Below are 42,708 nucleotides of genomic sequence, written 5' to 3'. Positions count from 1 at the left end.
GGTTGATGGGGGGTAAGGCTCCTCTCGGGAGTCCGGGGCTGCGACCTCTCTCCAGCCTCATCCTGAGGCGCCCCGCAGGGGCCTCGAAGGACGGGGCTGGCCTCCCGCCTGCCTCGATATACCAATGCTGCCATTGGCGTCCAGCCACCCGCCCTCGTCCTTCGAGGCTCCGGCCTTTGGCCTGCGCACCTCAGGATGAGGGCTGGTCGGTGCGCCGTGCCGCTGCACCCACTGCAACCCCGGCCAGCGCCGGGCAGGCCAAGCGCTGATCAACATCACCAGGGGGGCAAAATTGCCACGCCTAAACACAGGCGATCTGATTGACAGAAGATTAGCGGTTCGCACATACCTGCAGGGCCTGTTCTAATAGGGATATTGACGGATCCACCGTGAAATTGACGTTGCAAACACATGTCGTTCTCAAGGGACATAAGGAAGCAAGACTGTGATCTACGAGCTCAGAATTTACGACTGCCTGCCCGGCCGATTGCCCGCGCTGCTCAACCGCTTTGCTGAACATACGCTGGCAATATGGGACAAGCACGGCATCAAGCAGGCGGGTTTCTTCACCACAATCGTGGGCGAAAGCAGCCAGCGTCTCACCTATCTCATCGCCTGGGAATCGCTAGCTGATCGCGAGGTGAAATGGAATGCTTTCACCACTGATCCTGCATGGCTTAAGGCCCGCGACGAGTCAGAGCGCGACGGGCAAATCCTCTCCAATATCTCTAGCCAGCTGTTGTCACCGACCGCCTTTTCGGCAGTAAAGTAAGACACCACCGATCCCCGCTGGCCGCCAGTCGGAATTCCACCCGAGCTGGTCATCCGCGGAAGCGATGAAGAACGGCAGCTCCTAGAACAGGATGATTTTAGGCCCGGCCTAAAATCTGAATCCTGTTCTAAATTAAATAGTTGGAGCATGATGTCGTCCGAAAACCGACCACACTTTTCGGCATCATGCTCTAGGATATCGCCAACGCTGCCCCGCCACCGCCGCTGTTCTCGTGGGCGAGCAGGGGGCTTGCGGCGGGACGAGGGCCGGGTGACGCCGGAGCTGCTCGGCCCGACGCTCACCCGCGTGGGCGCTGGATCAGGTCCATCGCATGGTCTTCCATCCAGGCGACCTCAAGCATCCCCTCGTCAAGCACGCCGCGGCTGGCCAATTCCATCTCCCATGCGGAACCCGCTGCAGCAAGGTTGCGCATATGTTGCTGCATTTGCCGAACCCGTTCGATTCCGGCCTGCATGATGCCGATCTCCGGCTCTATCCCGTAGGCGTCGAGCAACAATTGAAAGCGCCGGGCTTTCTCGCGGACGCCCGTTTGCAAGCCATGCGCCTCGCATTTCTCGTCACGCCAGAACGGCACCCAGCGCCAGGCAACAAAGCCGAGGTCCCAGGCGCGCGGTCCCGGCGCTGCCGCGTCCCAATCGATGAAAGCCACGGGGAGCCCTGCTTGAAAGACCGTATTCCATGGCGTCAGGTCATTGTGGCAGACCGTTTCAACAGGGTGGCGGGCGTGAAGACGCCATTCGCGATCTTTCCATAAGAAGCTGGCTGCAGCATCGTGGTAGGATCGCAGCAATTGTCCCAGGCGCTCGAGGACGCTGTCGCGCCAGACATAATCCGGGAGACGGAGATCGAAGCGACCGCCTTTATCGGGAAGGAAGCCTTCACCGTTGCCGACGTCACCGTCGATATAGGTGAGGACTTCCCGGCCTTGGTCATCGAGGCCCAGCGCACGCGGGCAGCCATCATATCCCTGGCGCTCGACGTGCCGCAGCAGGTCTAAAACGGCGGGAGACCACGCACGTCCGCCGCGCCGCACCGTTTCGCCGATGCGCACGACATTCGAATCCTTGCCGCCGATAAGAGGAATTTCTGGCTCGTTCATAGCCTAGCTTAGGCGAGGGCGAACTGACGGGTCAACGGAGAAGGTTCCTGCAAAGGCGAAAGGAACGGAGCGTCGAGCCGACGTCATCGACGATCGCAGCAGGCAATAGCCGCGAAAGCCCGGACTCCCGCGCTATCCGTTTCACGCCGGGAGCTGCCCCTCACCCTAACCCTCTCCCCGTAAAAACGGGGCGAGGGGACGTGCCAAACGCAGCGTCAAGATTGAGGAAGCCGGTGCGGCATGTCCCTTCTCCCCGCGCGCGGGGGTCCGAAGGACGGGGCGAGACCCGTGGCTCGACCCCGGTCGGTGGCGGCAGCCGGATGAGGGGCAGGCTGCGATCTATGTGCGGGATTGCCGCATGACATGGGATCCGCTGCTCGCGTCCAAAACGCCGCGGGTCTAACCGGTTGACCGCCCCCGAGCTACTCGGTCCACCGCCGTTCAAAGAACTTTGTCCTGGCGCCCAGATAAATGAGCGCGAGCAAGAGGCCGATGCCGACATAGCGACTTTGGTCGACGTCTGATGAACTCTTTTCGGTGCCGCTCTATGGGAGTATTTTGCTCTCAAACTGTCTCAACTTGGCGTTGGAGAGTGCAGTGTTTGTGGACGGCCGTCGCACGTTTCTGCTCTTTTTGGCCGTCGCATCGTGTCAACTGACGTTGGCGCCACGATTGGGTGCGGCAGACGACACCGTTACGATCGACAGCGGAATGCTGAAGGGTGAGAGGTCGGGCACGGTCGTCAGCTTCAAAGGCATACCCTATGCGGCACCGCCGGTTGGTGATCTGAGATGGCGCAATCCGAGACCAACGGAGACATGGAGCGGTATCAAGGATGCCCGAGATTTCGGTCCGTCCTGCATGCAGACCGACGACCTGCCGAAGTCAGAGGATTGTTTGACCCTCAATGTCTGGACACCCGTCAAGCGTCCCCGGACGCCCCTGCCGGTGATGGTTTGGATTTACGGCGGCGCTCTTGCCCAGGGAAACACCCCTCAATATCCCGGTGACCAGCTGGCCGCCCGCAGAGTCGTGTTCGTCAGCATGAACTACCGTGTAGGCCGATTGGGTTACTTTGCCCATCCGGCGCTGATGAAGGAATCCCCTGACGAGCCCGTCGGCAATTATGGTTACATGGACCAGCTTGCAGCCCTGAAATGGGTCCAGCAAAATATCGAAGCCTTCGGCGGCGATCCGAAGAAGGTGACGATATTCGGAGAGTCGGCAGGTGGCGGCTCGGTGATGGCGCACATGATATCGCCATTGTCGCGCGGGCTTTTCCGCGGCGCCATTCTGCAGTCACCGGGTCTGCCTGCCGCGCGTGCTGAGAGCACGCCTTTGTCACCTCTGAAAGAAGCGGAGAAAACCGCGTTGGACTATGCGGCTTCTCTGGGAATCAATGGCAGCGATGCCGACGCTCTCACGGCCCTTCGGGCGCTGCCTGCCGAAAAGCTGACCGAAGGTGCATCGGCACATGACGTGCTGGAGGGAATGTCGACAGGCGAGCCGGTCATCGGCATCTCAGGCGCGATCATTGACGGAAAGTTTTTGCTCGAAACGCCGGAAACGGCTTTTGCGGCAGGCCGTCAGGCGCCGGTTCCGGTCATCGTCGGGGCCAATAATCGTGATCTCGGTCTCGGTGAGGCCGCGACGAAAGACGATCTCTTCGCGCTGTTCGGGAAGCATGCAGCCGAAGCCCGCAGCCTCTACGATCCCACGGGCCAACAGACGCTCGATGAGCTGAAGCAGCAGGTTCTGGCCGACAAAACGCTTGTCGAACCATCCCGCCACCTCGCTGACGAGATGATCCGCGCTGGTCAGCCGACGTGGTGGTATCGTTTCTCCTACGTCGCCGAGGCCCTGCGTAACGATCCGACATGGAAAGGCACTCCGCACGGCTTCGAAATTCCGTATACGCTCAACATTCCAGACGCGCTGGTGAAAGACAAGGTTACGCCTGCCGACTGGGCCATGGCCACATTGGCGAGTGCTTACTGGGTCGAATTTGCAACGAGCGGTGACCCCAATGGCGGCTCACGGCCAAAATGGCCTCACCACGACCCCTTCGTCCACAGGGTCATCGACTTCACCAATCACGGCGTGACGTTCGGAGCAGATCCGCTGAAGCCGAGGCTCGACCTTTGGCAAAGATATTGGGAGGAAGAGGAGTGACGGGGTGGTGCCCGTCGCTTAGCTTCCGCCATCCTAGGCAAGGCCTGTGGGCGGCTTCCTAGAGGTTAATGTAGACTAGTGCCAACAGGGCCAGGGCGAGGCCGGTCACTTCGACGCGACCTTCCGCGTCCGACGCCAATGCGTGGTGTCAGCCCCCACTGAGGGTGATTACAGCCGTCTGGAAGGCTTCACGAGGCTGAGAATTTCACCATGACACCGCGCTGGCGAAAGTAGGCCTCCATCCGCTTCCTGCCAGAACGGTTATTCTGCACGAGCCTGGCCGGGTCGAATACGGCCTCTTTCACACCCGCCCGCGTCAACGCTGCCTTCAGGGCCGCGATATGCACGTCGATGTCGGCGTTGTCCGCCTGGAGCGACTCATAAATGCGGTTTGTTGCATCTGCTACGGTCGGTTCGCTCACGATTACACTCCTGTTGTCGTCTGGCTGGCCTGACCGTATTGGGGTGAAACCTGTTCACGTCAATGGGTGACAATGGATTGGAACATTTCGTCCACTTTCGAAGATGAACCACTCAACGGCAGGAACAGCTCCGCCACCGTCCCGTGCTCCGGCCCCCGGGGAAGAAGGCGAGGTGTCCTCACCAGCGAGCTGGCCCGGACCCGCCTGCTACGCAGACTGAGAATACCCCCAGCGCTGTGGCGTTTCATCTAAGAGCGGAGATGGCTGGATGGGTTTGCCGATCGTAAAACGCCAACTCCTCGGCGGTTGGCGGCTCGAACAGCTTTGACCACCGAAGCAGGTCCGCCCGCGAGATGTCGAATGCGCCGGCTGGAAGCTCGGCGTTTCGCCGGCAGACTCGGTCCCAAAGCGCATCAAAGGGAACGTCGAGGAAGCAGAGGACGACGCGAGCACCCGCTGCGCGAGCTTCTTCCCGGCAGGTATCACGTTCTGCCCGTGACCACACACCCCAATCCACGACAACGTTACACTGAAGCCTGATGGCACGCAGAGCGATCTGCCATTGCAGGCTCTCGACTCTGCCACGGCACGGACCAGTTTCGGCTTCCGGCGTAGAGATGCCGGGGTAAAGCTTGTGCATCCAGTCGTCTCCGGTCAGACGGAGGGCAGATGCTTCATGTTCGATGATCTTGGCAAGCGACGTCTTCCCCGAACCGGGAAGACCGCAAGTGAGATAGAGCGTGGGCATTGGAAAATCTCTGATTTTGGCTTGGCAAGGGGAAGTGGCCCCGCGGTGACGTGCAGGGCTGCGCTTCGCTCAAGGCCGCAAGGCGCGGCCAATCAGAGGTGTGTTGCCATATTCGTTCTTGTAGGAGCGCTCTGCTCGGGGGTCAAGACGGGGTGCATGGGTGAGCTCACAGGTGAGGTCGTCTAACCCACTGGCTGCTTTGTGGTATCTCCAGTCGACCTCATTGAATTCCGCCCGAATTGACTCCTGCCCGAATTCTGGCACCGTTGTCGCGCCATTCAGCGGGGGCAGCGAATGTCATCATCTCACTACACGCATGGATCGAGCGAGGCAGAACAACAGCGGTTGACCGCACTGAACAGGCGGCTCAACGAGCGGTGTATCGATGCCGCGCAGCTCGCCGCCGGTGAACGCGTCGTCGACTTCGGAGCCGGCCTTGGTCAGTACTCATGGTTATGCGTACGTGCGCATAATCACGATTATGATCCTTGGGAGATTATGGAGAGCTAATCGCATAACGGAACAGGGAACCACTGAGTATCGAGCGCGTGCACGATGCTCTCTGATCAAGGGCCTGCACATAATCCGTAATCTCCCCTCGTTGTTGAACGCGGCCATTTCACAACAAGGCCAGCAGATTTTCGTTGCATCGCCGATCCGAAGCCTGTCGATTGCCGCTCAAAGAAGCGCGCAAGGATTCGAGATGAGAGACAACAAAGGCGCTGCATTCGGAGCAGGCGGAATCATCGGCGCACTTGGCGGTTTAATCGGGCTTGGCGGTGCGGAGTTTCGACTACCTCTCCTGATAGGTCTGTTTCAATTTGCCGCCCTTGAAGCCGTCATCCTGAACAAGGCCATGAGCCTTGTCGTCGTCGCCTTCTCACTGCCGTTCCGTGCTGGGACAATCTCGTTCAGCCAGATCGCCGCTAACTGGCCGATCATTGTCAACCTTCTGGCTGGCAGCCTCATCGGTGCGTGGTTTGGCGCCGGTTGGGCGACGCGTCTGCGATCTGAGACGCTATACAAAGTCATTGCGATACTGCTCGTGGCCATAGCGATCGTCCTCGTGCTCGGACACAACGCGCGTGCGGATGATCCGCTTCTGAGGGGGGGTGCGCAAATCATCGCCGGCGTCGTCGCGGGCTTCATTATCGGAGTGGTCGCGGCCTTGCTTGGAGTGGCAGGCGGTGAGCTTCTTATTCCGACGCTGGTCCTGCTCTTTGGTGCAGATATCAAGCTCGCCGGAAGCCTATCTCTGGCCGTAAGCCTGCCGACAATGCTGATCGGTTTTTCGCACTATAGCCGCGATCAAAGCTTTTCCGTACTTGGACGCAACAAAGGATTCGTCCTGATCATGGCCATCGGCTCGGTCTTCGGCGCCTTCATCGGAGGCTACCTCCTCGCGCGGCCCCCACAAGATAATGCCAGCTCCGATCAAACATACGACCGCACCTGTCATATCCCAGCGATCGGGCCTGTGGCCTTCTACCGTCCAAAGCCATAGAATAGCGGCGACGATGTAAACGCCGCCATAGGCCGCATAGGTTCTTCCCGCGGCTTCGCTATCGACCAGCGTCAGGAGATAAGCGAATAGCGCCAGGGACGCCATGCCCGGCGCCAGCCACCACGGCGATTTGTCGAGCCGCAGCCAGGCCCAGAAGGCAAAGCAGCCGGCGATTTCAGCGAGAGCCGCGCCCACATATGCAAATAAGGTCAACATACCTGTCACATTTTCACAATTTGGGAAGCGGCGCCAGACGCTGGGATTGGATATTCAGATCGCGGTGGTGAGGGACAGCATCCAGCTCGGCAGGGCGTCAAGCAGGACCGTTTGAACCGTGCGGTCGAAGCCAGTGAGCGTCATGGCGCCGGCTAGAATGAGTAGCGCGCCAAGTGCCATTTTGAGGCCGCTGGCTGTGCTCATCATGCGCCCGCGCCAGCGAAGCAGCGCTTCGCGCGACAGCGCCGACAGCACCAGCAAGGGCAAGGCGGTGCCTATGCCGAAGGCCAGCATGGTCAATGCGACCATGCCAAGATTTTCGCCCCGGGCTGCCATGATCGAGGCGGCACCCAGAGTCGGGCCGACACATGGCGTCCAAACCGCGCCGAGCAGCAGGCCGACTCCGAACTGTCCCGAGATGCCCGAGGAGGACAGGCCGCTGAAGCGGTTTTGCGTCCAGTTGCTCACCGGTCCTGCCGCGGTGGCAAAGCCAACTTGCAGGCGCGGCAGGACCAGCACCGCGCCGACAAGAATCAGCAGCACCGCCGCACCGGTGCGGAAGACGGTCATGTCCAGGCCGATCGAGAACCCGATAGTGGCAACGAACAGGCCGATCGCCGTGAACGACAACGCCACGCCGGTAGCCAGTGCCAGCGGTGCAAGCCGGTGTTCCGCCACGGCCCCGGTCAACACGACGGGGACAAGCGGCAGGACACAGGGGGACAGGATAGAGAGGATACCGGCAAGCAGCGCGAGCAGCATCGACTTACAGCGCCTTGCGCATGATTGCCTCGATCACGGCCGGTTTGGTCTTACCGGTCATCCGGTCGACCTCCTTGCCGCCCTTATAGACGATCAATGTGCTCTGCATCTGGACATGCAGCAGTTTCAGCGCGTCTTTCTGCGTATCAAAATCGACCTTGAACTCTTTCATATCCTTGAAGTCAGGCGTGCCGAGAAGCTTGGCCACGATCGGCTTCTGGAGCTTGCACTCTCCGCACCAGGGTGCGGTGACGTGGACGAGGACCGGACCGCCGGCGGCAACCGCTTCCGTGAAGCCTGGTATCGGGTCGGTACCGGCAGCAAAGGCGGGTGTCGCGATCGCGAGGGTGATTGCGGCGACGGAAAGAAGGACGTGACGGCGGTTCATGCGGAAGTCTCCATGTTAAATGATGCAGGGGCGAAGTGGGCGAACAGGTCATCGGCAGCGGCAGCAGCGGCCTGTGGCGCGGTGATGTTGACGAACACGCCAGTGGCGTCATGCCTAAGATCGAAGGTCAAGAAGGCGCAGCAAGCTTGCTCCTTCCGCACCAGTTCCCGGACCTCGGAAAGCGACTCGGGCGCATAGGTCAGGTTCAGGCGCAGGGCGGTTCGGGTTGCCTGTCGAAGATGGCGCGATGTCAGCGTGCGGATGAGCTCGGTCCGGGCCTTGAATTCGTTGGCATCGAGCGTGCAGGCGATCGGCGCCTCTTGTTTGACGTCGGTGCTGCAAGAGCCGCAGCCGCAGCTGTTCGTCGCCATCTGGCGTTCAACGGGGACCGGTGGCGCAGCCTTTCGCCGTGACAGCAACAGCAGCCCGACAACTGGGACAATCAGCAAGACTGCGACAGCGCCCCATTTGACGAGAGCACTGCCGACCAGGATCGTTCCGACGCTGGCGAGCACAAGGGGCACGATGCTGACCGCGCAGCACGCGGCACAGGCCGCGACTGCAGCACCTGTCAGCTTCATTCCGGTATTCATCTTCGACCTCCTATTTTCAGGCTGGTCGAACCGTACTCCTTCAAGTAGCTTGAAGGGCAAGGAGATAATTTGCCATGAACGTTCACATCCGCGTGTTCACCATCGGCGCCCTTGCCAAGGCGACGGGCACCAGTACGCCGACGATCCGCTATTACGAGGAAATCGGTCTTCTGCCGCCCGCAAGCCGGACGGCAAGCGGGCAGCGCAACTACGACGAATCCGACATCGGTCGACTGACCTTCATCAAGCAGTGCCGTGATTTCGGCTTCAGCATCGAACAGGTCCGTGTTTTGCTGGATTTGTCGATCAGCTCAGAGCGGGACTGTGTCGAGACGCGCGATATCGCGCAGGCGCATCTTGATGAGGTCCGCGCCAGGATGGTCGAGCTACGCGCGTTGGAAACCCGCCTTCAGGGGTTCGTGACCCGATGTAATGATGCCTGCGCTGGTGGACCGGGCAGCGACTGCTTGATCTTCAAGGACATGGTCGCACCACCGACGAAGGGTTGCTGCGGCTAACAGATATCCCGTGCCGGACAGGAAACTCTCATATGCTCAATCGATATCTCGATACGCCAGTGCGTAAGGTCATCGCGCTGGTGGCTTTTCTGAACCTCGCCTATTTCGGCGTTGAATTCGCTGTCGCCCTGAAGATCGGATCGGTGTCGCTTTTTGCCGACAGCGTCGATTTCCTTGAGGATGCCTCGGTTAATCTGCTGATCCTGCTCGCCCTTGCGTGGTCCGCACGGGGCCGCGCCCGTGTTGGCATGGCGCTGGCGCTGATCCTGCTCGCGCCCGGCGTGGCAACACTCTGGACCGCCTTTCAGCACTTTATGACCATGGTCCCGCCTGAACCGCTTGCGCTCGGTTTGACGGGCGCCGGCGCCCTGGTGGTCAACCTCTCCTGCGCATTCATGCTTTCGGCATATCGCTATCACAGCGGCAGCCTGACCAGGGCGGCGTTTCTTTCCGCCCGCAATGACGCTCTGGCGAACATCGCAATCATTGCCGCAGGGTTGGTGACAGCGTTCCTTTGGCAGTCGGCCTGGCCAGATCTAATCGTCGGATTGGCGATCGCCGCGATCAATCTTGATGCCGCAAAAGAGGTCTGGGCGGCAGCAAGAGAAGAGCACCACGCCGCCGCGTAAAATCAGTGGTATTGGCCGCTACGGCAGAAAAAGCGAACTGAGGTAGAACGCAGGTCTCCTCAATTCAGCGCATCGGTTCGAATGCATAATCGTGCTCGCAAACTCCCATTGGGAAAGGAGAACGGGCATGCCAACCCCCACTCATCTACGACTTAGAACCGAGGATCCGGCCAACCTGCTCTGCTTCACCAGGCGGACCTACGTCCTCGCCGTAACACGCTTGTCTTCTTCGGCGGTTGCGCGGGTGATCCCGATTTCGAGGATGTGGTTCGTAACATTGCGAGCATCGTCGACGAAGCGATCGACGACATCGTGGCGACCGGGCTTTCACGAGACGCGGTTACGGCAGGTCTCGACACCTTGATCGAGTGGAGCAAGGCGCCAGATTCGGCGGTGTGGTTCGGCATGTCATGGGCGGAAGGGATTCGGCCCCTCTGACGTCGGCAGCCCGCAGATTACGGCAGGGCTCCCGGCCCTTCGTTGGACGGCTCTTCAGCGTCTGCGCCTGGACGATCATCCGCAGGGCGACGCCAATGCGTGGTGTCAGCCCCCACTGAGGGTGATTACGCCCGTCTGGAAGGCTTCACGAGGCTGAGAATTTCACCGTGACACCGCGCTGGCGAAAGTAGGCCTCCATCCGCTTCCTGCCAGAACGGTTGTTCTGCACGAGCCTGGCCGGGTCGAATACGGCCTCTTTCACACCCGCCCGCGTCAACGCTGCCTTCAGGGCCGCGATATGCACGTCGATGTCGGCGTTGTCCGCCTGGAGCGACTCATAAATGCGGTTTGTTGCATCTGCTACGGTCGGTTCGCTCACGATTGCACTCCTGTTGTCGTCTGGCTGGCCTGACCGTATTGGGGTGAAACCTGTTCACGTCAATGGGTGACAAAGGATTGGAACATTTCGTCCACTTTCGAAGATGAACCACTCAACGGCAGGAACAGCTCCGCCACCGTCCCGTGCTCCGGCCCCTGGGGAAGAAGGCGAGGTGTCCTCACCAGCGAGCGTTACAAAGGTGGCGGCAGCCGGATGAGGGGCGGGCGGCGATCTCTGAGTGGGTGGGGGTGCTGAGCCGATTGCTCAAGCCAAGGATCATCCGGCGCGGCACACAGTGGGTCGCTGTCGTCATCGAAGGCGCGGTGGTTGTCGTTTCGATCGCGGGAAGGGAGGCGTCCACTGCGTGCGGCAGGAGAGCTGGTAGCGCGGCATTGTTGCGCGCACTTTGCCGGGATCATACCAATCCGTAAGAAATGCAGCCCCGTCCGTTCGACCGACGCACTTTACCAAAATGTATAGTTCCAGCGAGGTCCCCGTGAGGTTTGGAGCGCAGGCTTGGCGCCATCATTGCCAAGTTGAAGGTCAGCTCTTTCATGAACATGCGCGCCGCTCCTCCCACCCTTATGCCGGCCCTTCATCCGGTCAGCCTGCGGGTGAATACCTACCTGATCAATCTCGACCGGGCGCCGTTGCGCAGGTTTCGAATGGAGCGCCTGCTGGCAAGCTTCGGCCTTGCCTTCGAGCGCGTGGCGGCGGTCGATGGCGCAGGGCTGAGCCTGCCGCATCCGGGCTTTGACGAAGCATCCTATCTCCGCCAGCACGGCCGCCGGCCGAACCCTTTCGAGATCGGCTGTTATCTGAGCCACGTCGAATGCGCCAGGCGCTTCCTCGGCAGCCATGCCGAGTTCGCGCTCATTCTGGAGGACGATCTCGATTTCGATGACGATCTGGCCGAGCTGCTCGACGCCGCCCTTAAGCACCAGGCGCGCTGGGACATTCTGCGGCTGTCGACCGTCAATACCGGGCGAAAGCACAAGGTGGAGCCGCTGACCGCGTCGCGCTCGCTCGCCATCGCGCTCACCCGCGAGAAGGGCTCTGGCGCCTATCTGATTAACCGCAAGGCGGCGGGCTGGATTGCCGATGTGCTTGTCCCTATGCGCCTGCCCTATGATCTCGCCTTCGATCTGGAGTTCGATGATGGGCTGAGCGCTTGCTTCGTCGATCCGCTGCCGGTCAGCCAAAGGGCCGATCCCTGTTCGCAGATCCAGGCAGGGCTTTCGACCTATCGGCTGGGCCGCCGCCGGCCGTGGAGCGTGCTGCCGTATCGCGCTGCCGCCGAGCTGCGCCGCTTTGCGGTCCGCTTCAGCCGGCTCGCGGCATGGAGGGTGAGCGGTTAGAACCGCTCCCCCGGGATGAGAAGTTAGGACCCTCCCGCGGGCATCAGCGGGAAGCCGATCGAAACGATGAGGCCGGGATGATTGTCGGCCATGGTGATCTCAGCCGAGTGCAAGTCGGCGATCGCCTTGACGAGGCTGAGCCCGAGGCCGCTTCCCGGCGTCGCGCGGCTCTTGTCGAGCCGGTAGAGACGCCGGAAGACCTTGTCCCTTTCGCCGGTGGGAATGCCGGGGCCGGTATCGGCGACCGAGACGATGGCGCGGCCGCCCTGGCAGCGGAGCGAAACCGTGATGTCGGTTCCATCAGGGCAGTGGTTGATCGCGTTCTCCACCAGGTTGGCAATCATCTGCGTCAACAGATCACGGTCGCCCCGGATGAGCGCGGGACAGCGCTCCGCGATCCTCAATGCCATCAGTGCGTCTTCGGCGACATCGACATAGACCTCGGAAATCACGGCAAGCACGGCGTCGATATCGGTTGCCTGGAAACGTTCCTTGCGGGCGCCGGCCTCGATCTGGGAAATGCGCAGCAGCGCCTCGAAGGTGGCGTTGATCCGATCGCTCTCGTGTCTCGCTTCGTCAAGCAGCGCCGAAACATCCGCCTGCTGGTCGTTTCCGGCTACCGCTGCATCCAGCGTCAGGCGCAGCCTGTTGAGAGGCGTCTTCAGGTCGTGGGCTATATCGGCGCTCACCTGCCGCATGCTCTCGACCAATCTCTGCAGCCGCTCCAGCGCCGCGTTGATCTGGATCGCCACCGTATCGAGATCGTCGCCGTTGCCGGTGATGGCAATGCGGGCGTCGAGCGCGCCGTGGGAGACGTCGTTCATGGTGAGGGCGACCCGGTCCAGCCGCGCCTGGGCGCGAACGGCGAGAAAGACGCCGCCGCCGATCGCGGTCGCGACGACGATCGCGGCCGCCCATTCGAAGCTGACCAGCACGATCCGCAGCATCTCGTCGACATCGTTGAAGTTTTCCGCCACCACCAGGCTGTAGGGACCGATAGTCGAGACCTGCATCCGGTAGCGTTCATGCCCCTTCAGCCCGACATCCCTGGAGGTGACGGTATAGACGCCGTTGGGGATGCGGGGTGCGGCGAAATTGCCGGCAAGCTTGCGCCCGCCGGCGTCCGTCAGCGAATAAAGCCCGTCGGAGGTCGACTGGAAGCTCGCATAATTGTTCAGCGTGTTGATCAGATCCTCGGTGTCACCGGGATTGTAGGTCGAGACGATGAGCGAATTCATCTCGTGGAGCGACTGTTCGAGATCACGCTCAAGGCCGAGGCGCAGCATGTGGTAGATGATCGCGCCGCTCAGGATGAAGGTGACGACGAAGAGCACGCCGAAGGTGACGGCAAGCCGGAACGGCGTGCTCCTGCGCAGGCTCGAGCATGATGCCGAAAAGTGTGCGCGGTTTTCGGACGAGATCATGCTCTCACTCTTTGAATTGCGAACAGGATTGAGAAGTTCATCCTGTCTAGCGAGGCGCATGCAGGCTGTATCCGGTGTTGCGGACCGTGTGCAGAAGCTGGATCTGGAACGGCTTGTCGACCTTGGCCCTGAGGCGACTGATATGGGTCTCGACGACGCTGGTCTTCGGATCGAAGTGGAAATCCCAGACCCGCTCCAGCAGCATCGTCTTGGTGATGACCCGGCCTTCGCCGCGCATCAGCACCTCGAGCAGGGTATATTCGCGCGGCTGCAGCTCGATCACCTGGCCGGCGCGGCGGGCCTCCCGCCGGATCAGATCGAGCTCGAGATCGGCCACCTTCAGCACCGTCCTCTGCTCCTGCACCGGCGGCCGGCGGCCAAGCGCATTGACGCGCGCCATCAGCTCGGAGAAGGCAAAGGGCTTGACGAGATAATCGTCGCCGCCCGCCTCCAGCCCCTCGACCCGATCGTCTACGCCGCCGATCGATGTCAGGAACAGCGCCGATGTGCCGACCTTGGCAGCCCTCAGTGAACGCACGATCGCCAGACCATCGAGACCCGGCAGCATGCGATCGACGACGATGACGTCATAGGCCTCGCGCTGCGCCTGAAACAGCCCATCGCGGCCATCGCCAACCACGTCACAGACATGCCCGGCCTCGGAAAAACCCTTGGCGATATAATCGGACGTCTTGGTATCGTCCTCGATAAGCAGGATTCGCATCAGCCCGATCGTTCCCGAATGCCTGAGGGCGAGATCTAGCCAAGAGGAAGGCTTGGCGACAACTTACGGATTCGTAAGGTGCTGGGTGGGGAGCGGCTTCCGACGCAACCGGACGCCAGGAGTTTCCAGCCGTTCTTTGGTAAGGAGTGATGCGTTAGGTTTCTCTCGTCTCGGCAGGCCTAGATGACAAGGAGAGGAAGATTGGCGAACATTCCTAATAGTATGAAATCAGAACTCGCAGCCTGGAATGATGGTCGAGGGATCAGCCTCCGGGACTGGACCGCCAACAGCGGAAATTTCTCACTTGCCGTAGGCTATTCAGAGATATTCTGGCCGCGCTTCGTAGCGTTTGAAAAGTATGTTCTCGTTGATGGTTTCAATATTGAGGGTTTGCGATCGTTCGAACAAAATCCTGAGGCAACGCGCCAGTCTGTCGAATGGGTAATGAACCATTTTCACATCGCCGACATTCAGCACTCGGCATGCACGGATATGGCGGGCGACAAGCTGGCGATCCTGGGCGAACGGCTGCGCGAAATCTACATGGCCAAGCTTGGGTGGCAATTTCCTGATCGGACATTCGTTGTAGAGTTTGTTCAGCCGGAACGGGCAGATGACTTCCCAGATTATCAGATGAGCTTTTTCCAAACATGATTTCTGCTGTTGAAGTTGGCTTGCGCTAGATCCAACCATGAGCAGCGGGCAGGCAAATCATGAAGATTGGTTGTCCACGCATCCCCAAGTCCCACACCATATATGGGCCCTCGATGCAATCACTCCCAACCGTTATCGAAGCTCTATTAAATGCTGCGGGGAAGATATGAGCGACCATTTCATTTGTTCGATATGTGGCATCTAACATGACGGATTGATCACCGATCGGGCCTACAAACTTCCCGATGATGTTTGGAGCATCCCTGAGGCCGAGAGGTCGGAAAAGGCACGGTTCGATAGCGATCTTTCGAGGGGACACAAGACCGGCAACCTCCTCCTCGTGCGTCTCCCATCCGTCTTGGCGTGTAAAATTTCCGCGCTACCTCTGCACACGGCAAAGGAGGAAGACGATGAAGATGCGGAAGTTTACGATCGCCGATGCGTCGTTGGAGCGTTCCCCCGGACAGGAGGCAGACATCTCCGTCGGCAATCTGGTCGACGAGCGGCACGGAGGGCCGATCACCATCGGTTATGGACGTTACGCACCCGGCCAGACCCTGACTGAGACCATGGCGGTCGACGACGTCATGATCGTTCTGGAAGGTCGGCTTTCGGTCTCGACGGACGGGGGAACGGTCACCGCCGGCCCCGGCGAGATCGTCTACATGCCCAAGGGTGAAACGGTGACCATCCGCTCGCTCGAGGAGGGCGCGCTCACCGCCTATGTCACCTATCCGCATTGGCGGCCGGCACACGCCTAGAGCGCCGTGCTGCGGCCCTATTCGGTCGATCGCCGACCCCGAACTGATCGTCAGAGGCCGGCAAGATAGTGAGCCATGGCAGCGATGTCGTCGGCCGACAAATTGCGCACCAAGGCCGTCATGCTGGGCATGTTCGGGCGCTTATTATCGTGAAAGTCGGAGAGGGTTTTGATCAGGTAGTCCAGCTTCTGATTTGCGACGCGCGGAGTGTTGGCGTATCCGACGAAACCCTCCCGGTGGCACGAGGTGCACTTCTTCTCGACGTCGAGCGCCTGGAAGCGGGTAATGCTCGCTGCGTCGGCCGGCTCGCGGTAGGCGGGCCAAGGCAGTGCGGAGAAGTAGGCCGCAAGCGCCTTCATGTCGTCGTCGGAAAGATTCTTCGCGATCCGGCCCATGAGGTCGTCGGTGCGCGCTCCATTGCGATATTCCTGCAAAGCTATCAGCAAAGAGGACTCGTGCTGGCCGGCAATGATCGGCGTGTTCTTAACAGTCGGCAGACCTTTCCTACCGTGACACATCTGGCAAAGCTTGGCCTTATGGGAGATTGCCGCCGGCGGTGGCGCAGCATTGTTCTGCGCTCCAGCCGGCAGCGGACCGAGGGCCAGAGCGGCGATGACGAATGGAGCGAGCGCGCTGCTGCAGGGCATGCGAGGCCTCCAGATGTATGAGGCTGATCTTATCAGAAGATGCAACCATTGGCGAGCGAACCCCCGTCGCCTCCATCCGACTATGGCTGCGTTTTTATGAGTTCACGCCCTAGACCGCGAGCTGCGGCTCAGCGCTTGTATTCGGGCTCGCTGCGATCAAGCGCGCGCTTCACGGACTCCAGATGGAGCCGGGCCGACTCCGGGTCGCCTTCGCGCATTTGCCGGTACGCCGCTTCCGCAATCTCAGGCGCGACGGCAAGGACTTCGCGTCCGGTCGACAGGGCGAGCGTCTGCACTTCGCAGGCGCGCTCGAGGTAATAGAGGTCGTCCCAGGCCTCGGCGATGTTAGGCGCGCAGACCATCACGCCGTGGTGCTTCATGAAGACGATGTCGGCATCGCCGATCGCGGCGGCGATCCGATCGCCCTCGCGCGCATCGAGCGCCAGGCCGTTATAGTTCTGGTCGACGGCCGTGCGTCCATAGAATTTCAAGGCGGTCTGCCCGGCAAAGATCAGGGGATCGCCCTCCGTCATCGAAAGGGCGGTGGCATAAGGCATATGGGTGTGGAACGCCGCCTTGGCGCGGGGAATGTTCTTGTGAATCCTGGCGTGGATGTAAAAGGCGGTGGCCTCGGGCTGCCCGCTGCCCGACACCACGTTGCCGTGAAAGTCGCAGATCAACAGCATCGAGGCCGTCAGTTCGGCAAAAGCGTAGCCATAAGGGTTGACGAGGAACAGGTCGTCATATCCAGGAACGACGGCCGAGAAATGGTTGCAGATCCCTTCCTCCATGCCGAGCCTTGCCGCCATCCGGAAGCAGGCGGCAAGATCGACGCGGGCCTGCCAGATGTCGTCCGTATCGAGTTTCGGCTGGTTGGGGCCGCCGGCGGGCGAGGGGGCTGTATTGAGGGAGTGCGCCATGGGGTCGTTTCAGATTGGTGTCGAAGGAGAGGGTGGCTGTGTTCTGGATTACGCCCGGATCAGCCTCGCATCAAGCCGGCTGGAGACAAAGATGGTTCGCTTCATCTGCATATTTTTACCCACCCTCCGTCGTCCCGGGCTGAGGCCTCAGATGACGGAGGGGGGAGGCGCTTACCGCTAAACTCCCCGTCGGCGCAGCGGATGGCGGATCGTCTCACCCGCGGCTCGACCCAAGGGGTGTCGTAAAACACTTAACTTACCAGCTCAGGCGTGTTCCCGATCGACAGCAGATGAGCCATTGCATCGGTAATTGCGTGGTTGTCGTAGGGTTTCGAGAAGGCCCTGCTTCCCATGGGGAGATCGCTCTCTTCGAGGATCACCGCGCCGGAGGCAACGATCAGCCTGACAGGCGGCCACCGATTTCGGATGTAATGGGATAGCTTGATGCCGTCCATCGTGCCGGGCATCTGAACATCGGTGAAAACCAGATCGATGTCGTTTCGCGACACAAGGATACGAATTGCCTCGTCCGCATCGCACGCCTCAAGCGCTTCGTAACCCGCAGAGAAGACCAGATCGACGGCACTCATCCGAATAATCGTGCTGTCTTCGACGACCAGGACGACCGCTTTGCCATAATTCATTGCTCACTCGGTCAGATTGGAGGTGCGAGCCGCATGGGCTCCGCAGGGATAGCGTTTCGCAAGCCATTCGGTTCCGAAGCCGCCGTAGAAAGGTCGGTTCGCAAACCGGCGCTTTCCCGGTGGCGGATTGTGACGGCCGTGCCGGGACCCGCATCGCTTAACTGAATGTCACCATGCAGGCTCTTTGCCAGCGCCTCCACAATGCCGGTCCCCAGTCCTGCCTTTGGTGCATCGCGACCTGCAGGCATGCCGATGCCGTTGTCGGTAACGGAGAGAGTCCAATCCTTGCCGGATGATCGATAGGCGATGGCGATTGCGCCTGGTCGTTCCACGGGAAAGGCGTGCTTGAGGGCGTTGATGGCAAGCTCAGTCACGACAAGCCCCAGGCGTACGGAAACGTCCGCCTCCACGGCGCTGTCATCGACCATCACCTGAATCGAAAGCCTGTCGGGGTCAGCAATCATCGACGCGCCGAGGCTTTGGCAAAGCTGAGTGAAATAGGTACGGAGTTCAACCTTGCCGCTGTTGGACATGGAGAGTTGGCGTTGCAGGGCCGCAATCGACATGACCCGGTGATGGGCGTTGTGGAGATGCCCGCGCGCTTCCTCCGACTGGACCCGCCGGGCGCTCTGCATCAGAACGCTGGCAATGATCTGAAGGCTGTTTGCGACCCTGTGCTGGACTTCCTGCAGCAGGATCGCATTGTCGCGAACGAGATCATCTTTCAGCCGAGCTTCGGCGCGCACATCGGTCACATCGGTGATGGCCAGAAGCAGGCGAATATGATCGATGTCGCCATCATCGAGCGTCCGCGCGTTGACGACCAGGTGCCGTGTTTTCTGGTTTGGCCGTCGAAAGTCGATTTCGTAGGCTTCGATGTTGGCGCTGCCCAAGGCGGTCGCCGTCAGCAGTGACGCAAGCTGGGGCATTGCCCATTCGCCGTTTCCAATTTCGCTGAGGCGTCGGCCGCAAACTGTCTTGGGGTCGATGTCAAAGACCCGGCAGAAGGATGCGCTCGCTGCGATGACCTTCTGGTCGTCGGAGAGGAAAAGCAGCGGTTCATTGGACGATACCACCACGGCAAGAGTGCTCGCCGCTTCGAAATGCGCTGGGGGTGTCTTTTGCATGGAGAGGCCCTCAAGGGCAGCAGACTCGCGAAGCAAGTCATCAGTCGGCAACAATGCCAACCGGCCAGAAGGCTCAGCCCGACAGAGAGACCGTAACACGCCTGAGAGGTGATCCCTTCATATTAAATATCGCGGCTGCCATGTCCGCGCGATACGCCGATGATGACGAATATCCATCGTCTCGGAGAGAGGCCATCCAGCAGGAAGCCGAAGCCTTTCCGGAACGCGCGGTCCAAAGTTGAATGTTGCCCAGCAGGTTCGTAACGGTGCATGATTCTTGCAGCGGTATCACGCCAAGGAAATTCCGACCTAAATACGGAGCTAAAGAGATGAAGATTCAGGGGCAGAGTGAGCTGTCTGGTATCGGTGAAATCCGAGCCCAGCTCGGCGGCTGGCCCATATCGACGGCTGGCATGTCGTCTACCTCTCGCGGCCTGCACTTTGATGTGAGAGACGGGAGCCACGGCGTCGAACTGGTTGTGCCTGGGTGTGATCATCATGCAGTGTTGGTGGCGCTGGGATCATCAAGGCAATTCCGCTTTCAAACGCACATAGCGTCCCGCGAAGTATCTTGCAGAGCAGGGGATCTGATTGTCGTCCCGGCCGGTAGCCCGGCACGGCTTGGAGGCGCTGTCCCGCCGATGCTTCGGATCGGTATCGACCCGGAGCAACTCAGTGATGGCTCTAGGCTGCGTGAGCCCCTCCGCGGCAGGGATGATCAGACGGGTTCTATCCTTCACGCCAACGATTTGTTTGCACTGTACATCGGCGGCGCGATCCTCGAGGAGATGCGCAAGCCGGATTTTGAATGGCGGATGCCTCTGTTACGTCACCTTGCTGAAGCGCTAACTGTGCATTTCGTGACAACGTATGGTGTTTACACAGTCTCCGATCACACCGGCGAAATCAGCGACAGGGAAGCCATCCGACGGGTAATCGAGCATCTTGGGCGGACAACACACGACTTTCCAGACCTCTCCTCGCTCGCCAAGCGGACCGGTCTCAGCCGCTTTCACTTCATCCGGGTTTTTAAAGCTGAGATTGGCATGACGCCTGCGCGATACGTGGAGCAATGCAGAATTGAGCATGCGAAGTCATTGATCGAGACAGCCGAAATATCGTTGGCCGATATTGCCGATAAGCTTGGGTTTGTCGATCAAAGCCACCTGACCCGACGTTTCAAAAAGGTCGTGGGTAGTACCCCTGCTGCATACGCACGCGCACAGGGCCGCCGGCATTTGTCAGAGATGTAACAATAATGTACAAAGTAAGCAATAAACTGCCATAAACGCCAGATAGCTTCGATATCCATCAAGCGAAAAAACAGATTCTTCGTCTCGCTGTCCTAGTTTAAGCAATAAAATCCCAGATAGAGCAATAAAATGCCATGACCTAATCTCAGAAGTAGTGCATATGTATTGCCAGAAGACGACATCAAGGCAGGAGATATAAACGTGAGCATTAGAAACATTATTCTTGTGCACGGATATTTCCTGGACGGTAATGCTTGGAATAAAGTTATACCGTTACTGTCAGAGCGAAGCATTGATGCAATCGCCGTTCAGCTTTCATTGACCTCGTTCTCTGAGGACGTGGCGATTGTTCATCGCGCCATTGAAATGCAGGACGGTCCGGTCATCCTCGTCGGACAGTCCTATGGTGGCGCGGTCATTACCGAGGCGGGCAACCATACCCGAGTTGCCGGCCTCGTCTACATCGCCGGCGCTGCGCCAGACAGTGGCCAGTCCGTCGACGACTGGTGGAGCGGTTATGCGACTGCGGCTGTTGTGAACGAACTGAGGCCCTGGGGCGACGCGCATGTTACGCTCACCCGCGACGGGGTGCGCAAATACCTCGGCCAGGATCTTCCGACTGCAGAAGCCGATATCGTCCACGCCACTCAGGGACCGCTTGGAACACGCAGTAAATTAGAGAAGATCTCAAAAAGCGCGTGGCACACCAAGCCTTCCTGGTACATGGTCACAACGCTCGACCACACGATGCCGCCCGCGGTACAGCAGGACTCCGCCGAACGTATGGGTGCCGAGATCATGGTTGTTCAGGCAAGCCACTTGCCTATGCTTTCACAACCGAAAGCCGTTGCCGAGTTCATCGCCAACGCCGCCGCGTCTTTTGACTGATAATTCGGTCCCAAGCCGAAGCATCATTCGAAACAACATATTCTGGAATTACCTCGCCACAGCGGCGAAACGACGACCCATTCCTGAGCGGCCCATTCCTGAGCGGAGTGTGTCTGTTCGGTGAAGTTCGACCTGGCGCACATCGCCTGGTCACAAAAGCTTCGAAGGAAGCCGTTGGCTCGCTTGCCCCCCAACGGAATTATTTACCCAACCCAAGAAGGAACAGGATCATGTCTACATCACCGAAACCCACCATCGTTTTTTGCCACGGCATTTGGGCCGACGGCTCATGCTTCAGCAAAGTCATCCCTGCACTGCAGGCGGACGGGCACGAAGTCATCGCCGTCCAGTACGGCCTGGACTCCTACGAGGAGGACGTGGCTACGGTTAAGCGGACGCTCAATCGTGTCGGCAGCCCCGTCATCCTCGTTGGGCATTCCTACGGCGGCGCAACGATCACGGCCGCCGGCATCGACGAGCGTGTCGTTGGTCTGGTTTACATCGCCGCGGTCGCCCCGGATGTCGGCGAGACCGTGCAGGATCAGCTCGCCAAGTATCCGTCGGACATCTTCAACCATGTCGAGGCAGCGGACGGCCGGGCCTGGATGCTGCCGAGCGGAACCAAGTTCTTCGCTGGAGACCTCTCGGAGGAAGAGCAGAAGCTTGTATGGGCCACGCACTATGCGCCGGTTGCCGATCTGTTCGACCAGCAAAAGCTCGGTGCCGGCGAGGTCGCGTGGAAGTCCAAGCCAAGCTGGTACGTCCTGGCGACGCAGGACCACACGGTGCACCCCGATCTCCAGCGCTGGGTTTCCAAGCGTATGAACGCGACGGTGACGGAGGTGGAAAGCAGCCACGTGCCGATGCTCTCTCAACCCGACGTGGTCATCGATGTCATCCGCAAGGCAGCGGCGGCCGTCCAGCGTCGCTGATATATCGTGGAAATTGCATATAAAGAGACCGTCATCAGGCGGTCTCTTCTGTTATTGGCAGATGCACCTGTAAGCGCGTCCGCCCACTGTTCGCCGTGTGAGGGGGACCGGTTAGATGGCGGTCGGCCGTCAGACAATAACGGGGGAAGGTAAGCGACGATCCATACGCGCCTTGAGGAAGCCTCTCGGAGTGAGGCCGGTCCTTTAACTCCTAAAGTTGTGCTGCTGTTAATTGTCGAGGTGGCAGCGCTGGGCCGCTCTCCAGCCTCCGCTACGCTCGATAACGTCAGCAGGAGCGGGTAAGACGCTACTTATGGGACCGTTCCACCGCGGCGAACATGTGTGGCGCATCCTGATCGACACCTCCGCGCAGAATGAAAATCACCTGTTCGAGTCTACTGAGCCCGACGACGGTCGCAGCCAGTGGAATGAAGGCCTCCCATCCCGTGATATAAAGCAACGGCCACAACGCGAATAGCAAAAGCGCGCCGGCCTTCGCGGACCAAAAATGGAACATCAGCAGGCGTCGAGTCAGCAGCCACGAAACGAGCAGATAGATCACCGGGCCGCCGAACAGGACTGTCAACGCAACTCCGTGGCGGGACGCGAGCCCGGGGTATGACGAGAGTAGAAAAAACAGAATGGCGACGGAGAAGATGTTGTCGACGATGGCGTCAAGGCGGGCACCGTATTCGGAAGCTCGCTTCGTCCGTCGGGCGAGCCATCCATCGACGAGGTCGGTCATGGATGCAATCAAGTAGAGGACAAGCGCCGGCCCAGCATACCCATAGCTCAGAAGCAGCAATATAGGGGCTATCAACAGGCCCCGACTGAGCGTCACCACGTTGGCGAGCTTGATTGGACCATCTTCCCAAACCAAACCATGGACGACGCTCATACTGGCTCCGCGGTCAGTTTGAGGGTCGTATCGCGTGCAATCAGCTTCTCAATAGAATAGGCGTTGTGATGCATCGGGCAGACAATCTGATTACGCTCATTGATGAAACCAAATTTGAGCGGCCCTCCACGGTGAGGGCACCTATTCGGGATCAGGTAAAGCTCGCTTTGGTAGGAAAGTAGAAAATACTCTATTCCGTCCCTGACAATCGGGGGAAGGTCCTGACCGATCCAGCTTGCCGCCTCACTCATGGCACAACCTCGCGTCCGACCGACAGCGGTGGAAAAACCTTGAAGGCGGACGGGTCGGTCAAATAACCAATGCCGCCGATCTGCAGAGCCGAACCCGTATTCCAGTTCGTCGCGGGCACCGCGCAGCGACCAGGCGAGGCCAAATTTGTCGGCATGCCAAACTCGGCGTGTCCTGCCTTCACCGCGGCCTCGAATGCCAAGGTCACGGCCAGCAGATGATCTCCCGACCGCTCGAAGGCCAGTCTCGTCAGTTCGGCGCCGGCGACGATCTCCGAGCCGACCTCGGGGCCGTACTTGGACACCAAGGGCGCGACCACTTCGTCGGCAACCATTGCGGAATGGTGGATGTCGATGTGCGCATGTTCGCCAAAGTAATGCGCGTCTACGCCGGGATGGAAGCGCTGGAGATACCGGAAGTGCTCCTCCGTGGATCGCTGGTAGCTTGCTTCGGCGAAGAGCAGGAAGCCAATCTGAAGAAACAAATTGCGAGGGCTCTGGAACATGAAGTGGATGACATTGTGCAACTCCAGAGTCGGAGTATCGAACAACAACCAATAGGCATTGTATTCTTCGCTGAGTCCGAACCCCCTCAATGTTGATCGGTAGAGCACGCTGTGTTTTTTGTTGTGGACCCCGTATCCGAATTCATCAATGAGAATGCGGAATAGTGCAGACTGAGGCTCACCATATTCGCCGATGACGCCGAGCGCGGAGGCGGAGGCTTCAGCCAGCAAATCGACAGAGGACTGAAGCAGAAAGTTCCGGTAATAATGATCCCGGTTGCTCGAGCTATCCAAAAACTCAAGGAAGCCGCTCGGCCTGTTCGCTTTGAGATTGGGTATTAGGTTTGCCACATACCCGGCGCAATCTTGTCGATGGCTAAGGCTGCGTGCCTCGGCAACCAGCGGGCCAACCAGTTCGTCTTCAAGGTTTGCGCGCATTTCGTCGAGACGCAGCATCTCGCGGGGATCGTAGTGCTGCTGTAGCCGCGACAGGATCGATCCGACAGGCGCTGCGCTCGGCAGCAAGACATAACGACCCTGATAACTGCGCATCAGCGCTTGATGTTGGACAAATCGCCGAAGGCTGGGATCTTCATCGTCGCGGAGAGCTTCAGCGTCGATGCGAATATCATATACCGAAGGTGGATTTCCGCCTGCTCGCGCCGCGAGGCGTTGTCCAATATCCAGCAGATCTTGCTTTCCGATGAAGGTCATGTGCGCGCCGTTCCAGGCTCGTAGATCGTCACGGCTATCCCACTCTTTGTGAAGCACTCGACCAATCGCCATTTCGATAATTCGAATGCCCGACTATATTCGTCAGGGCGCATATAGCTCGGGGCGTCCGCCGATCCAGTGACAACGGGTATATGTTTTATGACGATCCGGTGGACCAACCGCGCCTCGTGCAGGCTGTGCAGCAGGCGACTTCCGCCTTCGACGATCATGCTTTTGATGCCGCGAGCATCGAGAATGTTCATCAAGCCGGGGAGGTCGACTCGGCGTTCGCCACATCGCACCACTTCGACATTGGGCTTGCTTTTGAGCGCTTCGATATCGGCTTCCTTCGCCGCGCGGGAGACGACGATGACGGTCGGATGGCCGTCGTTCAAAAGCTTTGCGTCGAGGGGCAGCCTGCCCATTGACGAGGGTACGATACGCAACGGATTTGGCCCCGGTGCGTGACGCACCGTGAGTTCTGGATCATCCGAAAGGACGGTGCCAGCGCCGACCATTATGGCATCGTGTGCCGCTCTCTGGGCATGGAACCACGCGCGAAGATCGTCGCCATAGAAATCGAACAGACCCTTGCTGGAAGCCGTCGCCCCCAGCGACAGTTTGCCGTCGATAGTGACCTCCGACAGCGTTGTTATTTCAACCATTTCTTGTCCTCCTCCTCCGCACACTCTAATGCGACTGCGCCATGATTGTTCAATTGGGAGGAGGAAAATCGGGTGCGGCGTCTTTGGCGGAGACGGATCGAGCGAAGTGAGAGGCTTTGGGGCGAAGGGCGGCCATTCGTGGCTTTTGCTCCATCCGCATCCAACTCGATGGTGAAGCAAGGGATCCAGGCCACCGACTGACGCTTGAGATCAACGCTTCAACCCTCCTCGCGAGATGCAAGGAGGGTTGAGCTCAAGGGCGGTTAAATCGTCCGCCGATAGCGGTCACGCTCCTGCGCGATCTGCTCGGGGGCGTAGGGATCGAGCGTGTCATCGAACCGGGTCCAGCCCTGATCGTTATAGGCACGCCGGCGTTCGATCGGGTCGACCCAGTTTGAACCCTGGAGAACAGCCTGCGCCTCCGAGGCGCGGGCGTCGTCGACCTTGGCGGTGACCAGGCTGCCGCCGCGGCGGACACCTTCGGCATAGAGGTGGGCATCATCTTCCGGGACGCCGGAGTCGGTGAGGGCGCCGATCAGGCCACCGGCAGCACCACCAGCGACGGCGCCGGCGACGGCCCCGGCCGCAGTTGCGGCAAGCCAGCCTGCGGCAACCACCGGTCCGACACCCGGAATGGCCATCAAGCCCAGTCCGGTCAGCAGGCCGCCAGCGCCGCCGACGGCAGCGCCAATGCCGGCGCCCGTCGCGGCATCCTCGCCAACGTCAGAGTCGCGATCAATGCGGCCAGCCTTGTTGGAGACGATGCTGATGTCGTTTGAGGGGATGCCTGCCGCTTCCAATTTGCTGACGGCGGAGCGAGCGTCCGAATAGTCGTCGAAAAGTCCGGTTACAGTTTTCATCATGTTTCTCCCTGGGGTTACTTGGCGACGATGTTGCCTTGATAATCGAGGGCAATGGAGACGGCTTTCCCGTCCTTCATGCCGGCGGCCATCCAGATCCCCTTGTCATCGAGCTTGAGATCCTTGACGTCGGTGTAACCCGCTTCCGCAATGCGATCCTTCGCCTGGGCTTCGGTGAAGCTGTTGGCGCCCTCGACGGGTGCAGTCGGATTTTTGGTGTCCGGGGTTGCAACCGCAGGTGTATTTCCATCCGCAGATGGAGCCGGCGTTGTCTGGGCAAGGGCTGCAACGGCAGACGCGCAGAGAATTGTCGCCGCAAAGACGATCTTCTTCATATGTGTTTCCTCTCATTTTGCGGATCAGATGACGATCCATGCGCTGAAAACACGCAAGGGAGTTCTTTGTTCCCGAAGATTATGCAATTGATTTTTCTAAATATAAGGCAACGCAGGCATCCAGCCGGATCATTCTCCATAGGGCCTGGGCAATGCAACCAGGCGACAGGGGAGAGCGTAGCCGGCGATCGAACGGTCGCCTCAAGAAAGCCGCTCAGAGTCCGCCAGGCCCGCTAACTCCTAAGGTTGTGATGCTGTCAAATGTGCAGAGGGGTGGTCGCGAACCAGGGCAGCGCAGCCATCGGCCCATGCGGCCGCAACCGGGGTGAATGCCGGGCCGCTCTCCTGCCGGCAGTCCGGCAGGAGTGAGGTCGCAATTTCGATCGCAGGAGGCTCTTCCGGAGCGCGCTCGTGCGACAGGGAAGGATGGTTTGCCGTGTGGCCCCGGCAATGTCTGTGACTTCAGGGAATGCGGGCGATGACCTTGATCTCGAAGTCGAAGCCGGCGAGCCAGTTGACGCCGATGGCGGTCCAGTTCGGGTAGGGCGGCGTGCTGAACATCTCCTGCTTGACGGCCATGATCGTTCCGAACTGGTTTTCAGGATCGGTGTGGAAGCTGGTAACGTCGACAATATCATCCAGCGTTGCGCCGGCGGCACTCAGCGTCGCCTTGAGGTTTTCAAAGGCGAGCCGGACCTGGCTTTCGAAATCGGGTTCCGGCGTTCCGTCCGGACGGCTGCCGACTTGTCCGGATACAAACAACAGATCGCCGGATCGGATCGCGGCGGAATAGCCGTGCTTCTCGTAAAGAGCGTGCCTGTCGGCCGGAAAGATTGCTTCGCGTTTTGTCATTCTGGTCTCTCTTCATTGTTGACAACGACCGTTGAGCGCGACGTATCGCTTCACATCTCACGCCCCATTTGATATACGGTTCGTATGTGAAATGTATGAGATACGCATCGTATGTCAAGTCCATATACGCTTCGTATCTGAAATTGAGGGATTGAATGGCGAGGAAACGCAGTGAAACGATGCAGGAAAACCGCGTCAAGCTGATCGCGGCGGCGCGCAAGACCTTTGCGGAAAAGGGCTATTCGGCAGCATCGATGGACGAGCTGACGGCTGACGTCGGTCTGACGCGGGGCGCGCTTTACCACAACTTCGGAGACAAGCGCGGGCTCCTGGCGGCGGTCGTCGATCAGATCGACACGGAAATGGCGGTGCGCGCTCAAGAGATTGGCACGCGCGCAGGCAACGATTGGCAGGGCCTGCTCGCCGAGGGTGCGGCCTATATCGAGATGGCGCTCAATCCGGAAGTCCAGCGCATCGTCCTGCTCGACGGACCTGCGGTCTTGGGTGATCCCTCGCAGTGGCCGAGCCAGAACAATTGCCTGCAGGTGACCAAGAGCACGGTGGAGCGCCTGATCGCCCAAGGCATCCTCAAGCCGCTTGACCCAGAGGCGGCCGCCCGATTGCTGAGCGGCGCGGCTCTCAATGCGGCTCTCTGGATCGCCGCCAGCCAAGATCCGCAAAGCGTGATGCCAAAGGCGGTCGAGGCTTTTCACGCCTTGGCGGCAGGTCTGCTGGTGCAGCCTTTGTGATCTCCCAGGAGCCAATGTCGAGCGAAGGGACGTTCACCGCAGTAACGGCGAAAGTGGCTCCTTCTCCTTACTCGCTCTTCGAAGCGAGAGAAGGGAAGCGGCACGGGCTCGATCGGTGGTCGTCGCAAAAATCCGCCGCGAAACTCCAACTTTTGCGACAGAGTTTTGCGGCGAGGATCCTCGAACGCTTTCAGGAAAGACCGGACGTGTCGCAAAAGTCAGGAGTTTTGCAACGCGACAACCACAGGCTCGCCTTGTGGGAAGCTGATAACCTCCTTTGGTAAAGGCCAGTCCGCTGTAGTTTCCGGCTCGCCGTCCCCGTCAACATTGGCGCTCCTGAGTCGCGAAGCGAGCTGGTCTAGCGTTGTCCTCGCCTGTTGCGACAACTCGGTTGAAACGGGGGAAAGGTCCTTTGATAGACCCCAGTAATCCCACGGCTTCAGTTCCAGCTTACGCAGGGCTGCGATTTCTCGAAGCAGGCTTCCCGCGACGAACCACTCGCCCCCAAGGTTGAGGCTCGACACGCCAAATCGCGAGGCGATGCCCGGTTCGTCTTTAATCCGAAACCATGCCTCGTTTGCGGTTAGAAACCGCTCGCGCGGTACGTCCAATGTGTTGAAGGAAGCTCCACCGGCCGCCGCAAATTCCACATCGAGCCGTTTCCAGTGCTGGCCATCATGCCATTCGCAAAGCCAGTGATCTTCCCAAAAGTCGGGAACGATGTAGTCGGCAAAACCGACGCGAAGACGTGCCGGGATACCCTTGGCGCGAAAAGCGCTCGCTGCCAGAATTGCGAAATCCCGGCAGAGGCCACCAACCTTGATCTGCGTAGGATCGCCTTCAAACAAGTTGCGCTCGGCAGCAACTGCCAGAATCTCGGTTACGGAACGAAGCTCCAGATCGATGACCTGTTTAGTGGTAAAGCCTCGTTCCTTCGACTCGGCACCGCGAGGATGCTGCATGAACGAGCCAATCCACCGGGCAATCAACTCCGGCGCGTCGCCCCCGAGCATCAAGGCTTCACGATACGGGCCGGGTTCCGAATAAATACTTTGGGAGGCATAGAAGGTTTTGCGCATTGTCGTCTCTCTCCGATCGAGGATTGAGACACGACAAGAAGGGCAAATTTTCAAAAATTGTCAATCGGGTGCCTGTCGCGAAAATCCCGATTAAAGCGACACTCGTTTTCCTGACTTTTGCAACGTCGCAGAACAGACGGTTTTGCGATGCCGGCAATGTCTGCTGTTGGCGCAAATCCGCCGCGCGCACAGCGGGAAGTATGCCGATCGCGGACTTTAGGGAATTGCCTTGGCATAGTCTCGGGCTCGAAGAGTTTTGCGGCCGCGAAATAGACTTGCGAATCGCATAAGTGTGTGCTTATGTGTTTGCATGATCGAGAGTGACATCTTCCGAGCCTTGGCTGACCCCACCCGCCGCGCGATCTTCGAGAAGCTGGCGGCGGGCGGCATGAACGCCAGTGCCCTGCGGGAGGGCATGGAGATCAGCCAGCCGGCAATGTCGCAACACCTCTCGGTTTTGCGGAGCGCAAAGCTCGTGAGGGAAGAACGGCAGGGGCGTTTCGTGAATTACGAAGTCGATCCGGACGGGCTGGCTCTCATCGCACAATGGTTGGCGAAATATCGCGCCTACTGGCCTGCCCGCATCGAAGCTCTCAAGGTCTTGCTGAAGGATATGGACCAATGAACGATGGAAAGGCCAAGGAGCAGAAAGACGGCATCGACCTGGAATTCGATCTGGATGAACCGCCGCATAAGGTCTGGCGTGCAATCAGCATTCCGGAATTTCGGGAAAACTGGTTGCCGAAAGACGCTTTAGCCGATCCCACCCCGGCCACGATCACACCTGGCGAGGAAGTCCGTTACAGCCTGCGCGACGACGCTCCACCTTTCCTTGAAAGCACGGTGACGTTCACGATCGTCCCGAACGCGACCGGCGGTACCCGCCTGCGCATTATCCACGAGCTGACCGACGCGAGGCTTGACCGGATGGCGAAAACGCCCGCGAACAGCAACGGTCCGCCCCTCATGCTCGCCGCCTGACGCGGCAAGCTCTCCCCTTTGATTTCTGCAAGATTGGAGTTCGCCGATGCGCGAAGCGATGCAGCTCGTCCCTATGGTCATAGAACAATCCAGCAGAGGGGAGCGGTCTTTTGACATTTACTCCCGCCTTCTGCGCGAACGCATCATCTTCCTCAACGGCGAGGTCAACGATACCGTTTCCGCACTGGTCTGCGCGCAGTTACTGTTCCTTGAGGCCGAGAATCCAAAGAAGCCGATCAATCTTTACATCAATTCTCCGGGCGGCGTCGTGACCAGCGGCCTCGCCATGTACGACACCATGCGTTTTATCCGCGCGCCAGTTCATACGCTTTGCATGGGGACAGCCCGTTCCATGGGATCGTTCCTGCTGATGGCAGGCGAGGCCGGCGGAAGAGCTGCTTTGCCCAATGCCAGTATCCTCATTCACCAGCCATCCGGTGGCTTCCAGGGGCAGGCTTCCGACATGATGATTCATGCCGAAGAAATTCTGAAGACCAAGCAGCGCATGACGCGGCTCTACGCGGAGCATTGCGGACGCTCCTATGAAGACTTTGAGCGCGGGATGGATCGCGACCGCTTCATGACGGCGGAAGAAGCATTGGAATGGGGTCTTATCGACCGTATTCTAACGGTTCGGGAAGACACGGCCAGCCTATAGACAGTTTCATGGACGCAAAGAGTCCAGATGGGGCGGAACCGTTGCTGCGGCTATCGGTTAATCCGCTGAGGTCGCGGCGTGCCAATCGGACGTGACGGAGATGGTGAACGCACCGGTTTTTCCGATTTCTCGGTGCGGGCAACGAAATGCCAGGCGAGCACCTTACCTGTTCGCCGCGATCTCATCCCGGACAACAGGATTTCGCGAGGATCGAAACCGTCAACCAGGGCCACACATCGCTCACTGTCGCCTGAGCGCGGAAACCGCCGCCCGCCATCAAAGGCGATCGAACGGGCGAGCGACCATGCTCCGTGTGGATCGATCAGAGGAGGAGAGGGCATGAGCGAGAATAGTTGGAAGGTCGGGCTTCGCGCGAAGCTGGAGGATCTCGTCGACGACTGCGTTGTGGCCGGGGCCAGGCAGCAGGACGTTTTCGATACGATCATCAGGGAGATCGGCAATCTGCGCGCAGCCCTTGAGCGCGATCCTGACCCTGCGGAGGACGACGCTGCTGTGATAGAAGAGCCTGCGAACGATTGGCCGGCGGCCGACAAGTGACGTGAAGCCGATCGGGGAGGGGCGCGCGGCCTGTTGGGGCGGGGCTTATGGAACCAACTGGCGCCGCGGAAGGTTATAGCTTTGGCGATCGGTTTAGCTTGATCTGCGAGACGTGACAGCCCGCGCCGGCCGCTCATCATTCACAAGGGGGAATTGCTATGGAAAGTGCAGGTATCGGCTGGATCGCCGCAATCATCATCGGCGGCATTGCCGGCTGGCTCGCCGAAATGCTGATGAAGAGCAACATGGGCGTGCTGATGAACATCGTTCTCGGTATTGTCGGCGCCATCGTCGCCAACTTCATCCTCTCGCTCTTCGGCGTCGTCCTTGGCGGATGGCTGGGTTATCTGATCGCGGGCTTCATCGGAGCCTGCATCCTGATCGCCATTGCCAGAATGGTCAGGCGGACGGCCTGATCAAACAGAAGGCGGCCCCGCAAACCGGCCGCCTTCATCACGTTTCGGGTTAGCCCGCCTGATTGCGAGACGCCGCCGGGACGTTCTGTCAGACCTCGATGATGTAGACGATCGTTAGGGCATCGGGATCGACGATGACGATCCGGCCGTCTGCAAGGATAAAGAATCGGTAGCTTTCATACTGCGGAACGATCTTCACGATGCGTGGCGGCAGCGGTTCGAGACGAACCTTCTTCGGGATCGTCGTTCCGACGGAGACCGTGAAATTCACTTCCTTCACCGGCGCAACATGGACCTCCTTCACCACTGTGCGAATTTCGGTCTGCTGCTCGACGGAAATGTTGACGTTGGTCTTGGTGTTGGACGTCTGATTGTTCGTCGTTGTGTTGTTGTTGACGTTGGTTTCGGAAGAGCTTTTGCTCGTCGTCGAAGAGTTCTGATCGGTCGACTGTTTCGACGCATCGCCGCTTTGCGTGGTGGCGGCGTTGCCCGAGCCCTCTGCAGGCTTGGCATTTTGCGTGCTGCTCTTCGTGCCTGAGGTGGCCGAGCCGCCTGTATCGCTGCTGCCGGATTTGGCGGCGGGCTTCTGTTCGGTCGTGGTGGTGCCGCCGGCGTCTTGCGATCCGGGTTTGGTTTCCGTCGAAGACTTGCCGGAGGCACTTCCCTTTGTCGAAGAATTATCGTTCGAAGGCTGTTCGGCGCTCTTTTTCATGTCCGAACCCTGACCCGGTTTCTGCTGCGATGACTGGCCCTTGCCTTGCGGGCAGGCTCCCGAAGCGTCGGGAGTACAGTCGGTGCCGGTTCCAGTGGCGCTGGAGCCGGCGTCCGTGCCCGTCTGCGAACCGGACTGGGCCTGGCCGCCGCTCTTGGTGTCCTGCTGTGCCGCCGCGGGCAGTGTGGCAAGTGGCAAGACGCTGAGTGACAACGCTGCTACGAGCATGGTGAGATGGTTGCTTTTCATGATCAATCTCCGAGGTTTCGGGCACGCGATGCCGTCCCGCATTCTCATGCGTCGGATGCGTGCCCTGACTGTTGAAGGGGGCGGCTTCAGCCGCACGTGGTCACTGAATGACCTGGATGACCTTCCGGGAGGAGGGTTCGACGATCACATGCTGATCGTTGACGATCGCGTATGCATATTTCGGGTCGTCGGGAATTGGGGTGACGACCACGGTCTTCGGCAGGGGCTGCCCGACGACGACCTTCTCCTTCACCACGACGCGCGTGGTCGGGGCGGGAGCTTGCTGAACATAGGTGACCACCTGCTGCGGCGGTGGATCGATGACGCTACCTGCCACGCCGCCGACGATACCGCCGACAGCAGCACCGACCGGGCCGCCGACAATCGCACCCGTTGCAGCACCGCCTACTGCTCCTGTCACCGTCGAAGACTGCGCAAAGGCAGAGGTCGATGCCAACAAGATGCCTGCGGCGATTCCTATTACTTTGATATTCATCTGTTTTCCTCCTTGGATGCGGATGATTCCGCTGCGGAGACAAACCGAAAGATCGAGGAAGTGTTCCAGATGTCGGACTTCATGCCGGGGCCGATCCGACCTTGGTCCTAGCGTAGGATTCGCCCGCCTACTGCGTGGGAAAACGGCTGAGCATTCGGTCGTGGACGTTCTCCCAGCCGACGATCATCGCGGCAAGCGAGATGGCTTTGTCGCGGTCCACAGCCTTGGTTATAAAGCCTTCGAGCAGGACGACAGGGCCGAGCATCCTGATCTCGATGGCACTGCTGTCGATATCAGGATCGGCGGCAAGGGTGGCTTCGATTGTGGCGATCGTGGATGCCGAACTATGGCCTTGCGAGCAGCGCTCTTCGTGATTGTAGTTATCGGGGCCGAACTTCATATTCTCCTCCTGTTCCGCCCCTCCACGGACGTACACATTACCTCGCATTAGATATGAGCGGCGTGCCCTGACATCACCAGCCGGACTTAAGTCCGGCTTTCCCTCGGCACGATCCGCATTAAATTCTCCTGATCCTTGCTGAAAGGACGTCAGGGAGGTTCTAGCAATGTTGCCGACTCCAGTCAGAACCTCCCTGATGACGCTTGAATTTATCGACCAGTGTCGAGCGTCCGAGCTCGGCAAGGAGGCGATGAATAGGAATGCAGGCGGTCGGTCATAGGGAAGCGCGCGAAAGCGAGGACTTTGCTCCTCTGATGCTTGTGACAAGCGGCAAAGGCTGGGCGCTCTGGCGCCATCCTGATGTCGACCCAAATGTCTGATTTCGCCTCCGGCTACGAAGACCGGGTTTGTGATTTTGCCATCTGGCCGAGCCGGTCCGCCACGGGCTCAAGGGTTGAATGCAGCTCGGCATCCACCTCCGTCAACTGCATCAGGTGACGTCGAGATTGCGCGGTCTCGTCCGGGCGTTCGACAGACGAAGGGACGATTTGCTGGTCGAATTTCGACCTGTTCACTCGCGGTGGATCACGACCGGTTGCTGTTGTCCTCACGAGACGATGACAGTGTTGTCTCAGGCGCAGGCACTTCTCGAATGCAAGCCGAACCACGAAAGATGGTTCGCTTTTTAAGATCGACCAGATCGTCACAAGTGACAGATACGTGTTCCTGGCTTGGCGGAACTCCCAAAATGCGTATTTCTGGGTGGCGTTGATTGCGCTCCGCGTTGCGTATTGGGGGAGTTGAGGGTTTGCCGCCAGCGAACGCCTGATAACTTCCAGTGCGCCTCGGCCCATTGGCAGGTGATTGGACGACATGTTGCCGGGATACTGCCGGTATCCAACCAGCCGTTCGGGGATGACTTCGATTTGATAGCGCGCGGCCAGCTTGAGTTCGAAGTCGAGATCTTCGCAGCCGCCAATTCCTGCAGCTGCATATGAGCTGTCAAATCCGCCAATCTCGAGCGCGACATCCCGACGGACAAGAAGCGCGCTTCCGTTGCCGACATATTTGAAAGTCAGATGCCGGGCGAAGATATATCCTCTGGCGACATCGGGCCGGCAGGAGCGAAGGATCTCGTCGTCACTATTGATGATGTAATGCAGCACATAAACCGCAGCCCACTGTGGGGTTAAGCGATTGAGCGCATTCACCTGCTTTTCGATTTTCGTGTGATGCCAGAGATCGTCCGCGTCAAGAAATGCCACAAACCGACCTGCTGCTTCCCGGATGCCGGTGTTCCTTGCTGCGGCAACGCCGCGGTTTGGCGTGGACAGCAGGCGGATCCGCGAATCTGCCAGCGCCACTTGCTCGACCACCCTTGCCGTATCATCGGTAGAGCCGTCATTGACGACGATGATCTCCAGGTTCCGGTAGGTCTGGCGCCCGGCGGATCGAAGCGTGCGTTCGATATAACGGGAAGCATTGAAGGCCGGGATGACCACCGAAACCAGCGGCCCGTTGAAATGACGAACGTCCCTCCGATCCGTGTCTGAAGAGAAAAGCATTCCAGATCCCTCATTCGGCCAACAATAATTCTCTTCGTTCTGATGATTGGCGATTCAGCCACGCACTATTCCAACTTCGGGCGACCCGAAATGAACTTTCGTCCAATGCAACTGCCCTCGCGCGGAAGAAAGGGAAGATATGGTGGCCGCAACGGGTCTTCCGGATGGACTTGCCACCGCGACCGCCCCTTTTCTTCGGGTGTTCTAACATGCGTCCAATCAACCTCCAAAAAGAAAGCCCCGTCGCGAGTGACGGGGCAGTTAATTTTCGACCGAAGGAGTGGGCCGCACGAGGGCGTCGAAGGGTCGCGGTGTCAAACTTGCCCCCGGCCGGCCCGGCCCGTTACTCTCGCCGACCGCATTGCTTCCCGAGCTGGCGCATATACCTAGCGGAGTGGAAACACTCGCTTGGTGGCTTTGGGCTGTCTCGGGGACGGCGGCATTGACGGAAACCTCGCGGAGGATCGTTCCCTCCTCGCTGCAGATTGCGATGCCGAGCGGAATTCTTTGCCTTCTGGACAAAAGAGCCGTTGCGACCAGTTCTTGAAGGCTCTCCATGGCTTCTGCAGTTGCGACATAAAGATCCGGGTACTCCTGGCCCTCGGTTTCCAATACTGAGCCATCCATGTGCGTGATATGAAAATACAGCGTCAGCAAGGTACACCTCCTTCACAAGTGCCAGTTAACGCGGATCTGCTTCAGAAGTTTCGGTCAAAACCGTACACTCGCTCGAGCGGCGCCACCGCAAAGCTTTGGAGGGGCGGATCGCGATCCGGAATCAGACACAGCAATCGTGAGTAAGAAGCGCGTGGCAGCTCTGCTTCACGGCGGATCGGATGGGGTCGGCGACTGGCGCCGAAATGGACCAGCCTCAGCTTCGGCTTCTCGTCACGATTTATCGCCGGCGTCTTCGTCTCGGACCGCAGCTCGGTCTCCAGCCCGATCACGCCTGCCGCGCATGGTTCGATCCCTGATTGATCTCGGATATCAACCGATGTATAGTTTTTGATGTACGTACATCATTCACGGGCCTGACGGGCGGAGACGAGCGTTGCGAGGCCAGGGTTCCGGGCCTACGTTCGGCCAGGGAATGAATGGGATTTCGGGAGGGGATCATGACGGGTTTGCAACTCAATCCAGATTTTGCCATCGCGGATGAACAGTCGCTTCGGGCGCTGTTCGAGCCGACCCACGCTCTGGCAATCGTGAAGTGTCAGAATTCCCTTGGCGAGCACGCGCAGGAATTCATCAGGCGCTCGCCATTCTTCTGCATCGGCACGCAGAGTTCGGAGGGAAAGGCCGACGTCAGTCCTCGCGGTGACCCTCCGGGGTTCGTCAAGGTTCTTGACGAGCGCACCCTGGCGATCCCGGATCGACCCGGCAACAATCGTCTTGATACCCTAAGCAACATCATCGCCAATCCGAATGTCGGGCTCTTGTTTCTTGTCCCCGGTTTCGACGACACATTGCGCGTCAACGGGCGGGCAAGTCTGACCAATGATCCTCACCTGTTGACGAGCATGAGCGTTGCCGATCGTCTCCCGAAACTCGCGATCATCGTCAACGTCAGCGAAGTTTTCATGCATTGCGCCAAGGCGTTCAGACGGTCCTACCTGTGGAGCCCGGAACATTTCCAGGACCGCACCGAGATGCCCTCGCTGATAAAGATCATTCTGGACGAGACGACAGGGGCGCCGAAGGACGGGGATGAAATGCGGAAGATGGACGAAGACCTGGAACAAGCCTACCGAAGGACACTTTACTAGCTGCCCGGCGCGGGCTTCAAGCCGGTCTCTTTCCCCGCCAGCATCTTGAATCCGATCTGCAGCCCTTGGAAAACCCATCGATTCAAGACAAGATCGTCCCGCTCTAGCGTTTGGGGGAAATCCTGATGGAAAACCACGAGCCGTTTTTACGCGAGGCGATTGCGCTCTCGAAATCCGCTGTGGCAAACGGCGACGAACCGTTTGGCTCGGTGCTGGTGAAGGACGGCGAAGTCATCCTGCGCGCCGAAAACAGCGTCTTCGCCGGCCACGATATGACCAACCACGCCGAGATGAACCTGGTCAAACTGGCGGCGCAGCACTACGACACTGCTTTTCTCGCCGGCTGCACGCTCTACACCAGCACGGAACCCTGCGCGATGTGCTCCGGGGCGATTTACTGGTCGGGCATCGGGCGCATGGTGTTTGCCTGCTCCGAAACGCGGCTTGGCGAGATCGCCGGGATCGGATTGAACGTGCCGAGCCGGGCGGTGCTGCAAACCGGCGCACGCATCGTCACGGTGGTCGGCCCGGACCCGAAGCTCGAAGACGAAGCCGCCGAAGTCCATCAGCAATTCTGGCCGAAGCATCTGGGCAAGGCATAACCTCTTTCGACCAAAATGCCGCTGGCGGGCGGTGGTGACACGTGCGCTTCTGGCGGTTCTGAAATCTGCCTCTGTGCTTCACCCGGCCGCTGAGCACAGCTGAATTCAAAGCAGGTGGTCAACACATCGCTCGGCCACATTGACCGAATACGTTAAAGTTGTACGCTGCCGCTATCTTAAATAGTGGGAGTAGAGCCATGAAAGTTCATATCACGCTATTTTTAGCCGTTGCGCTGATGTCCACGGCAACGACTGTGTTTGCTCAACAGTCCGACACCAGCTCTGTGCCAGTGACGGTGACCAATTTCCCTCGCGCCGAGACCGACATGTACTTTGGCGGCATGGCCAAGGGTGGCGCTTTGGGGAAGTTCACTCATCGCCGCGAACCGGCAAACGTCGACAAGCAAGACGTTATCCGGATGAACCGCGACACGCTCTATTCGCACGGGGTGTTCGATCTCGATGCGGGACCGGTCACAATCACCATGCCGGACGCCGGAAAGCGGTTCATGTCCATGATGATCATCGATGAGGACCACTACGTGCCTGCAGTTTTCTACGGTGCGGGCACGCATACCCTCACCAAGGAGAGCATCGGTACGCGCTACGTCGTGGCAGCGGTGCGCACGCTGGTCGATCCCGAGGACCCGAAAGACCTCGAAGAAGTCCACGCACTTCAAGACGGGCTCAAGGCGAGTCAGAAGGACGTCGGCAAATTCGAGGTGCCGAACTGGGATCCCGCCAGCCAGAAGAAAGTGCGCGACGCACTTCTCGTGCTCAACACCACCATCTCAGATTTTAACAACGGATTCGGGGTCAAAGGTGAGGTCGACCCGATCATGCATCTGATCGGCACCGCTTCGGGCTGGGGCGGCAATCCGGACAAGGATGCAACCTACGCTATGGTAACACCAGCGAAGAACGACGGAACCACCGTCTACAAGCTCAACGTCAAAGACGTACCCGTTGAGGGCTTCTGGTCGATCAGCGTCTACAATGAGGAGGGCTACTTCGTAAAAAACCCCCAGAACGCCTATTCTCTCAACAACATCACTGCCAAGAAGGAGGCCGATGGATCAATCGCCGTTCAATTCGGCGGCTGCGATGGCAAAATTCCTAACTGCATTCCCATCATGAAGGGTTGGAACGCTGCCATACGGATGTACCGCCCACGCCCAGAAATTCTGAGCCGCGAATGGAAATTCCCGGAACCGCAGCCGATCAACTGAGGGCGAAAAGCGATGCAGCGCTGTAACGTCATGAAGCTCGCGTCCCTTGCTCTCGCGCTGAGTTTCTGCCTGGCGAACGCGCAGACAAACGAGGCGGCGAGATATCCCAATGTAAACTACACGGATGCTTCGCCTCATAAGTCGGGTTTCGCGCACGTCAACGGAATCGACCTCAATTATCTGGACTGGGGCGGCGATGGACCAGCCGTCGTGATGATCCACGGGATCGGTGACGACCCCCACATCTTCGACGATCTGGCCTCGCTTCTGCACGACCGCTTTCGCATCATCGCCTACGCCCGTCGCGGCCACGGCCTGTCGGAGGGGCCGCCAGGCCCGTATGACGCGGCGACGCTCACTGAAGATTTCCGGCAACTGGTGGACCACCTTGGCATCCAGCGCATGAGCGTTATCGGTTGGTCGATGGGCGGTGATGAAGGCACTGCGTTCGCGGGCCAGTATCCCGACCGTGTCGACAAGCTCATCTACCTGGACGGCGGCTATGACTGGTCCACGCCTGCCTTCCTCAAGGCTTTCGAAGATATTCTCGCAGCGAACAGTCCGGGCGAAGCGGATGTGCGGTCACTTGACGCGGTTCGCGCCTGGTATCACGAGGCTTGGCCAGGGAAGGCCATTGCATGGACGCCGGGGCTGGAAGCCTATATTCGCGATCTAGCACAGCCCGATGCCAACGGAACACTGCACCTGAAGCCGGACGATCCAGCGTCCGCAGCGGTTTTCGCTACCCTCGGCAACTGGAAGCGTGATTACACGAAGGTGCAGGCACCAACTCTTGCGCTCTATGCGACGACTTTCTTCCCCGTCGATAGGGCGGACCCCGGTCTCGTTCAGAAGCTGCGTGATTTCAATGAAAACATCATGAAGCCGTTCCGGCAAGCCAGCATGGAACGCGTCCGGCGTGAGATAAGAAATGTGACAGTAAAACAGATCGCCGACAGCAACCATATGACGATCGGCCTAAAACAGCCGGATGCGGTCGCCGCGATGATCCGCGAATTCCTGCTGGCGTCGTCGCCCCGGTGAGGGAGGATTGCAGGCCCGACGCTGCAGCGCTGGCTGCTACCTGGATGTGTGTGGCGGCGATATCGGCAGGCATTTACGGGACGTGGACGAGGTCATTCAGAGGTGTCGGACGACCGCAAAGCGATGGGCGGCTTCGACATCGTCTGGCGTTCAGGGATTGACCCAGCGGGAGGAAGTCAGCGCGCCCAGATGGTCGTAGGTAAAGACTGCGCGCCGGTTATCGGCGTGGCGCAGCTGGAACCAGTCCAGCGTCTCGGCCCGGAATATCAGCACCCCGAAGAAGGCCTGTCCATCGGCGTCTGCGATGCTACCCTCGCTTGCCGGCCGCTCGCCGATGTCGTCGCCCGGCGGCCCGCCCATATAGGTGCTGCGCGTCGATCGCGGCAGCAGGCTCCAGGCTTCAGTCGCGCGCTCGCTTGCCGGTCCATTGAGTTCGGCCGATCCCTGCAGGCGAAGCTGCACTTTCGGCTGCGGGCCATAGCCGAGGATGGTGACCAAAGGATTGGCCGATATTTCCTGCCATTTCGGGCTTCTGACATCCGTATGGATTTCCAGGAGGCGCCGCCCCACATCCACGCGCCTCAGCACCACCATGCGGGCCTGCGGCCGGCCGCCGGCGTCGACCGAACACAGGTTCAGATAGCGGAAGGCCGACTGCGGATCGGCGGCAGCAGCTTCCAACTCGGCCCAGGCCGATGCATCGACCTCGGCGAGGTTCACCGTGTCGCCTCCGCCTCAGCCTTCTTTATCTCACCGGCCTTGACGTAGTCGCAGCAAGACATCGCTGTTCTCCCTGGCATTGAAGCGATCCTGTCAGACGGACCGGGTAAGGCCGCCGTCGATCCTGAGGCTCTGGCCGGTGATATAACCCGCCCCTTCGGAAACGAGGAAGGAAATCGTCGCGGCCACTTCGGCGCTCGTGCCGTAGCGCTTCATCGGCACGCTGTCGCGGCGCTCCTCCGTCGGCGGAAGGCTGTCGATCCAGCCCGGCAGCACGTTGTTGATGCGGATGCCGTCGCCCGCATAGGTATCGGCGTAAATCTTGGTGTAGGCGGCGAGCCCGGCGCGGAAGACCGCCGATGTCGGGAACATCGCCGACGGTTCGGACACCCAGGCGGTGGAGATATTGACGATTGCGCCCGATTTCTGCGCCTGCATGATCGGCGTGACCAGTCGAACCGAACGGATGACGTTCATCAGATAGACGTCGAGGCCGGTATGCCATTGTTCGTCGGTGATCTCGGTGATCGGCGCACGCGGACCGTGACCGGCGCTGTTGACGAGGACGTCGACCCGGCCCCATTTCTCCATCGTGGCGTCGACCAGGCGCTTCAGGTCGTCGTTCGACTGGTTCGAGCCGGTGACGCCGATGCCGCCCAGTTCGGTGGCAAGCGCCTCGCCCTTGCCCGACGAGGACAGGATGGCGACCTTGAAGCCATCGGCCGCCAGCCGCCTCGCGGCTTCCGCACCCATGCCACTGCCGCCAGCCGTGATGATCGCTACCTTTTCTACTGTCATCGTCGCTCTCCCTACTCGGTTTGCACCCATTGCCGGGCGTTCATCCTTGGAATACCATGGGTCCCAAGCGGGAACGAACCAGTTTTCTTAAAATGTCCCAGTAGAAAAACTATCGAATGTCCATGTCCATCGGCAATCTTCCATCCCTCAACGGGCTCAAGGCCTTCGACGTGGCGGCGCGTCATCTGAACTTCCGGCTCGCGGCCGAAGAGCTCGGCGTCACCCAGGGAGCCGTCGCCCAGCATGTGCGGGGGCTGGAGGCGGAACTCGGGGTGACGTTGTTCGAGCGCCTGCCGAAGTCATTGGCGCTGACGGGCGAGGGGCGAAGCTACGTCGCCGACGTCAGGCGCGCCTTCGAACTGCTTTCAAACGCGACGGCGAACCTGAAGCCTCAGCCGGTCAAACTGGTGGTCAGCACGACGCCGACCTTCGCCTCGAGATGGTTGATCCCGCGTCTTCCGGATTTCACCTCGAGGCATCCCGATCTCGATCTCCACATCCTGGCGACGGACCGCATTTCCAGCTTCCAGCTCGACGGCGTCGATCTTGCCGTCCGCTATGGCAGCCCTCCCTTCGGTCCAGGCCTTGCCGCCGAACTGCTGTTCGAGCAGGAGATCATTGCCATCTGCAACCCAAGTCTCGTCGCCGTGGGAGCCGAGCCCAACAACGCCGAAGAACTCTCGCACTACACGCTGCTTCACGATGCCCATAATGCCTGGCCCGAATATATCGATCGCTTCCTCGGCGGCGGCGATCCCACGCTGTTTCGGGGCATCAGCTTCTCACAGACATCGCACGCGATCGAAGCTGCCATCGCCGGGCAGGGCATCGCTACGGCAACCCGCGCTTTCGTCTCGACCGACATCGAGGCGGGCAGGCTGAGGCAAGTCTTCGACGGCGCCCTCAGAGCGCGGTCGCACTTCTATCTGGTGAAGCCGCGATATCGGAAGTCTGACGCGGTGGAAAAGCTTCAGGACTGGCTGCGGTCAAAGGTGCAGAGCTGATTGTCGGACAGCCATCGCTCAAGGAATGAACCAACTGCGGCAGGATTGCGCCAGGAGCAGTCGTTGGCCGCGCGTGAAGGAATGGATCTGGGGCCGACAGCAGCCGGGCCGCTATGAAATGGAAAGACGCGAATTGCGGACTTTTCCTACGTTAAAAAGTCCGCAATTCCGAGAGTCAGAAGACTGGGCGGGCGTAGACGCGCCTCGTGTTGACTTGAACTGTCGAGTGGTTCCCGCTACGCGTCCGACGCAGCGGGTAGTGAGGCTTGTCCGTCCCCGACTTACGCCCTGGGGGCATTCCGTGCAGCCTCGAATACATCGCGCGCAGACCTCGTACCCGCTGCATGCTCCGTACCCTTGACCCCGAGGTTCATCCATCCCGCATTCACGGCCTCGTACATTTCTTCGGCGGGCCCGCTGTGGCCCTTCGGGATGCCGAATTGCTCTAACGCTTCCGCCCACCCTGCACGCGGGATTGCAAAGGCTTTCACTTCGCGATTCAGGACTTCGCCCAATTGCTCCGCGACTTCATCCGCAGTGACCATTGAACCAATCTCGACGATGCGCTGCCCTGACCACGCTGATCCGGTCAAAAGGGTTGCGACCTCTAC

Annotated in this window: 52 protein-coding genes and 1 pseudogene (1 of these 53 running past the window's edge); 23 read left to right on the top strand and 30 right to left on the bottom strand. The window is 59.6% G+C overall.

Annotated features, from left to right (window positions below; all coding sequences use genetic code 11):
* Positions 1-445: 445 nt before the first annotated feature.
* A complete protein-coding gene (locus ACM5SV_RS28180; protein WP_017990605.1) occupies positions 446-772 on the top strand; it encodes an NIPSNAP family protein in 327 nt (108 codons plus the stop codon).
* A 298-nt stretch (positions 773-1,070) separates the two neighbouring features.
* Here ACM5SV_RS28180 and ACM5SV_RS28175 read toward each other — a convergent pair whose 3' ends face one another.
* Positions 1,071-1,892 (bottom strand): phosphotransferase, encoded by an 822-nt coding sequence (locus ACM5SV_RS28175; RefSeq protein ID WP_419425460.1) that lies wholly within the window; start codon positions 1,890-1,892, stop codon positions 1,071-1,073.
* Between the two features lie 597 nt (positions 1,893-2,489).
* Here ACM5SV_RS28175 and ACM5SV_RS28170 point away from each other — a divergent pair.
* Entirely contained in the window at positions 2,490-4,064 is a 1,575-nt protein-coding gene (locus ACM5SV_RS28170; protein WP_222018208.1) for a carboxylesterase/lipase family protein, read from the top strand.
* A gap of 188 nt (positions 4,065-4,252) precedes the next feature.
* Here the strand turns inward: ACM5SV_RS28170 and ACM5SV_RS28165 are convergent, their stop codons facing one another.
* On the bottom strand, positions 4,253-4,489 hold the full coding sequence (locus tag ACM5SV_RS28165) for a hypothetical protein (RefSeq protein ID WP_085997531.1): 237 nt from the start codon (positions 4,487-4,489) through the stop codon (positions 4,253-4,255).
* A 241-nt stretch (positions 4,490-4,730) separates the two neighbouring features.
* Positions 4,731-5,234, bottom strand: coding sequence for an AAA family ATPase (locus tag ACM5SV_RS28160; protein ID WP_222018213.1), 504 nt, complete (start codon positions 5,232-5,234; stop codon positions 4,731-4,733).
* A 703-nt stretch (positions 5,235-5,937) separates the two neighbouring features.
* On the opposite strand from ACM5SV_RS28160, the gene ACM5SV_RS28155 reads away from it, so the two are divergent.
* A complete protein-coding gene (locus ACM5SV_RS28155) occupies positions 5,938-6,738 on the top strand; it encodes a sulfite exporter TauE/SafE family protein (RefSeq protein WP_260690470.1) in 801 nt (266 codons plus the stop codon).
* Here the strand turns inward: ACM5SV_RS28155 and ACM5SV_RS28150 are convergent.
* The 4 genes and pseudogenes from ACM5SV_RS28150 to ACM5SV_RS28135 form a co-directional block, all read right to left on the bottom strand.
* Positions 6,637-6,954 (bottom strand): annotated as a pseudogene (locus tag ACM5SV_RS28150) (YnfA family protein); the annotation flags it as partial. The gene ACM5SV_RS28155 and the pseudogene ACM5SV_RS28150 overlap by 102 nt on opposite strands.
* Positions 6,955-7,008: 54 nt before the next feature.
* Positions 7,009-7,716 (bottom strand): cytochrome c biogenesis CcdA family protein, encoded by a 708-nt coding sequence (locus ACM5SV_RS28145; RefSeq protein WP_222018218.1) that lies wholly within the window; start codon positions 7,714-7,716, stop codon positions 7,009-7,011.
* A gap of 4 nt (positions 7,717-7,720) precedes the next feature.
* Positions 7,721-8,104: a thioredoxin family protein gene (locus tag ACM5SV_RS28140; RefSeq protein ID WP_222018221.1), complete on the bottom strand. Its 384-nt coding sequence runs from the start codon at positions 8,102-8,104 to the stop codon at positions 7,721-7,723.
* A complete protein-coding gene (locus ACM5SV_RS28135) occupies positions 8,101-8,757 on the bottom strand; it encodes a hypothetical protein (protein WP_222018223.1) in 657 nt (218 codons plus the stop codon). Before ACM5SV_RS28135 ends, ACM5SV_RS28140 begins: the two co-directional genes overlap by 4 nt.
* A 14-nt stretch (positions 8,758-8,771) precedes the next feature.
* Here ACM5SV_RS28135 and ACM5SV_RS28130 point away from each other — a divergent pair, with 14 nt between their 5' ends.
* From ACM5SV_RS28130 to ACM5SV_RS28120, 3 genes are all read left to right on the top strand, one after another.
* Positions 8,772-9,215: a MerR family transcriptional regulator gene (locus ACM5SV_RS28130; RefSeq protein ID WP_130666773.1), complete on the top strand. Its 444-nt coding sequence runs from the start codon at positions 8,772-8,774 to the stop codon at positions 9,213-9,215.
* Between the two features lie 32 nt (positions 9,216-9,247).
* The gene (locus ACM5SV_RS28125) at positions 9,248-9,844 is read left to right on the top strand and encodes a cation transporter (protein WP_222018225.1); all 597 of its coding nucleotides are present in this window, start codon (positions 9,248-9,250) and stop codon (positions 9,842-9,844) included.
* A gap of 264 nt (positions 9,845-10,108) precedes the next feature.
* Positions 10,109-10,282, top strand: coding sequence for a hypothetical protein (locus ACM5SV_RS28120; RefSeq protein ID WP_260690471.1), 174 nt, complete (start codon positions 10,109-10,111; stop codon positions 10,280-10,282).
* Positions 10,283-10,427: 145 nt separating this feature from the next.
* On the opposite strand, the gene ACM5SV_RS28115 is transcribed toward ACM5SV_RS28120, so the two are convergent.
* On the bottom strand, positions 10,428-10,664 hold the full coding sequence (locus tag ACM5SV_RS28115; RefSeq protein WP_026158563.1) for a hypothetical protein: 237 nt from the start codon (positions 10,662-10,664) through the stop codon (positions 10,428-10,430).
* Between the two features lie 551 nt (positions 10,665-11,215).
* On the opposite strand from ACM5SV_RS28115, the gene ACM5SV_RS28110 reads away from it, so the two are divergent.
* A complete protein-coding gene (locus tag ACM5SV_RS28110; protein WP_222018227.1) occupies positions 11,216-12,019 on the top strand; it encodes a glycosyltransferase family 25 protein in 804 nt (267 codons plus the stop codon).
* 23 nt (positions 12,020-12,042) lie between these two features.
* On the opposite strand, the gene ACM5SV_RS28105 is transcribed toward ACM5SV_RS28110, so the two are convergent.
* Together ACM5SV_RS28105 and ACM5SV_RS28100 are read right to left on the bottom strand one after the other, a co-directional pair.
* Positions 12,043-13,443 (bottom strand): sensor histidine kinase, encoded by a 1,401-nt coding sequence (locus ACM5SV_RS28105; RefSeq protein WP_222018228.1) that lies wholly within the window; start codon positions 13,441-13,443, stop codon positions 12,043-12,045.
* Positions 13,444-13,489: 46 nt separating this feature from the next.
* A complete protein-coding gene (locus tag ACM5SV_RS28100; protein ID WP_222018230.1) occupies positions 13,490-14,167 on the bottom strand; it encodes a winged helix-turn-helix domain-containing protein in 678 nt (225 codons plus the stop codon).
* Between the two features lie 201 nt (positions 14,168-14,368).
* Between ACM5SV_RS28100 and ACM5SV_RS28095 the strand changes: the two genes are divergently transcribed.
* Positions 14,369-14,821, top strand: a complete 453-nt coding sequence (locus ACM5SV_RS28095; RefSeq protein ID WP_158686903.1) for a hypothetical protein — start codon at positions 14,369-14,371, stop codon at positions 14,819-14,821.
* 410 nt (positions 14,822-15,231) lie between these two features.
* The gene (locus ACM5SV_RS28090; protein WP_222018232.1) at positions 15,232-15,582 is read left to right on the top strand and encodes a cupin domain-containing protein; all 351 of its coding nucleotides are present in this window, start codon (positions 15,232-15,234) and stop codon (positions 15,580-15,582) included.
* Positions 15,583-15,632: 50 nt separating this feature from the next.
* Here ACM5SV_RS28090 and ACM5SV_RS28085 read toward each other — a convergent pair whose 3' ends face one another.
* The 4 genes from ACM5SV_RS28085 to ACM5SV_RS28070 all read right to left on the bottom strand — a co-directional run bounded on the left by ACM5SV_RS28085 (position 15,633) and on the right by ACM5SV_RS28070 (position 18,920).
* Positions 15,633-16,229, bottom strand: a complete 597-nt coding sequence (locus ACM5SV_RS28085; RefSeq protein WP_222018234.1) for a c-type cytochrome — start codon at positions 16,227-16,229, stop codon at positions 15,633-15,635.
* A 128-nt stretch (positions 16,230-16,357) separates the two neighbouring features.
* Entirely contained in the window at positions 16,358-17,149 is a 792-nt protein-coding gene (locus tag ACM5SV_RS28080) for an aldolase (protein WP_012756432.1), read from the bottom strand.
* Between the two features lie 251 nt (positions 17,150-17,400).
* Positions 17,401-17,793 (bottom strand): response regulator, encoded by a 393-nt coding sequence (locus tag ACM5SV_RS28075; protein ID WP_166471309.1) that lies wholly within the window; start codon positions 17,791-17,793, stop codon positions 17,401-17,403.
* 11 nt (positions 17,794-17,804) lie between these two features.
* Entirely contained in the window at positions 17,805-18,920 is a 1,116-nt protein-coding gene (locus ACM5SV_RS28070; RefSeq protein WP_222018236.1) for a sensor histidine kinase, read from the bottom strand.
* 329 nt (positions 18,921-19,249) lie between these two features.
* On the opposite strand from ACM5SV_RS28070, the gene ACM5SV_RS28065 reads away from it, so the two are divergent.
* The 3 genes from ACM5SV_RS28065 (at position 19,250) to ACM5SV_RS28055 (ending at position 21,993) form a co-directional block, all read left to right on the top strand.
* Positions 19,250-20,173, top strand: a complete 924-nt coding sequence (locus ACM5SV_RS28065) for a helix-turn-helix transcriptional regulator (protein ID WP_222018238.1) — start codon at positions 19,250-19,252, stop codon at positions 20,171-20,173.
* A gap of 201 nt (positions 20,174-20,374) precedes the next feature.
* Positions 20,375-21,061, top strand: a complete 687-nt coding sequence (locus ACM5SV_RS28060) for an alpha/beta fold hydrolase (RefSeq protein ID WP_222018240.1) — start codon at positions 20,375-20,377, stop codon at positions 21,059-21,061.
* A gap of 230 nt (positions 21,062-21,291) precedes the next feature.
* Positions 21,292-21,993, top strand: coding sequence for an alpha/beta fold hydrolase (locus tag ACM5SV_RS28055; RefSeq protein ID WP_222018242.1), 702 nt, complete (start codon positions 21,292-21,294; stop codon positions 21,991-21,993).
* A 307-nt stretch (positions 21,994-22,300) separates the two neighbouring features.
* On the opposite strand, the gene ACM5SV_RS28050 is transcribed toward ACM5SV_RS28055, so the two are convergent.
* From ACM5SV_RS28050 to ACM5SV_RS28020, 7 genes are all read right to left on the bottom strand, one after another.
* The gene (locus ACM5SV_RS28050; protein ID WP_113546289.1) at positions 22,301-22,891 is read right to left on the bottom strand and encodes a CDP-alcohol phosphatidyltransferase family protein; all 591 of its coding nucleotides are present in this window, start codon (positions 22,889-22,891) and stop codon (positions 22,301-22,303) included.
* Positions 22,888-23,142, bottom strand: coding sequence for a Rieske (2Fe-2S) protein (locus ACM5SV_RS28045; protein WP_113546288.1), 255 nt, complete (start codon positions 23,140-23,142; stop codon positions 22,888-22,890). Before ACM5SV_RS28045 ends, ACM5SV_RS28050 begins: the two co-directional genes overlap by 4 nt.
* Complete coding sequence (locus ACM5SV_RS28040; protein WP_260686609.1) at positions 23,139-24,359, bottom strand: iron-containing redox enzyme family protein; 1,221 nt, start codon at positions 24,357-24,359, stop codon at positions 23,139-23,141. The genes ACM5SV_RS28045 and ACM5SV_RS28040 overlap by 4 nt, the downstream gene beginning before the upstream one ends.
* Positions 24,356-25,024 (bottom strand): RibD family protein, encoded by a 669-nt coding sequence (locus ACM5SV_RS28035; RefSeq protein WP_222018243.1) that lies wholly within the window; start codon positions 25,022-25,024, stop codon positions 24,356-24,358. The genes ACM5SV_RS28040 and ACM5SV_RS28035 overlap by 4 nt, the downstream gene beginning before the upstream one ends.
* A gap of 263 nt (positions 25,025-25,287) precedes the next feature.
* Positions 25,288-25,884 carry a general stress protein gene (locus ACM5SV_RS28030; protein ID WP_222018245.1) on the bottom strand — a complete coding sequence of 199 codons (597 nt, stop codon included), beginning with the start codon at positions 25,882-25,884 and terminating at the stop codon, positions 25,288-25,290.
* A gap of 17 nt (positions 25,885-25,901) precedes the next feature.
* Complete coding sequence (locus ACM5SV_RS28025) at positions 25,902-26,219, bottom strand: PepSY domain-containing protein (RefSeq protein ID WP_003546144.1); 318 nt, start codon at positions 26,217-26,219, stop codon at positions 25,902-25,904.
* A gap of 462 nt (positions 26,220-26,681) precedes the next feature.
* Positions 26,682-27,071: a RidA family protein gene (locus ACM5SV_RS28020; RefSeq protein ID WP_222018247.1), complete on the bottom strand. Its 390-nt coding sequence runs from the start codon at positions 27,069-27,071 to the stop codon at positions 26,682-26,684.
* 155 nt (positions 27,072-27,226) lie between these two features.
* Between ACM5SV_RS28020 and ACM5SV_RS28015 the strand changes: the two genes are divergently transcribed.
* Complete coding sequence (locus ACM5SV_RS28015) at positions 27,227-27,820, top strand: TetR/AcrR family transcriptional regulator (protein WP_222018249.1); 594 nt, start codon at positions 27,227-27,229, stop codon at positions 27,818-27,820.
* A 218-nt stretch (positions 27,821-28,038) separates the two neighbouring features.
* Here ACM5SV_RS28015 and ACM5SV_RS28010 read toward each other — a convergent pair whose 3' ends face one another.
* A complete protein-coding gene (locus tag ACM5SV_RS28010) occupies positions 28,039-28,899 on the bottom strand; it encodes a transglutaminase-like domain-containing protein (RefSeq protein WP_222018251.1) in 861 nt (286 codons plus the stop codon).
* A 310-nt stretch (positions 28,900-29,209) separates the two neighbouring features.
* Here ACM5SV_RS28010 and ACM5SV_RS28005 point away from each other — a divergent pair, with 310 nt between their 5' ends.
* The 5 genes from ACM5SV_RS28005 to ACM5SV_RS27985 all read left to right on the top strand — a co-directional run bounded on the left by ACM5SV_RS28005 (position 29,210) and on the right by ACM5SV_RS27985 (position 31,512).
* Positions 29,210-29,524 carry an ArsR/SmtB family transcription factor gene (locus ACM5SV_RS28005; RefSeq protein ID WP_012756446.1) on the top strand — a complete coding sequence of 105 codons (315 nt, stop codon included), beginning with the start codon at positions 29,210-29,212 and terminating at the stop codon, positions 29,522-29,524.
* Complete coding sequence (locus tag ACM5SV_RS28000; RefSeq protein WP_164049580.1) at positions 29,521-29,880, top strand: SRPBCC family protein; 360 nt, start codon at positions 29,521-29,523, stop codon at positions 29,878-29,880. Before ACM5SV_RS28005 ends, ACM5SV_RS28000 begins: the two co-directional genes overlap by 4 nt.
* A 46-nt stretch (positions 29,881-29,926) precedes the next feature.
* Positions 29,927-30,538: an ATP-dependent Clp protease proteolytic subunit gene (locus ACM5SV_RS27995; protein WP_012756448.1), complete on the top strand. Its 612-nt coding sequence runs from the start codon at positions 29,927-29,929 to the stop codon at positions 30,536-30,538.
* Between the two features lie 339 nt (positions 30,539-30,877).
* Positions 30,878-31,096: a hypothetical protein gene (locus tag ACM5SV_RS27990; protein ID WP_128440391.1), complete on the top strand. Its 219-nt coding sequence runs from the start codon at positions 30,878-30,880 to the stop codon at positions 31,094-31,096.
* 158 nt (positions 31,097-31,254) lie between these two features.
* Positions 31,255-31,512 (top strand): GlsB/YeaQ/YmgE family stress response membrane protein, encoded by a 258-nt coding sequence (locus tag ACM5SV_RS27985; RefSeq protein ID WP_012756450.1) that lies wholly within the window; start codon positions 31,255-31,257, stop codon positions 31,510-31,512.
* 88 nt (positions 31,513-31,600) lie between these two features.
* Here the strand turns inward: ACM5SV_RS27985 and ACM5SV_RS27980 are convergent, their stop codons facing one another.
* The 5 genes from ACM5SV_RS27980 to ACM5SV_RS27960 all read right to left on the bottom strand — a co-directional run bounded on the left by ACM5SV_RS27980 (position 31,601) and on the right by ACM5SV_RS27960 (position 35,591).
* Positions 31,601-32,473, bottom strand: coding sequence for a DUF1236 domain-containing protein (locus tag ACM5SV_RS27980; protein WP_222018253.1), 873 nt, complete (start codon positions 32,471-32,473; stop codon positions 31,601-31,603).
* A 100-nt stretch (positions 32,474-32,573) separates the two neighbouring features.
* The gene (locus ACM5SV_RS27975; RefSeq protein ID WP_222018255.1) at positions 32,574-32,969 is read right to left on the bottom strand and encodes a DUF1236 domain-containing protein; all 396 of its coding nucleotides are present in this window, start codon (positions 32,967-32,969) and stop codon (positions 32,574-32,576) included.
* A gap of 127 nt (positions 32,970-33,096) precedes the next feature.
* The gene (locus ACM5SV_RS27970) at positions 33,097-33,369 is read right to left on the bottom strand and encodes a BON domain-containing protein (RefSeq protein ID WP_221970507.1); all 273 of its coding nucleotides are present in this window, start codon (positions 33,367-33,369) and stop codon (positions 33,097-33,099) included.
* A 392-nt stretch (positions 33,370-33,761) separates the two neighbouring features.
* Positions 33,762-34,934, bottom strand: a complete 1,173-nt coding sequence (locus ACM5SV_RS27965) for a glycosyltransferase family 2 protein (protein ID WP_419425459.1) — start codon at positions 34,932-34,934, stop codon at positions 33,762-33,764.
* Positions 34,935-35,195: 261 nt separating this feature from the next.
* Complete coding sequence (locus ACM5SV_RS27960) at positions 35,196-35,591, bottom strand: DUF6894 family protein (protein ID WP_221971317.1); 396 nt, start codon at positions 35,589-35,591, stop codon at positions 35,196-35,198.
* Between the two features lie 458 nt (positions 35,592-36,049).
* Here ACM5SV_RS27960 and ACM5SV_RS27955 point away from each other — a divergent pair, with 458 nt between their 5' ends.
* The 4 genes from ACM5SV_RS27955 (at position 36,050) to ACM5SV_RS27940 (ending at position 39,575) form a co-directional block, all read left to right on the top strand.
* The gene (locus ACM5SV_RS27955) at positions 36,050-36,700 is read left to right on the top strand and encodes a pyridoxamine 5'-phosphate oxidase family protein (protein ID WP_222017763.1); all 651 of its coding nucleotides are present in this window, start codon (positions 36,050-36,052) and stop codon (positions 36,698-36,700) included.
* Positions 36,701-36,825: 125 nt separating this feature from the next.
* Positions 36,826-37,302 carry a nucleoside deaminase gene (locus ACM5SV_RS27950; RefSeq protein WP_222017761.1) on the top strand — a complete coding sequence of 159 codons (477 nt, stop codon included), beginning with the start codon at positions 36,826-36,828 and terminating at the stop codon, positions 37,300-37,302.
* A gap of 236 nt (positions 37,303-37,538) precedes the next feature.
* On the top strand, positions 37,539-38,531 hold the full coding sequence (locus tag ACM5SV_RS27945) for a DUF1254 domain-containing protein (RefSeq protein ID WP_409936804.1): 993 nt from the start codon (positions 37,539-37,541) through the stop codon (positions 38,529-38,531).
* A gap of 12 nt (positions 38,532-38,543) precedes the next feature.
* A complete protein-coding gene (locus ACM5SV_RS27940) occupies positions 38,544-39,575 on the top strand; it encodes an alpha/beta fold hydrolase (protein WP_222017758.1) in 1,032 nt (343 codons plus the stop codon).
* A gap of 150 nt (positions 39,576-39,725) precedes the next feature.
* Here the strand turns inward: ACM5SV_RS27940 and ACM5SV_RS27935 are convergent, their stop codons facing one another.
* Together ACM5SV_RS27935 and ACM5SV_RS27930 are read right to left on the bottom strand one after the other, a co-directional pair.
* Complete coding sequence (locus tag ACM5SV_RS27935; RefSeq protein WP_222017756.1) at positions 39,726-40,295, bottom strand: pyridoxamine 5'-phosphate oxidase family protein; 570 nt, start codon at positions 40,293-40,295, stop codon at positions 39,726-39,728.
* Between the two features lie 93 nt (positions 40,296-40,388).
* On the bottom strand, positions 40,389-41,093 hold the full coding sequence (locus ACM5SV_RS27930) for an SDR family oxidoreductase (protein ID WP_222017754.1): 705 nt from the start codon (positions 41,091-41,093) through the stop codon (positions 40,389-40,391).
* A gap of 116 nt (positions 41,094-41,209) precedes the next feature.
* Between ACM5SV_RS27930 and ACM5SV_RS27925 the strand changes: the two genes are divergently transcribed.
* Positions 41,210-42,097, top strand: coding sequence for a LysR substrate-binding domain-containing protein (locus tag ACM5SV_RS27925; protein WP_128405837.1), 888 nt, complete (start codon positions 41,210-41,212; stop codon positions 42,095-42,097).
* 281 nt (positions 42,098-42,378) lie between these two features.
* Here ACM5SV_RS27925 and ACM5SV_RS27920 read toward each other — a convergent pair whose 3' ends face one another.
* A protein-coding gene (locus ACM5SV_RS27920) for an NmrA family NAD(P)-binding protein (RefSeq protein WP_419425458.1) crosses the window boundary here: on the bottom strand, positions 42,379-42,708 show its 3' end. Its footprint extends 543 nt past the window's final position; only the last 330 of its 873 coding nucleotides appear in the window; its start codon lies beyond the right edge, outside the window — the gene reads right to left on this strand; it ends in the stop codon at positions 42,379-42,381.

It is taken from the genome of Rhizobium sp. CRRU65 (genome assembly GCF_048551595.1).
Taxonomy (GTDB): domain Bacteria; phylum Pseudomonadota; class Alphaproteobacteria; order Rhizobiales; family Rhizobiaceae; genus Rhizobium; species Rhizobium leguminosarum_J.
Note: the sequence above shows the minus strand (reverse complement) of the source record. Positions and strands in the feature narration are given on the sequence as shown.

Excerpts from the sequence above, each read along its gene's own strand:
- ACM5SV_RS27975 (WP_222018255.1), bottom strand. The coding sequence starts at position 32,969 with ATGAATATCAAAGTAATAGGAATCGCCGCAGGCATCTTGTTGGCATCG.
- ACM5SV_RS28075 (WP_166471309.1), bottom strand. The coding sequence starts at position 17,793 with ATGAATTATGGCAAAGCGGTCGTCCTGGTCGTCGAAGACAGCACGATT.
- ACM5SV_RS28050 (WP_113546289.1), bottom strand. The coding sequence starts at position 22,891 with ATGAGCGTCGTCCATGGTTTGGTTTGGGAAGATGGTCCAATCAAGCTC.
- ACM5SV_RS28155 (WP_260690470.1), top strand. The coding sequence starts at position 5,938 with ATGAGAGACAACAAAGGCGCTGCATTCGGAGCAGGCGGAATCATCGGC.
- ACM5SV_RS28085 (WP_222018234.1), bottom strand. The coding sequence starts at position 16,229 with ATGCCCTGCAGCAGCGCGCTCGCTCCATTCGTCATCGCCGCTCTGGCC.
- ACM5SV_RS28080 (WP_012756432.1), bottom strand. The coding sequence starts at position 17,149 with ATGGCGCACTCCCTCAATACAGCCCCCTCGCCCGCCGGCGGCCCCAAC.
- ACM5SV_RS28035 (WP_222018243.1), bottom strand. The coding sequence starts at position 25,024 with ATGGTTGAAATAACAACGCTGTCGGAGGTCACTATCGACGGCAAACTG.
- ACM5SV_RS28125 (WP_222018225.1), top strand. The coding sequence starts at position 9,248 with ATGCTCAATCGATATCTCGATACGCCAGTGCGTAAGGTCATCGCGCTG.
- ACM5SV_RS28070 (WP_222018236.1), bottom strand. The coding sequence starts at position 18,920 with ATGCAAAAGACACCCCCAGCGCATTTCGAAGCGGCGAGCACTCTTGCC.
- ACM5SV_RS28030 (WP_222018245.1), bottom strand. The coding sequence starts at position 25,884 with ATGAAAACTGTAACCGGACTTTTCGACGACTATTCGGACGCTCGCTCC.
- ACM5SV_RS28020 (WP_222018247.1), bottom strand. The coding sequence starts at position 27,071 with ATGACAAAACGCGAAGCAATCTTTCCGGCCGACAGGCACGCTCTTTAC.
- ACM5SV_RS28140 (WP_222018221.1), bottom strand. The coding sequence starts at position 8,104 with ATGAACCGCCGTCACGTCCTTCTTTCCGTCGCCGCAATCACCCTCGCG.
- ACM5SV_RS27950 (WP_222017761.1), top strand. The coding sequence starts at position 36,826 with ATGGAAAACCACGAGCCGTTTTTACGCGAGGCGATTGCGCTCTCGAAA.
- ACM5SV_RS28040 (WP_260686609.1), bottom strand. The coding sequence starts at position 24,359 with ATGACCTTCATCGGAAAGCAAGATCTGCTGGATATTGGACAACGCCTC.
- ACM5SV_RS27995 (WP_012756448.1), top strand. The coding sequence starts at position 29,927 with ATGCGCGAAGCGATGCAGCTCGTCCCTATGGTCATAGAACAATCCAGC.
- ACM5SV_RS28025 (WP_003546144.1), bottom strand. The coding sequence starts at position 26,219 with ATGAAGAAGATCGTCTTTGCGGCGACAATTCTCTGCGCGTCTGCCGTT.
- ACM5SV_RS27985 (WP_012756450.1), top strand. The coding sequence starts at position 31,255 with ATGGAAAGTGCAGGTATCGGCTGGATCGCCGCAATCATCATCGGCGGC.
- ACM5SV_RS28175 (WP_419425460.1), bottom strand. The coding sequence starts at position 1,892 with ATGAACGAGCCAGAAATTCCTCTTATCGGCGGCAAGGATTCGAATGTC.
- ACM5SV_RS28110 (WP_222018227.1), top strand. The coding sequence starts at position 11,216 with ATGAACATGCGCGCCGCTCCTCCCACCCTTATGCCGGCCCTTCATCCG.
- ACM5SV_RS28065 (WP_222018238.1), top strand. The coding sequence starts at position 19,250 with ATGAAGATTCAGGGGCAGAGTGAGCTGTCTGGTATCGGTGAAATCCGA.
- ACM5SV_RS27930 (WP_222017754.1), bottom strand. The coding sequence starts at position 41,093 with ATGACAGTAGAAAAGGTAGCGATCATCACGGCTGGCGGCAGTGGCATG.
- ACM5SV_RS28160 (WP_222018213.1), bottom strand. The coding sequence starts at position 5,234 with ATGCCCACGCTCTATCTCACTTGCGGTCTTCCCGGTTCGGGGAAGACG.
- ACM5SV_RS28010 (WP_222018251.1), bottom strand. The coding sequence starts at position 28,899 with ATGCGCAAAACCTTCTATGCCTCCCAAAGTATTTATTCGGAACCCGGC.
- ACM5SV_RS28145 (WP_222018218.1), bottom strand. The coding sequence starts at position 7,716 with ATGCTGCTCGCGCTGCTTGCCGGTATCCTCTCTATCCTGTCCCCCTGT.
- ACM5SV_RS28055 (WP_222018242.1), top strand. The coding sequence starts at position 21,292 with ATGTCTACATCACCGAAACCCACCATCGTTTTTTGCCACGGCATTTGG.
- ACM5SV_RS28090 (WP_222018232.1), top strand. The coding sequence starts at position 15,232 with ATGAAGATGCGGAAGTTTACGATCGCCGATGCGTCGTTGGAGCGTTCC.
- ACM5SV_RS28130 (WP_130666773.1), top strand. The coding sequence starts at position 8,772 with ATGAACGTTCACATCCGCGTGTTCACCATCGGCGCCCTTGCCAAGGCG.
- ACM5SV_RS27955 (WP_222017763.1), top strand. The coding sequence starts at position 36,050 with ATGACGGGTTTGCAACTCAATCCAGATTTTGCCATCGCGGATGAACAG.
- ACM5SV_RS28100 (WP_222018230.1), bottom strand. The coding sequence starts at position 14,167 with ATGCGAATCCTGCTTATCGAGGACGATACCAAGACGTCCGATTATATC.
- ACM5SV_RS27945 (WP_409936804.1), top strand. The coding sequence starts at position 37,539 with ATGTCCACGGCAACGACTGTGTTTGCTCAACAGTCCGACACCAGCTCT.
- ACM5SV_RS27940 (WP_222017758.1), top strand. The coding sequence starts at position 38,544 with ATGCAGCGCTGTAACGTCATGAAGCTCGCGTCCCTTGCTCTCGCGCTG.
- ACM5SV_RS28045 (WP_113546288.1), bottom strand. The coding sequence starts at position 23,142 with ATGAGTGAGGCGGCAAGCTGGATCGGTCAGGACCTTCCCCCGATTGTC.
- ACM5SV_RS27990 (WP_128440391.1), top strand. The coding sequence starts at position 30,878 with ATGAGCGAGAATAGTTGGAAGGTCGGGCTTCGCGCGAAGCTGGAGGAT.
- ACM5SV_RS27970 (WP_221970507.1), bottom strand. The coding sequence starts at position 33,369 with ATGAAGTTCGGCCCCGATAACTACAATCACGAAGAGCGCTGCTCGCAA.
- ACM5SV_RS28000 (WP_164049580.1), top strand. The coding sequence starts at position 29,521 with ATGAACGATGGAAAGGCCAAGGAGCAGAAAGACGGCATCGACCTGGAA.
- ACM5SV_RS28015 (WP_222018249.1), top strand. The coding sequence starts at position 27,227 with ATGGCGAGGAAACGCAGTGAAACGATGCAGGAAAACCGCGTCAAGCTG.
- ACM5SV_RS28005 (WP_012756446.1), top strand. The coding sequence starts at position 29,210 with ATGATCGAGAGTGACATCTTCCGAGCCTTGGCTGACCCCACCCGCCGC.
- ACM5SV_RS27965 (WP_419425459.1), bottom strand. The coding sequence starts at position 34,934 with ATGCTTTTCTCTTCAGACACGGATCGGAGGGACGTTCGTCATTTCAAC.
- ACM5SV_RS27980 (WP_222018253.1), bottom strand. The coding sequence starts at position 32,473 with ATGAAAAGCAACCATCTCACCATGCTCGTAGCAGCGTTGTCACTCAGC.
- ACM5SV_RS28105 (WP_222018228.1), bottom strand. The coding sequence starts at position 13,443 with ATGATCTCGTCCGAAAACCGCGCACACTTTTCGGCATCATGCTCGAGC.
- ACM5SV_RS27925 (WP_128405837.1), top strand. The coding sequence starts at position 41,210 with ATGTCCATGTCCATCGGCAATCTTCCATCCCTCAACGGGCTCAAGGCC.